Origin of the sequence: Peribacillus sp. NPDC060253, assembly GCF_042727425.1 — a bacterium.
In the GTDB taxonomy this organism is placed as follows: Bacteria; Bacillota; Bacilli; order Bacillales; family DSM-1321; genus Peribacillus.
In genome coordinates this window covers 1-57,671 of the sequence record NZ_JBHXAS010000006.1, presented here as the reverse complement: position 1 = coordinate 57,671, position 57,671 = coordinate 1, and the positions used below count along the sequence as shown (strand labels likewise).

The 57,671-nt window shown below is 40.9% G+C and carries 51 protein-coding genes, 3 pseudogenes and 1 riboswitch; of the genes and pseudogenes, 12 read left to right on the top strand and 42 right to left on the bottom strand.

From position 1 onward, the window contains the following. Nucleotides 1-416: 416 nt before the first annotated feature. Nucleotides 417-935 carry a DJ-1/PfpI family protein gene (locus tag ACFWE9_RS03075; protein ID WP_230161062.1) on the bottom strand — a complete coding sequence of 173 codons (519 nt, stop codon included), beginning with the start codon at nt 933-935 and terminating at the stop codon, nt 417-419. Between the two features lie 137 nt (nt 936-1,072). On the opposite strand from ACFWE9_RS03075, the gene ACFWE9_RS03070 reads away from it, so the two are divergent. Beyond that, nucleotides 1,073-1,468 carry a winged helix-turn-helix transcriptional regulator gene (locus ACFWE9_RS03070; RefSeq protein ID WP_377355533.1) on the top strand — a complete coding sequence of 132 codons (396 nt, stop codon included), beginning with the start codon at nt 1,073-1,075 and terminating at the stop codon, nt 1,466-1,468. Between the two features lie 79 nt (nt 1,469-1,547). On the opposite strand, the gene ACFWE9_RS03065 is transcribed toward ACFWE9_RS03070, so the two are convergent. The 3 genes from ACFWE9_RS03065 to ACFWE9_RS03055 all read right to left on the bottom strand — a co-directional run bounded on the left by ACFWE9_RS03065 (nt 1,548) and on the right by ACFWE9_RS03055 (nt 3,235). After that, nucleotides 1,548-1,745 carry a hypothetical protein gene (locus tag ACFWE9_RS03065; protein WP_230161058.1) on the bottom strand — a complete coding sequence of 66 codons (198 nt, stop codon included), beginning with the start codon at nt 1,743-1,745 and terminating at the stop codon, nt 1,548-1,550. Between the two features lie 395 nt (nt 1,746-2,140). Further along, entirely contained in the window at nt 2,141-2,626 is a 486-nt protein-coding gene (locus ACFWE9_RS03060) for an SRPBCC family protein (RefSeq protein ID WP_230161056.1), read from the bottom strand. A 90-nt stretch (nt 2,627-2,716) separates the two neighbouring features. After that, the gene (locus ACFWE9_RS03055; protein ID WP_377355531.1) at nt 2,717-3,235 is read right to left on the bottom strand and encodes a YfiT family bacillithiol transferase; all 519 of its coding nucleotides are present in this window, start codon (nt 3,233-3,235) and stop codon (nt 2,717-2,719) included. 455 nt (nt 3,236-3,690) lie between these two features. Between ACFWE9_RS03055 and ACFWE9_RS03050 the strand changes: the two genes are divergently transcribed. From ACFWE9_RS03050 to ACFWE9_RS03040, 3 genes are read left to right on the top strand one after another with little or no spacing between them, the layout of a single operon-like run. Next, nucleotides 3,691-4,812 carry a GerAB/ArcD/ProY family transporter gene (locus ACFWE9_RS03050; protein ID WP_377355529.1) on the top strand — a complete coding sequence of 374 codons (1,122 nt, stop codon included), beginning with the start codon at nt 3,691-3,693 and terminating at the stop codon, nt 4,810-4,812. Beyond that, nucleotides 4,787-6,271 carry a spore germination protein gene (locus tag ACFWE9_RS03045; RefSeq protein ID WP_377355527.1) on the top strand — a complete coding sequence of 495 codons (1,485 nt, stop codon included), beginning with the start codon at nt 4,787-4,789 and terminating at the stop codon, nt 6,269-6,271. Before ACFWE9_RS03050 ends, ACFWE9_RS03045 begins: the two co-directional genes overlap by 26 nt. Nucleotides 6,272-6,275: 4 nt before the next feature. Next, nucleotides 6,276-7,421 (top strand): Ger(x)C family spore germination protein, encoded by a 1,146-nt coding sequence (locus tag ACFWE9_RS03040; protein ID WP_377355525.1) that lies wholly within the window; start codon nt 6,276-6,278, stop codon nt 7,419-7,421. 184 nt (nt 7,422-7,605) lie between these two features. Here ACFWE9_RS03040 and ACFWE9_RS03035 read toward each other — a convergent pair whose 3' ends face one another. Continuing rightward, entirely contained in the window at nt 7,606-7,734 is a 129-nt protein-coding gene (locus ACFWE9_RS03035) for a hypothetical protein (RefSeq protein WP_377355523.1), read from the bottom strand. 182 nt (nt 7,735-7,916) lie between these two features. Here ACFWE9_RS03035 and ACFWE9_RS03030 point away from each other — a divergent pair, with 182 nt between their 5' ends. Continuing rightward, complete coding sequence (locus ACFWE9_RS03030; protein WP_377355521.1) at nt 7,917-8,354, top strand: GNAT family N-acetyltransferase; 438 nt, start codon at nt 7,917-7,919, stop codon at nt 8,352-8,354. A gap of 61 nt (nt 8,355-8,415) precedes the next feature. Here ACFWE9_RS03030 and ACFWE9_RS03025 read toward each other — a convergent pair whose 3' ends face one another. Further along, nucleotides 8,416-8,700, bottom strand: a complete 285-nt coding sequence (locus tag ACFWE9_RS03025; RefSeq protein ID WP_230161044.1) for a transition state genes transcriptional regulator AbrB — start codon at nt 8,698-8,700, stop codon at nt 8,416-8,418. Between the two features lie 522 nt (nt 8,701-9,222). Between ACFWE9_RS03025 and ACFWE9_RS03020 the strand changes: the two genes are divergently transcribed. The 3 genes from ACFWE9_RS03020 to ACFWE9_RS03010 all read left to right on the top strand — a co-directional run bounded on the left by ACFWE9_RS03020 (nt 9,223) and on the right by ACFWE9_RS03010 (nt 11,198). Further along, on the top strand, nt 9,223-10,218 hold the full coding sequence (locus ACFWE9_RS03020) for a DMT family transporter (RefSeq protein ID WP_377355551.1): 996 nt from the start codon (nt 9,223-9,225) through the stop codon (nt 10,216-10,218). 150 nt (nt 10,219-10,368) lie between these two features. Beyond that, a riboswitch (guanidine-I (ykkC/yxkD leader) is annotated at nt 10,369-10,469 on the top strand. Between the two features lie 73 nt (nt 10,470-10,542). Further along, a complete protein-coding gene (locus tag ACFWE9_RS03015; protein WP_230161042.1) occupies nt 10,543-10,884 on the top strand; it encodes a DMT family transporter in 342 nt (113 codons plus the stop codon). Next, nucleotides 10,884-11,198, top strand: coding sequence for a DMT family transporter (locus ACFWE9_RS03010; protein ID WP_230161041.1), 315 nt, complete (start codon nt 10,884-10,886; stop codon nt 11,196-11,198). Before ACFWE9_RS03015 ends, ACFWE9_RS03010 begins: the two co-directional genes overlap by 1 nt. Before the next feature lie 215 nt (nt 11,199-11,413). Here the strand turns inward: ACFWE9_RS03010 and ACFWE9_RS03005 are convergent, their stop codons facing one another. The 3 genes from ACFWE9_RS03005 to ACFWE9_RS02995 all read right to left on the bottom strand — a co-directional run bounded on the left by ACFWE9_RS03005 (nt 11,414) and on the right by ACFWE9_RS02995 (nt 12,998). Continuing rightward, nucleotides 11,414-12,205 (bottom strand): DUF817 domain-containing protein, encoded by a 792-nt coding sequence (locus ACFWE9_RS03005; RefSeq protein WP_377355518.1) that lies wholly within the window; start codon nt 12,203-12,205, stop codon nt 11,414-11,416. A 78-nt stretch (nt 12,206-12,283) separates the two neighbouring features. After that, nucleotides 12,284-12,505 (bottom strand): helix-turn-helix domain-containing protein, encoded by a 222-nt coding sequence (locus tag ACFWE9_RS03000; protein WP_377355516.1) that lies wholly within the window; start codon nt 12,503-12,505, stop codon nt 12,284-12,286. 10 nt (nt 12,506-12,515) lie between these two features. After that, a complete protein-coding gene (locus ACFWE9_RS02995) occupies nt 12,516-12,998 on the bottom strand; it encodes a DUF2975 domain-containing protein (protein ID WP_377355514.1) in 483 nt (160 codons plus the stop codon). A gap of 437 nt (nt 12,999-13,435) precedes the next feature. On the opposite strand from ACFWE9_RS02995, the gene ACFWE9_RS02990 reads away from it, so the two are divergent. Beyond that, nucleotides 13,436-13,621 (top strand): DUF8096 family protein, encoded by a 186-nt coding sequence (locus ACFWE9_RS02990; RefSeq protein WP_377355512.1) that lies wholly within the window; start codon nt 13,436-13,438, stop codon nt 13,619-13,621. Nucleotides 13,622-13,816: 195 nt separating this feature from the next. On the opposite strand, the gene ACFWE9_RS02985 is transcribed toward ACFWE9_RS02990, so the two are convergent. The 15 genes and pseudogenes from ACFWE9_RS02985 to pruA all read right to left on the bottom strand — a co-directional run bounded on the left by ACFWE9_RS02985 (nt 13,817) and on the right by pruA (nt 34,587). Next, entirely contained in the window at nt 13,817-17,038 is a 3,222-nt protein-coding gene (locus ACFWE9_RS02985) for a DEAD/DEAH box helicase (RefSeq protein ID WP_377355510.1), read from the bottom strand. 171 nt (nt 17,039-17,209) lie between these two features. After that, the gene (locus tag ACFWE9_RS27120) at nt 17,210-17,434 is read right to left on the bottom strand and encodes a YczF family membrane protein (protein WP_483878211.1); all 225 of its coding nucleotides are present in this window, start codon (nt 17,432-17,434) and stop codon (nt 17,210-17,212) included. Between the two features lie 25 nt (nt 17,435-17,459). Continuing rightward, complete coding sequence (locus tag ACFWE9_RS02980; RefSeq protein WP_377355509.1) at nt 17,460-18,578, bottom strand: GerAB/ArcD/ProY family transporter; 1,119 nt, start codon at nt 18,576-18,578, stop codon at nt 17,460-17,462. A 21-nt stretch (nt 18,579-18,599) separates the two neighbouring features. Next, nucleotides 18,600-19,823 (bottom strand): Ger(x)C family spore germination protein, encoded by a 1,224-nt coding sequence (locus ACFWE9_RS02975; RefSeq protein WP_377355507.1) that lies wholly within the window; start codon nt 19,821-19,823, stop codon nt 18,600-18,602. Then, nucleotides 19,813-21,450 (bottom strand): spore germination protein, encoded by a 1,638-nt coding sequence (locus tag ACFWE9_RS02970; protein WP_377355506.1) that lies wholly within the window; start codon nt 21,448-21,450, stop codon nt 19,813-19,815. Before ACFWE9_RS02970 ends, ACFWE9_RS02975 begins: the two co-directional genes overlap by 11 nt. Nucleotides 21,451-21,630: 180 nt before the next feature. Beyond that, on the bottom strand, nt 21,631-22,245 hold the full coding sequence (locus ACFWE9_RS02965; RefSeq protein WP_230161020.1) for a DedA family protein: 615 nt from the start codon (nt 22,243-22,245) through the stop codon (nt 21,631-21,633). 73 nt (nt 22,246-22,318) lie between these two features. Continuing rightward, nucleotides 22,319-22,969, bottom strand: a complete 651-nt coding sequence (locus ACFWE9_RS02960) for a phosphatase PAP2 family protein (protein ID WP_230161018.1) — start codon at nt 22,967-22,969, stop codon at nt 22,319-22,321. A 323-nt stretch (nt 22,970-23,292) separates the two neighbouring features. Continuing rightward, nucleotides 23,293-24,527 (bottom strand): annotated as a pseudogene (locus ACFWE9_RS02955) (cytochrome P450). Between the two features lie 611 nt (nt 24,528-25,138). Continuing rightward, on the bottom strand, nt 25,139-25,816 hold the full coding sequence (locus ACFWE9_RS02950) for a DUF975 family protein (protein WP_230161016.1): 678 nt from the start codon (nt 25,814-25,816) through the stop codon (nt 25,139-25,141). Nucleotides 25,817-26,391: 575 nt separating this feature from the next. Then, entirely contained in the window at nt 26,392-27,984 is a 1,593-nt protein-coding gene (locus ACFWE9_RS02945) for an amidohydrolase (protein WP_377355503.1), read from the bottom strand. A 600-nt stretch (nt 27,985-28,584) separates the two neighbouring features. Further along, a complete protein-coding gene (locus tag ACFWE9_RS02940) occupies nt 28,585-29,949 on the bottom strand; it encodes a sigma-54 interaction domain-containing protein (protein ID WP_377355549.1) in 1,365 nt (454 codons plus the stop codon). A gap of 299 nt (nt 29,950-30,248) precedes the next feature. Next, nucleotides 30,249-30,503, bottom strand: a complete 255-nt coding sequence (locus ACFWE9_RS02935) for a biotin/lipoyl attachment domain-containing protein (protein ID WP_230161010.1) — start codon at nt 30,501-30,503, stop codon at nt 30,249-30,251. A gap of 37 nt (nt 30,504-30,540) precedes the next feature. Then, nucleotides 30,541-31,806 (bottom strand): Glu/Leu/Phe/Val family dehydrogenase, encoded by a 1,266-nt coding sequence (locus tag ACFWE9_RS02930; RefSeq protein WP_230161008.1) that lies wholly within the window; start codon nt 31,804-31,806, stop codon nt 30,541-30,543. Nucleotides 31,807-31,828: 22 nt separating this feature from the next. Then, the gene (locus tag ACFWE9_RS02925; protein ID WP_377355501.1) at nt 31,829-33,022 is read right to left on the bottom strand and encodes an ornithine--oxo-acid transaminase; all 1,194 of its coding nucleotides are present in this window, start codon (nt 33,020-33,022) and stop codon (nt 31,829-31,831) included. A 17-nt stretch (nt 33,023-33,039) separates the two neighbouring features. Continuing rightward, nucleotides 33,040-34,587 (bottom strand): L-glutamate gamma-semialdehyde dehydrogenase, encoded by a 1,548-nt coding sequence (gene pruA / locus ACFWE9_RS02920; RefSeq protein WP_230161005.1) that lies wholly within the window; start codon nt 34,585-34,587, stop codon nt 33,040-33,042. 379 nt (nt 34,588-34,966) lie between these two features. Between pruA and ACFWE9_RS02915 the strand changes: the two genes are divergently transcribed. Next, nucleotides 34,967-36,379: a sigma-54 interaction domain-containing protein gene (locus ACFWE9_RS02915; protein ID WP_377355499.1), complete on the top strand. Its 1,413-nt coding sequence runs from the start codon at nt 34,967-34,969 to the stop codon at nt 36,377-36,379. A gap of 78 nt (nt 36,380-36,457) precedes the next feature. On the opposite strand, the gene ACFWE9_RS02910 is transcribed toward ACFWE9_RS02915, so the two are convergent. The 18 genes and pseudogenes from ACFWE9_RS02910 to ACFWE9_RS02820 all read right to left on the bottom strand — a co-directional run bounded on the left by ACFWE9_RS02910 (nt 36,458) and on the right by ACFWE9_RS02820 (nt 56,208). Further along, entirely contained in the window at nt 36,458-37,144 is a 687-nt protein-coding gene (locus ACFWE9_RS02910) for an FMN-dependent NADH-azoreductase (RefSeq protein ID WP_377355497.1), read from the bottom strand. 30 nt (nt 37,145-37,174) lie between these two features. Then, nucleotides 37,175-38,023: a VOC family protein gene (locus ACFWE9_RS02905; protein WP_377355495.1), complete on the bottom strand. Its 849-nt coding sequence runs from the start codon at nt 38,021-38,023 to the stop codon at nt 37,175-37,177. A 4-nt stretch (nt 38,024-38,027) separates the two neighbouring features. Beyond that, a complete protein-coding gene (locus ACFWE9_RS02900) occupies nt 38,028-38,432 on the bottom strand; it encodes a DoxX family protein (RefSeq protein ID WP_230160997.1) in 405 nt (134 codons plus the stop codon). Between the two features lie 138 nt (nt 38,433-38,570). Continuing rightward, entirely contained in the window at nt 38,571-39,398 is an 828-nt protein-coding gene (locus tag ACFWE9_RS02895; RefSeq protein ID WP_377355493.1) for a nicotianamine synthase family protein, read from the bottom strand. After that, complete coding sequence (locus ACFWE9_RS02890; protein ID WP_377355491.1) at nt 39,367-40,704, bottom strand: MATE family efflux transporter; 1,338 nt, start codon at nt 40,702-40,704, stop codon at nt 39,367-39,369. The genes ACFWE9_RS02895 and ACFWE9_RS02890 overlap by 32 nt, the downstream gene beginning before the upstream one ends. Before the next feature lie 77 nt (nt 40,705-40,781). Continuing rightward, complete coding sequence (locus tag ACFWE9_RS02885; protein ID WP_377355489.1) at nt 40,782-41,546, bottom strand: ABC transporter ATP-binding protein; 765 nt, start codon at nt 41,544-41,546, stop codon at nt 40,782-40,784. After that, the gene (locus ACFWE9_RS02880) at nt 41,543-42,340 is read right to left on the bottom strand and encodes an ABC transporter ATP-binding protein (protein ID WP_377355487.1); all 798 of its coding nucleotides are present in this window, start codon (nt 42,338-42,340) and stop codon (nt 41,543-41,545) included. The genes ACFWE9_RS02885 and ACFWE9_RS02880 overlap by 4 nt, the downstream gene beginning before the upstream one ends. Then, nucleotides 42,337-43,176, bottom strand: a complete 840-nt coding sequence (nikC, locus tag ACFWE9_RS02875) for a nickel transporter permease (RefSeq protein WP_377355485.1) — start codon at nt 43,174-43,176, stop codon at nt 42,337-42,339. Before nikC ends, ACFWE9_RS02880 begins: the two co-directional genes overlap by 4 nt. Then, nucleotides 43,167-44,120, bottom strand: coding sequence for a nickel ABC transporter permease (gene nikB / locus ACFWE9_RS02870; protein WP_377355483.1), 954 nt, complete (start codon nt 44,118-44,120; stop codon nt 43,167-43,169). The genes nikC and nikB overlap by 10 nt, the downstream gene beginning before the upstream one ends. Next, nucleotides 44,121-45,650 carry a nickel ABC transporter substrate-binding protein gene (nikA, locus tag ACFWE9_RS02865; protein ID WP_377355481.1) on the bottom strand — a complete coding sequence of 510 codons (1,530 nt, stop codon included), beginning with the start codon at nt 45,648-45,650 and terminating at the stop codon, nt 44,121-44,123. Between the two features lie 169 nt (nt 45,651-45,819). Further along, nucleotides 45,820-46,056 carry a hypothetical protein gene (locus ACFWE9_RS02860; RefSeq protein ID WP_377355479.1) on the bottom strand — a complete coding sequence of 79 codons (237 nt, stop codon included), beginning with the start codon at nt 46,054-46,056 and terminating at the stop codon, nt 45,820-45,822. A 251-nt stretch (nt 46,057-46,307) separates the two neighbouring features. After that, the gene (locus ACFWE9_RS02855; protein ID WP_377355477.1) at nt 46,308-47,450 is read right to left on the bottom strand and encodes a mannitol-1-phosphate 5-dehydrogenase; all 1,143 of its coding nucleotides are present in this window, start codon (nt 47,448-47,450) and stop codon (nt 46,308-46,310) included. A gap of 5 nt (nt 47,451-47,455) precedes the next feature. Continuing rightward, on the bottom strand, nt 47,456-49,546 hold the full coding sequence (locus ACFWE9_RS02850; RefSeq protein ID WP_377355475.1) for a BglG family transcription antiterminator: 2,091 nt from the start codon (nt 49,544-49,546) through the stop codon (nt 47,456-47,458). A gap of 86 nt (nt 49,547-49,632) precedes the next feature. Further along, nucleotides 49,633-51,576, bottom strand: coding sequence for a PTS mannitol transporter subunit IICBA (locus ACFWE9_RS02845; protein WP_377355473.1), 1,944 nt, complete (start codon nt 51,574-51,576; stop codon nt 49,633-49,635). A 232-nt stretch (nt 51,577-51,808) separates the two neighbouring features. Continuing rightward, a pseudogene (locus tag ACFWE9_RS02840) lies at nt 51,809-52,096 on the bottom strand (group II intron maturase-specific domain-containing protein); the annotation flags it as partial. Nucleotides 52,097-52,312: 216 nt separating this feature from the next. After that, nucleotides 52,313-53,605, bottom strand: a complete 1,293-nt coding sequence (locus ACFWE9_RS02830; protein WP_377355470.1) for a CitMHS family transporter — start codon at nt 53,603-53,605, stop codon at nt 52,313-52,315. 321 nt (nt 53,606-53,926) lie between these two features. Beyond that, nucleotides 53,927-54,619 (bottom strand): response regulator, encoded by a 693-nt coding sequence (locus ACFWE9_RS02825; protein WP_230161287.1) that lies wholly within the window; start codon nt 54,617-54,619, stop codon nt 53,927-53,929. Continuing rightward, nucleotides 54,619-56,208 (bottom strand): ATP-binding protein, encoded by a 1,590-nt coding sequence (locus ACFWE9_RS02820; protein ID WP_377355468.1) that lies wholly within the window; start codon nt 56,206-56,208, stop codon nt 54,619-54,621. The genes ACFWE9_RS02825 and ACFWE9_RS02820 overlap by 1 nt, the downstream gene beginning before the upstream one ends. A gap of 457 nt (nt 56,209-56,665) precedes the next feature. Here ACFWE9_RS02820 and ACFWE9_RS02815 point away from each other — a divergent pair, with 457 nt between their 5' ends. Both ACFWE9_RS02815 and ACFWE9_RS02810 read left to right on the top strand, forming a co-directional pair. Next, complete coding sequence (locus ACFWE9_RS02815; protein WP_230161291.1) at nt 56,666-57,124, top strand: XoxI protein; 459 nt, start codon at nt 56,666-56,668, stop codon at nt 57,122-57,124. Nucleotides 57,125-57,186: 62 nt separating this feature from the next. Continuing rightward, nucleotides 57,187-57,671: pseudogene (locus ACFWE9_RS02810) on the top strand (hypothetical protein); the annotation flags it as partial.

Here is a 57,671-nt window from a genome sequence, read left to right as displayed (position 1 = left end):
GCCAAAATGGATCCTTCCTTAATTAAGGTCACTTACTTTATTTTTCCACATAAACATACTATATACCTATTTTACCATTGTCAATTACAAATAAAGATAAAACGCATAGGCCCTAAGGTGTGCTCACACATAAAAAACACCGTTCGTATTCCAAACGATGTTTAAATCGCCTATATTTAAGGCATTTTCTAGCCAAATACCTTTATCTATAGGGTTAAATTCCTCTGATCATTTTCCATATTTTCATGATTCTTTTACAATTATTTTTGCAGACTTCAACCAAAAATGACTCTATTGTTCAAAATCGACGGTTATAAAATCCGAAAAGTGGATAGCATTGATGAATTCAAAAAAAAACCCTTGGATTCTTTAGAATCAAGGGTTTCACTTGGGTAATAATAGGTTTAATGCAAGAATTAGCGTAATGCTGCGGCTAAGCTTTCTCCGAATTCTTTGGCGCCATCCGGTCCATCACCAGTGATTATATCATCTTGTGCAACGACATGCTGTTCAACATATTCAACGGAATTAGCTTTCAATTCGTCAATTTGAACATCAACTGGGTAACAAGCAGCTTTTCGGCCAGAAAGCAAACCTGTTTTCGCTACAGTTACAGATCCTGCACATATACCCGTTACAAGGACTTTTTGCTCATGAGCTCGTTTCAAATAGCTTTGTAATTCCAGGTTACCCCATAGATGATCGTTCGTACCGGATCCTCCAATTACGGCCACTGCATCAAAATCACTGACTGAAACGTCAGAAAAGATCACTTCAGCCATTGCCTTTCCTTGATAGTCACCAGTAATTTCTCCTGTTTTCGTACTCGCTATCGTTACTTCCACTCCTGCATTTTCCAAAACTTCTTTAGGCTGAAATAATTCATCTTCATTAAAACGTTCTGGTGGTATAATTAGTAAAGCTTTTTTACTCATATAAATTGCCTCCTAAAATTCAATTGTCTGTATGACTATTCATATTGTATCGCTGCTTTTCAGCGCCGGGAAGAACGCACTTTAATGTGCGGAGGTTACCTAGAGGTTACTGTTAAATAAAAAAGGAGTTAAAGTCCATGTCAGAAACATTAAGAGATGAAATCAAAGAAAAGATCTTAAACGGCCATTATAATTGCGAAAAAGAGCTTACGTTATCCACATTTAGCAGCAAATGGAAAATCGTCATTTTATGGCATTTAGGTGTTGAAGGTACACACCGATTCAGTGACCTTCAAAGACTTTTCCCAAAAATATCACATAAAATCTTAACGAATCAATTGCGGGAACTTATGGAAGATGGCATCGTTCACCGGGAAGTTTATCCTGAAGTCCCTCCAAAAGTCGAATATTCCATGACCGAACTTGGCATGACCTTGCTCCCAATCGTTGAAATGATGTATGAGTGGGGAAAAACCAGAATGAATGAAATCAAACAAGAAATGCATGCAAGTGAAAATGATTTGAATAAATAAGGTATAAAAACGGACCGACAATGATGATATGTCGGTCTGTTTATTTCGAAGCTGACCAGTTCTATTGAAAAACGATATTTCATTTTTTATCTGGCTTGGTGTAATGCTGACCAATTGCACCTATTATTAATACGATGATCGAAATGACACTGTAGTCTTTAAAAAAGGGGGGGAACGGAATGTCCATAAATAAAAACACCTCCGTAACGATTCGTCCCAATAATAGAATCAATCCGATTATTACCATCCAATTAAATACTTTCCCCAAAAAATCCATGTTATCCTCCTTAAGCATTCTATTGATGTCTTATGCAGGTTTCATTTGATGTTCCTGATACGCCCCTTACAATCTGATAACTGAAGCCGCCCTATCCAATCTCATTATACCCGACACTTCATGAAGAAATGGACAAGTCATTGGGTTAACCGCTCAATTTCTCATGGCGTTTACTGTAACATCACTTGGGTTTCTGCATCGGCTTTCCAGCAAACACCCGATTCAATTTAACTATTTTTTCTGAATGCAAAAAAACACAAGCTATTTGCCTGTGTTTAGAATAAATGGATTAGTTAAACTATTGGGTCATTAAAATCGGGTTTCATACCACTTTTCACACGTATCTAAAGTCACAAGGCTCGGGAATTGTTTTCAAACGTATGCATTCTCACATTTCATGCATCAATTCGTTTGACGGCGGCCGTATATTCCTTATGCCATTTTTCCCATTCATCCATTGGAAAGTCCTGATGATGACCATCAAGTAAATCACTCAACATATCAAGGCAAACATGCCAGCCTGCCAAATCTTTTGCTGTATGATCATTAACTGGCGTGATGGATTCTTTCAATACTAATGAGCTTCCGTCCTTTTCAGGGGATACCTCGAAACGAACCCAGCCGTCCCCCCATTCAAAATCTAAAACGGCAAATTCCCGGAAATCCCTGATTTTCATTTCAAAAGATTCCCCTGACCCATCATTCATATTGAATAGGATGGTCCCTTCTTTTCGGAGGTCCTTCATTTCCAGGTTGGACATCCATTTTTCCACCTTATCATTCTCCGTCAAAACACCCCATACTTTTTCCACCGAATGATTAAGCAGGCGATCGAATCTTGCGATAATCCCATTACCTTCTTTTTCGATTACAGCTTGCATTTAAATTCCTCCTCATTCTATTCGTTCACATGGATATGACTTTTATCATAAAAAAACGGTCGAATCAAATTCACTGCTTTCCCCTCATTTTTACCATCCCTGACGCTTGGCTAAAGAAGTAATATGCGCAAGATGATGGCGGCCATGCCACGCATAAATGCCTATGTTTTTACCGACAGTCACCTCTCCTGAATCAGGATGGATGAATGTTCGGCTCAGGTCGTCTGCATGAAGGCCCGATAAAAGTTTACACAAGCGGATATGTACACTTTCAAGAAGGGATAGAGAAATTTCAATCGGCAAATCATAATCAGGCAGCTCTGCCCATTGCCCCTCCTCGTACGGTTTAATGACTGGGCTTTCCTCCGTAAGGGCCAATTTGAAGCGAATATACGCATTCATATGGCTATCGGCAACATGATGCACCACTTGGCGGACCGTCCATCCTCCAGGACGATAAGCTGTATCATGCTGTTCATCATCCATGTTACTTACCGCTTCCCGCAGCATCCCAGGCAAAGTTTCAATCTCGTTGATCCACCCCTCGGCTACACCACTAGTTATTTCACCGTCAAACTGAAACTTTCCAATTGGGTATCTTAAATCCATCTTCATTCCCCCTTGTGTTCAATAAAAATAGCACCTATATTACATTCTTTATAGTGGCTGATAAATCCTTTAGACCCGCAATTCTTGGCTATCGCAATCCTAAATTTGATCAAATCGCATTTTACATTGAAGTTCTGACAATGGCTAGCCCGAATGTAATATGCACTTTCCTTTTTAAATGCTTTCGTTTATGTAGCACACCCCTCTGGATATGTTTCTTCAACTGTGCGATCCCTGAAGACCCGTTTCTTGAACCTATACCCCGAATCAGATACTTCCTTCGGTTCGGCCGATGGCGATTTCCCCAGAACGTAAGCTCCTTAAAATCAAAGTACCAAGAATTCATTAGCAGGAATATTATTCCATTTCATTATAACGTATACTATTTCCTCATTTAGCAACCATAAACAAATGAATGTATGTTCATCAGTATCTTTTAAACAAAGCATTCAACAATGGAAATGGGGATAGGAACCTTGAAAAAAATTAGTTCGATACAAACCTTAAGTATTTTCTTTTTATCCATTGGCCTTCTTAATCATGTTATTTTGATCCCTTTCCTTCTTTCTACCGGCGGAAGGGATTCTTGGTTTTTCTCACTCCTTTCTATTTTGCTGATACCAATTTGGGTCTGCCTATTATCTCGGATAATCAAGAATATGAATAATGAATCACTGAACCATTGGCTTGAAAATAGATTTGGAAAACCTATTAAAAATATCGTTTTATTTTGTATTGTGATCTATCTAATAAGCCTTGTATTGGCCACCACCAAGGAAACGATTGATTGGATCACTACAAGTTTTCTTTTTGAGACCCCAAGTTTAGCCATTATCATTCCGTTTACCCTGCTATGCATATTCCTGGCCCATTCTGGCATGCGCTCCATCGCCATTAGTTCTTCTATATTATTGCCCGTTGTCGTTATTCTTGGCATTTTTGTTGCGACTGGAAATATTCCGACTAAAGACTATAGCCACCTTCTGCCTCTTTTTGAAAATGGTTATTTTCATGGCATAAAAGCCTTCCAGTATTGTGGATATGGATTAGCCGAACTGATTTTACTAGCCTTTTTTCAGGAAAAACTATCGGATACACTCAGTCGCAAAGTTTTAGTTTTCTTATGTCTCGGTTTAGTGTTTCTGCTTCTTGGCCCATTAACGGGTGCTATTGCTGAGTTCGGGCCGACCTTAGGCGAAGCCATGAGGTACCCCTCTTATGAACAATGGCGGCTGCTTACGATTGGTAAATATATCGAGCATACAGATTTCTTTTCCATTTATCAATGGCTTGCCGGTGCCTATATCCGTGTTTCCCTAGCGTTATTCTTAATCACGGAAGTCTTTAAAGGAAAAACTAACAATATGAAGCTCGGAATCCTTTTCTCAGTTGGTTTCCTTATGGTAGTCATTTCCATCGTACCATTCAGTAACTTCAAGTTCTTGCATGTAAGTCAAAATTTTTATTACCCTGGTGCTTTTTATTTTCTTTTACTTTTGTCCACCATCTTGTTTATCGGCACTTTCATTCGTTCTAAGGAGGGTAAAAAACATGAGAATGAAACGATCCAAAAATGAACCAGCCCTGCCTGAATTGAGGGAGGAGACATTTCGGGAGTTATTTAGTGCAAGTTCAGATATCATATTTGACACAATCTATATCGGAGAAACCGAAAGGCCCATTCCTGCCGTTATCTTTTATTGCTCGGGTTTGGCCGATATCAGTTTATTGAACGAAGGGATTTTGGAAAAGTTAAACAAAATGATGGAATTGGATGAGAAAATCGGTGCGGAAAAAGCCATAAACAAGTTAAACCCCCTGTTAGATTTGACGAAAGTAACGATCGATCGGGAATTCATTAGCGTACAGCAGCTGATTTTCTCGGGGAATGCCTTATTATTCATACCGTCCACCCAAAAGCTATTTTCAATAAATTTGTCAGATGTTCCTAATAGGCAACCTGAGGAATCTTCTTTCGAAGTCTCCGTAAGAGGTCCAAGGGATGGGTTTGTCGAGGACTTATCCATAAATACAGCTTTAGTCAGAAAGCGTCTAAAAACAAAATCGCTAGCCTATGAAGACTTTATAGTGGGCAGGCGCAGTCAAACGAAAGTCGCACTGATGTACATGGATGACATCATTAATAAAGAACTTGTCACACATGTAAGGTCCAAAATTAACTCCATCGATATTGATGTATTGGTTAGCAGTCAACAATTGGAGGAATTGATCTCAAACAGTAAATTCAGTATATTTCCACTCACTCATTATACGAGTCGCCCTGATTTTGCAGTGGAAGCGCTCAATCAAGGAAGATTTATCCTGATCGTCGATGGTATGCCAACAATAATAGTGGCTCCTTCTACATTATTGCTTCAAATAAAAACCGCAGAAGATTCGAACCTTCCTTATTTATATGTAAGCATTGAGCGACTTCTTCGTTTTTTGGGGCTTGGGATCACCATTTTATTACCAGGATTTTGGATATCCATTTCCGCTTTCAACATTGAACAGGTACCGTTTCCGTTACTAGCCACCATAACCCTTTCAAGGCTCGGTCTCCCCTTATCCGCCACCATGGAATTCATTCTCATGCTCATTTTATTTGAACTATTCCGTGAATCCGGAGTCAGGTTACCTAAAGCGGTTGGGCAGACAGTTGCAGTTGTGGGCGGTCTCATTGTCGGTGATGCCGCGATAAGGGCAGGGCTCACCTCACAAACCATGCTTGTGGTTACTGCAGTAACTTCTGTCGCATCTTATACGCTTGTAAACCAGTCGCTAACAGGCGCCGTCACCATCCTGCGTATGTTTGTATTGTTGCTCAGCTGCATATACGGAATCTATGGCTTAATAATCGGTTTACTTTCGATTGTCACTTTATTATCCAGACTTGAATCATTCGGGGTTTCATATATTGGCGGAACAAAACCACCTAGATTCACAAAAATCCTGGATGCATTCATAAAGAGGCCATGGAATTCCATGAGTAAGCGATCCTTGGCCGCCAATGATAAGACAAGAAAGGGGCAGTAAGATCATGTTCCGCATCTATAAAATGTTGTTGATCATTCCTTTATTCCTTTTACTTTCGGGTTGCTGGGATGAAAAAACGATACAGGACTTCCATTATATAACTGCTCTAGGCATTGACTACAAAGATGGAGAATATATCGTTTATGCGCAGCTAGTCGACTTCGCTGCTGTAGCTAAAACGGAAGCGAAGCCGACTGAAAATCCCCCCGTATATGTAGGAAAACAAAAAGGCCGTTCCATCTCGAGCGCCGTAAATCAACTTATGCGAAATACTCAACAAGCTCTCTATATAGGTCATGTTTCCACATTTGTAATCAGTGAAAATGTGTTGAAGCAACAAAGCACTGAAATAGTCGATTATATTTATAGAAACCAATTACTTAGATACTCAGCTAATATTTTTGGCACAAAAAGTTCCATGGATGAGCTTTTCTCCATAAATGGTTATTTTAATTTGTCACCTTTATACACTACATTATATTTACCGGAAGATATCTATCGGAACCGATCATTCATTCACCCCATAACGGTCCAGAGGTATTATTCAAATCAACGGGAAAAATCATCAACCACCATCTTACCTACCATTACTTGGAACGATAAAGTATGGAAAGAAAAAGATAAAAACCGAAAAAGCCTTTATATGGATGGTGCTTTTGTCATTTACTATAAAGTGTCCCAACCCTGGTTCTCGGAAAATGAATTGAGCGGTGTACGCTGGCTCACAAAAAGAACCAACAGAACTCCCGTAACCATTAGCTTGAACAAGCAAGACATCTATGCTTCTTTCTCGCATCCGTATCATAAAGTAAGACCTGTTTTCAAGAATGGCAAGTACAAGTTTGATATTGAAGTCGTCGTAAATGGTAAAATTCTAGGACTTGATACACAAATGGACATCGAAACAATCAAACGAAAATTCGAAAGTGAAATAAAAAGAGAAATCCAAACAACCTTTAAGACTGGGATTGAAAAGAACGCAGATCCTTTAAGCTTAGGCAAAATCCTCTATATTAAAGATACAAAATACTGGCAAAAAAATCATATTAAAGAGCCGAACGATTTCCTGGACAAGGATTCAATTAATCATATTAACGTAAAGGTACACATCCTGAACACCGGCGGTTTAGAAGCTAAACCACTACGTTAATGAAGAGAGTTTATCTGAATTCTCGAGCAGTTGTTCAAATTCATGAGTTTAATGCTCACTCTCTCGAGTAATGCTCAATTCACGAGTTTTTGCTCCAAACTCACGAGTTTTTGCTCCAAACTCACGAGTAAATGCACCAATTTCACGAGTATTTGATCCAAACTCACGAGTATTTGCTCCAAACTCACGAGTAAATGCCCAATTTCACGAGTATTTGATCCAAACTCACGAGTTTTTGCTCCAAACTCACGAGTTTTTGCTCCAAACTCACGAGTTTTTGCTCCAAACTCACGAGTTTTTGCTCCAAACTCACGAGTACACTAAACTCTCGAGTAATGCTAACGTAACGCCTTTAGAGGATGTTGCCAGACTTGGCTCCATCCTGAATTTTTTGGCTTTTTATTTAGTATTGGGACGTGCAAAAAAAATCTGACATGTCACATTGTATAAATAAATGGTAAATTAAGAGTATTCCAACAATTAGGAGGGTTACATATGAGCATTCAGAAGGCTACATTACATGAGCTCGAATCTCTGACAGAACTTTTTGATTTATACAGAGTGTTTTATGAGCAAATATCTGATTATGATCGTGCAAAGGAGTTTTTAAGGGAAAGGCTGACAAATGGAGAGTCTGTGGTTTTCATGGGGTTTGATGAAGGGCATCCTGTTGGTTTTGCCCAATTATATCCGACATTTTCATCTGTGAGCATGATGCGGTCATGGATACTGAACGATTTATTCGTGAAGGAGTCTGCCCGCAAAAAAGGATTTGGCGAGGGGTTATTGAACGCAGCCATCAATTTCGCACGAGAAACAGGTGCCAAAGGGGTATCCCTCGAGACAGGTAAGGATAATGTAAACGCACAAAAACTTTACGAAAAAATTGGTTTCGTCCGAGAATCGAATTATTTCTATCATTTCACCATTTAATATAAAAAAGTGTAGGGAAAATGTCTCCCTACACTTGGATGCTATTTATCTAGCAAATTAATTATTTAGCAGTTTCCATGCTGGCTTGAATTTCTTTAATTAGAAGTTCCGCACCTTCAGCGCTAAGAATTAGTTTACCGTCAACAAGTTTCATATTGTCATCAGATGTTTCACCTGTTACCTGACAAGTCATGTTTGGTTTATATTTTTGAAGAATGATACGTTCTTGTTCTACATAAATCTCCAAAGCGTCTTTCTCATTAATTCCTAATGTACGGCGTAATTCTATTGGAATGACTACGCGTCCTAATTCGTCAACTTTACGTACTATACCTGTAGATTTCATATTCTATTACCTCACTAATTTTCTTTCGAATGTTCACCTATATATTTCGTCACCATTCGACATTATTTGCACTTCTATAAAGATACCACTCCCTACCATATTCGTCAATTCTCGTATCTTCGTATATTATCTACCTCTATATGATTTTTATATTAAATATCAATAACCCCTTCATAAAACGCGTCATAACAGCGTTCCTGGACATTCTATATGGGTTTTATTGGTATTGCCCTTGTTTTAATATACTCGCTTCCATTCTGTATTCACCTATCATCAATCTTACTCATGCCGATTGATGGAGAAGGAAATTTACGGGTCTAATAGAATCCTATTGATTTTCTTGTGCATTTGAAGGACAATTTAAATTGGCAATTATAATATTTAGAAATTTCATTCTTCTGCTATTCATGCATTGGAACGTGATCCCATTTTTGAATAGGATAAACAATGTTTTCACATCATTTATTACTATAAGAAAGCCGAAACGTGCCATACTCAAGAGTCTTGGCTAATTACTGGCTCATAAAACAGATAGAGGTGAGTCAATTGCGTCCGATTATATTAGGTATTTGTTCTGCTTTCTTTTTTGCATTTACGTTCGTATTAAATCAATCCATGGAGTTGTCTGGTGGAAGTTGGATATGGAGTGCTTCGTTGCGGTATATCTTTATGGTGCCTTTTCTTTTGTGTATCGTTCTAAGCAGAAAAAACCTGCTTCCCCTTTTACGTGTGATGAGAGAACGGCCGGGATCCTGGTTGCTTTGGAGTTTTGTAGGATTTGGATTGTTTTATGCTCCTTTATGTTTTGCATCCGCCTACTCTCCTGGCTGGCTAATCGCTGGCACTTGGCAAATCACGATCATTTCAGGCGCTTTACTTGCCCCGCTATTTTTTGAAAATGCCCAAACGAAAAATGGGATCGAAAGGCAAAGAGGGAGGGTTTCCGTGAAAGGCCTCCTCATGTCCATGATCATTCTGCTTGGGATCATCCTGATGCAATTGGAACACACCAAACATATTTCAATGGCCAATCTCTTGTTAGGAGTGATTCCAATCATCATCGCCTCGTTTGCATACCCTTTGGGGAATCGCAAAATGATGGAAGTTTCTGAAGGACGTTTAGATGCCTACCAACGTGTATTAGGAATGACTTTGGCGAGTTTGCCATTCTGGTTTTTGCTTTCATTGTATGGTTTCTTTACGGTTGGGGCACCGACGAAGATGCAGAGTTTTCAATCCCTTTTGGTCGCACTATTTTCTGGTGTCATTGCCACGGTCCTTTTTTTCAAGGCGACCGATCTGGTAAGTGGAAATATGCAGAAATTAGCTTCCGTTGAAGCGACACAATCGATGGAAGTCCTTTTTGCCCTTGCTGGCGAATTACTATTTCTATCTTTACCGATCCCTTCTCCTTTATCTTGGTTCGGCATCTTTATCGTGATCATAGGAATGATCTTGCATAGCTATGCATCACATAAAAAAGAAGGCTCATCCAGAAAACGGACGGCAAGTGCCTAAATAGGAAGCTAAAAAAGCCCCGGATAAGATTTCGGGGCTGAAACATTACGGAACCAATGCAGATATTAGGCAAAAATGGGCATGGCATTGGCAAAACTTTTACCTTGAGTAAGTTCAAAAAGTATGTATAATGAAAGGTAATTGTATATGTCAAAGGTTTTCTAGGGTTCCGCAGTGCGTCTTATTGCTGGTCTGGTCCGAGAGAAAACTCACAGCATGCTGTGTCACGGAAGGATAAAAGCCTGGGAGAAACTGTTTAACGGTTATCTCTTGGGCTTTTTTTTGTTTTTTTGGTAAAGAATAAAATCGGAGGTGCGATAATTCATGAGCACAAACTGGGTTAAAGTATTCATTGCGGCTTTTTTTGAAGTTTTTTGGGTGATCGGCTTAAAGCATGCAGATGACTTTTGGACTTGGACTGGAACGGTCATTTCCATCATCATCAGTTTTTATATGATGATAATGGCTGGCCGAAAACTTCCTGTCGGAACGGTATATGCCGTTTTTGTAGGTATGGGAACGGCCGGCACCGTTTTTTCTGAAATCATTTTCTTTGGAGAATCTTTCAAGCTGAGCAAAACGCTATTGATCCTCCTCTTATTATCAGGGGTGATCGGCTTGAAACTAGTGACTGAAGATAAGGTTGAGGAAGGGGATGAAACTTAATGGCTTGGATCTCTTTAATCTTAGCTGGATTATTTGAAATGTTTGGTGTCGCGATGATAAATAAATTGCATAAAGACCGTAATTGGCAATCCCTGCTGCTTTTATTCATCGGATTTGGAGCAAGTTTTCTATTTCTTGCTTACGCCATGCAAACCTTGCCGATGGGGACGGCTTATGCAATCTGGACAGGAATCGGCGCATCTGGCGGAGCGATTATCGGGATGCTCTTATACGGGGAATCCAAAGATTGGCGAAGGGTGGTATTTATTGCCATGGTGCTTGGCGCAGCAGTGGGATTAAAACTTGTTTCATAGGAATGAGTGAAAGTGATTTTACTTTGTCTGTAGAAATGCCAGAAAAAAGGAATATGAAACCACTATTAAGGACAATCCTGGACCTATTTTATATATAAGCTTAGAAAATCAAAGACGACACATATATATGTCCATTATGTGCCGTCTTCTTTTCATTAACTTGAATTAGCAAGAATTTTTTCCGCCTTAGGCGAATTTTTCGAGCGTGAAGTCATTTATAAAAATTGACTAGCATCCATCTCAGTGGAATCTTTCCCCTTAACCTGCTTTAGCGTAGCTACTATAAGAAAGCTAACAATCACTAATAAGAGCCATGAACTTACCTTTCCAAGATGAACGAGACTCCAAGCTTCGGTTTGGTTTGGGTATTCCCAAGCTCTAAAGAACGTTGCGATATTTTCGGCTATCCAGATAAAAAATCCGATGAGCACAAAAGAAAGGGCGAGTGGCATACGGTAACGAGTACCAGCAACCTCGTATGTGACCCATGCTTGCCAAAAGACGATAATGACAAGTCCAGATAACCACCAACGAACATCGATCCAATAATGGTGGATGAAAAAATTCAAATAAATCGCAGCGGCAAGAGGTACAACGACCAGAAACGGTGGCCACTTAACCAGTTCAACCTTTAACCTCCTCCACGCCTGGCAAAGATAACTCGCTACACTTGCGTACATGAATCCGCTATATAATGGCACTCCGAAAATTTTGAAATATCCTTCCTCTGGATAAGTCCAGGAGCCCATATGTACTTTGAAAAGTTCAAGAGCAAGTCCAATAAGGTGAAATAATGTGATAACCTTTAGTTCATCCCTTGTTTCAAGCCCAGAACGCACCATCCACCACTGCATCAGAAGGCAAATGATGAGCAGCCAGTCATACCGTGGTAGGAAGGGGAGCGGAATGAATTTTGTAAAAGCCAAAGAGGCAAAAATAACGACAGGAAACAAACATGATAGGGCCTGCTCCCAACCAAAACGAACGAGTTGTTTTAGTGCTCTCATGATATGTGCCTCCACTTTTGAATGGTTAAATTCATGAGTAACTCCCCTTTTATGAAATCTTTCTTTTCCGTTCAACTATTAATCTTCAGTGCTTTCATCATTTCGGTATTCTAAAATGTCTCCAGGTTGACATTCTAAAGCCTTACAAATCGCTTCTAAAGTTGATAATCGAATCGCTTTTGCCTTGCCGTTTTTCAATATGGAAAGGTTAGCCATCGTTATTCCAACCCTCTCAGAAAGTTCTGTAACACTCATTTTCCTTTTAGCAAGCATCACATCAATATTGATTATAATTGCCATGTTATTCACCTCAGACTATTAAGTCATTTTCTGATTTTATATCGATGGCCTCTTTTAAAAGCCTTTGAAGAACAGCAGCAAAGACTGCAATCACCATTGAAGCAAAAATGACGACCAATCCGATTAATATGATACCTGGGGCATCGTCCATCTCCGCTATCAGGTAAAAGAGCGGCATGCCTACCACATACAAGCCACTGATTGTGATGGCACAATTTTTTATAGTCTTTAAAGCTCTTACAGATAATTCCGAGAACGCTTTGTTCTTGTCAATATAGCTTAAAAGTTTAAAGGCTTGATATAGAGCAAAGTAAAATGGTATCGCCGATGCATACAAATCGATTAAAACGAGATATTTCAAATAAGCCATATCCGGATACAATTCTGCTGCAAACTTCGCTATCTCAGGCACCAAAAAGATGCACAAAGCAAGAACTGGCATTCCAATAAGAATAACAGCTATCTTTAAAAAGGTCGTTGACACTTGTTTCATAAAAAGCACCTCATTTAATTTTTATCAATTTGAATTTAACACATATTTTATCGTTTTACAATAAAACATTGTTGTTTTTTATTATATTATTATTGTTAAGGAAATATCCTTTTCATTTTAAAAAAACAAAAAAAGCATTCCTCACTTACAAAGAAATGCTCGATAACTTTAAACATGCAATTTATTATAGGTTCAACCTGTCCCGTTACTTAAAGAACATGTATTCAAAATCCCTTCTGCTCCCCAGCAATCCGGCCCTTATCCTTCTTCCTCGATTTTCAAAGGTTTCAATGTTTTTTTTGGTCGGATTAAAACATGTTTCATAGGAAAAATAAAGGCATCCTAAAAATTCTCGTTTTATTTCAAACCACCTACCTCCTCAACTGAATATTTGGTATGATACATACGTTAAATAAATTAGTGAAGGTGATTTTACTTTGTCCGAAGAAATTCCAGAAGAAAAAAAGGAATATGACATCACAATCATTTATGATTACAAAGATCATCCTGACATTGTTAGTGGACGGTGTGACAATTGCGGGAAGGCTCAGTTCGAAAGTTCGGTAAAGGATTATGTATATATTCGTAAGTGCAGAGGGTGCGGTATGAAGAAGTCGATCTAGTTTGGTACATGACCCACTTCATTCCAAAACGCTAAGGCGGATTTAGATTTGCATGTTACCTTCCAATGATAAAACAAAAAGGCCACCCATTGGAGGGCGGCCTTTTCGGGCTGACATGAGGTGCTCTTTCAATCGATAGGATGCGAGCCAAATCGATGTAACTAATACGACAGCATATGAAAAATTGCCCCTCCCTTATATCATCAAGATTTCCCTAATATCCTCTTCTGTAAGTGCAGATGACGGCTTATCTCCAGGGTCGATGATTTCTTCGATCAAATGCCTCTTTTTCTCTTGCAGCTCATTCATTTTTTCTTCGATTGTGCCCCGGGCAACAAGTTTGATGACCTGAACCACGTTCTTCTGCCCCATTCGATGAGCACGGTCTGCAGCCTGCTCCTCCACTGCCGGATTCCACCAAAGGTCATATAAAATGACTGTATCGGCACCCGTTAGATTGAGACCCGTACCGCCAGCCTTCAATGAAATCAGGAATACATCACGTTCTCCGGCATTAAACCGATTGCAGACTTCCACACGTTCCTTTGATGGTGTTTGTCCATCCAAGTAGAAAAAGGACTGTCCCTTACTAGCTAAATCTCTACCTATGATTTGCAGCATTTTTGTAAACTGCGAGAAAATCAATACGCGTCTTCCAGAAAGCTTTGATTCCTCAACAATTTGCATCAGTTGCTCATATTTCGCTGAGCTGCCTTTATAACCGTCCACAAACAAGGCGGGGTGACAGCAAATCTGCCGGAGCCGGGTCAAGCCAGCGAGGATCCTGATCCGATTTTTCCGAAGGGTATCCTTGTCAAGGTGCTTCAGTGTATCATGCCGCAGCTTCGCCAGATAGGCAGCATACAGTTTCTTCTGATCAGGAAGCAGTTCCATCGATTCCAGCGACTCGATTTTATCCGGAAGTTCGGATAGTACGTCCTCTTTCATCCTCCGCAGCAAAAATGGACGGATCCTACGGGAAATCTTCTTCCTAGAGAGGTTACTATACTCCTTTAACCCCATGAATAGTTCAGGAAAGACGACGTGGAAAAGGGACCACAGCTCTTCTAGTGAATTCTCTATAGGCGTACCCGTTAGCGCGAAGCGATGTGTCGCTTTTATCTTCTTGGCCGCTCGTGCCGTTTGTGTTACAGGGTTCTTAAAGGCTTGTGCCTCATCAAAAAACACCGTATGGAAGTCCCTTTTTTCAAACCACGAGATGTCCTTCCGGAGCAGCGGATAAGAGGTGATCACAGCATCCACTTCCATTGCTTCCTTCAGCAGCTTTGTCCTTTCTGACTTGTTGCCATCTACGACGACGGCTTGTATATCAGGAGCGAATTTAGTGAATTCGCTCAGCCAATTGTAGGTTAATGATGATGGACAGACAATCAGTGCCGGAAGCTTTTTCTTACGGATGTCAGGCAGCTCGGATAAAATGAACGTGATGCTTTGCAGTGTTTTCCCCAAGCCCATATCATCTGCAAGTATCCCGCCAAATCCGTACTCGGCAAGTATTTTCATCCATTTGTAGCCGTTTATTTGATAATCGCGCAATATCGGTTCTAGACTCCCTGGCACGATGAACTCCAAGCCGCTCGGATTCTTGATGTTTTCCAAGAACTGACGGAATGATTCCTCCATTGTGAATGTCTGGCTGTCATTAACGGAATCAAGGAGCTGCAGCCCTTTTACGATTGGCATGTTCAGCGTGCTTTCCAGGTCTTCATCCTGTACGGGCAGTGCATTCAGAAAACGATTGATTTCCTCGTATTCCCTTGTTTCAAGGGAGAGCAGCGATCCATTCCTTAAACGATAGTATTTCCTCTTTTCTTCAAGCGCTGCTAAGACCTCACGTATTTGTTTATCTGGGATATCATCTATCTCAAATTTGAATTCGAGCCAATTAGTACGTTCTTTTTTAATTTTCACCCTAATGCGCGGTGCAGCATTCCCACGGGAAATCCGGTTTCTTACAGCGGTCGTGGCATAAATTTGTACAAGCTTCTGGAGTTTCGGAACGATGTGGTACAAAAACTCATACTCCAACTCTTCGTTATGCAAGAAATAGCCGCCGTCCGTCTTGGCAAACTGGCTATCCTCCATCAGCTGTAAAATCTCCGCCTCCTTCTCAACATCCCTTATAATCATGGAGACTGCCTTGGATTCCTGTTTTTCCAAAGGGTTGATCACGATATTTTCATAATGGAATTCCAGCCCCGCAAGCAGCCTGTTATTCACTCGATCCAAGTATAGCTTTGCAACCAGCGGTGTCTTCAAAAACAATTCGGTGATGGACCTTGCTATCTGGACTTCACCGAGTCTTTTCAAACCTGGTACCACTTTGTCCAGAAATAGTTCCAGCTGGTCATGATGGATTGGAATTTGATTCATCCCCGAATCCTCCATCATTTGCTTTAACTCTGAAAGGCGTTGGAAATCCTCATTTTCGAGCTGAACCAGTTTCCCTTCAAATAGAACCAATGTGTATGTATTCATGACAATCATCTCGTGCAACCTTTTAATTTTCAGTTGATAACCTTTGCCCTCGCTTTCAGTAAAGTCAAACTGTAAAGGAAGCGGTCCGTTTGCTAAACGAAAGCCATTGAATGTAAGGCCACCATAGGCAAGCTTCACCACTGGCGCTCTTTCAAGGATGGGTACAAGCTTTCGAAAAGAAGATGGAGGCAAAAGTAATAAGTGGTTGTCCAATGTATATTCAGATTTATCCGTCAGGGCGTCAACATAGACTTTTTCATCCGATATCACTGTAATGAGCTCCTGAAGCACAGAATCATTTTCATTCTGAAAACAATGCAATACAGGGTCATATATAAATGAAAGGGACACTTGGGCAGGCTTTCCTTCTTTAACTCGCTTCAGGAAATCTCGGACATTCGACACATTGAAAGAACCGATTTTCATTTCCAGTCCTAACATATATTGTTCCGTTCCCATCCAGACTGGTTTACACGTAAATTCTGCTTCAAGCATCTGCCTGTTTTCAAAGTGGCGCTGATGACCGCTTTTGCGTACAGGCTGATTATTGAAAAGGGTCAGTAAGCCCTCTGACAACTTCTTATTGGCTGAAGCATCAGAACCGGGTGCATGCAGGCCTTCAGGGATCGTTCCATCTTGCTGATGGTCGTAAACCGACAGCAGGACGGCTGCAATATGCTGGCAATCGCGATGGAAGGAAGCTAGCGTAGGACAGCTGCATTTCGTCTGAAATCCGCCGACAGCATCCACTTCGATCTTGACATGGAAGTCTTCCTTTCCTTTAACCGTTGCTTCACAACCATCAGGCTGGTAACTTTCAAATGTCACTTTATTGGCACGATGAAAAGCTTCCCCTCTTTTGAAGGAGACGGCCCCGCACATGTCTTTTATGATTTTTTGATTCAACTTGATATCCAAATTGCCGTCCTCCTCCCGGGGTTTTGTTGTTGAGTGATTTTACATTCCGCTGAAAAGTAAGCTCATTTTATCATCATACTATGAAATGGGTTTACGGGGTTGTAAAAAAGCAAAAAGACAAACTCCCATATTCGGAGTTCATCTCTATTTCAGCAAGGGGAATTTGCACCATCATTGTTGTCCTTTGGTGTTGCCTTTCTTTTTTTTTCGATAAAAGAAGCTGAACATAAGGAATGCAAGAAGAATGAGAAAAAGGATAAGTTCAGCGGGGTCCTTCACCAAAAATGGGTTAAAGGCATGCTTTATTGAATTATCCAAATCAAATCCCAATAATATATCCATACCTAAAGATATGACCACTAAAGGGGCTAGGATCAAAACTGTAATACCAAACATTTTCATTTCTCATCAATTCCACCTTTTAGGAACTTTTTTTGGTGCTTGTCTTCCTTTTTTTTCGATTCTTAAAAAAGGCAATGATCAAGAGAAGCAACGGGATGATCACCTGAAATGGCAGATGGATGTAATTTGGTACGGCATCTAGCCCTTCATGGATATGTTCCGTATAGCTGCTTGCCATAATAATCGAAATCAATAAAATGACCATGCCAACAGGGTATGCAAGTCTGGAGGGCTGTTTAACATTGAAAACATTCGCCGTACCCGTTACCGCTACATAAGTAAATACACTTATCTTGATGAACCCGCCAATCATCAACAAAAACAAGAAGTACACATCGAGACGTTCAAGAAAGCCAGCGACCTCTATTGACTGAATGAGGGTAAGAAGAGGGTATTGCGAACGTGTTGTAAGGTCCACACCCAGTACAGCAATATTCACAGCCATTATTATCGTGAGACAAATACCGCTTGTCGCCAAGCCCCCTATCCCAATTTTTTTCAGTCGCTGAGGTTCGTTCAAATAAGGAAAAATCATTAAAAACACTATGATCTCGCCAAATGGAAAGAATACGGTTTTAGTGAAACCCATTTTCATCATCTCTGTCCCGCTGATTTCAAAAATGGGTTTTAAGTTGTTTAAATGGATCATGCCTGAAGCAATAATCAGAAGCATAAAGGTCATTAAAAGTAAATTCTCCAAGACAAAGAATAGTTCCCCCGTCCTCACCAATACTTCTATCCCTTTACGGACCGTATACACCACGACTAAAATGAATACACCGTTCGCAACAAATAACGGAATTTGAGGATAGGCAAAAGTAAGCAGTGTATCTCCGAAATCCCTCAGCACCCTTGCAGCAAGATAGATGAAATAAAGGATGTATAGAAAAGCTACGATCCTGCCTAGAAAATTCCCCAATATATGTTTTACAAACTCTGTTAACAGCTGATCAGGGTAGTATTGAAAAAGGCCATAATAAATGAAAAATAATAAAAATCCGCCTATCATCGCAATAAGGATGACTAGCCAAGCAGCCTGCTTGGCTTCACCTGCAAGCGGAACCAAAAGTGCACTGCCCATTTCAAACAGGAAAATAAGGACGAACAGCTGGTAACCGCTGATTTTTGCCTTTTCCATGAGAATGCCACTTCCTTTCCATTATTGATCTTTCTTTTTTAAATTTGAAATATATGGCTTATTACGTATTCCGGTACGGCGAATGAAAGTTTCTACCTGCACATCTACTTCCAGTTTAGGAAAAGTATCGTCGTCCCAGTTTTTCTCTAGTTTCTTCCATTCTTTCGGATGGGATTCGTGCATGAGCTCCCCAAAGCCAAAAATATCGGCTTTATTTTTCTGTGCCCGAACGATCGCATCTTCCATCTCCTTCTTCAATTCTTTCGCTAACTTCTTTTCAATATCAATCAGAACATGCGTATCGGTTAGATTCACAGGAACATTCACCTCCCGGATATCTCCTTCTGCACGGACCTTTATCGATATTTTCGGTTTGCCGTTTACCAATTTTGCTCCGACGTTGGTTTTTTGGCGAATAACCGAATAGGTGATTGCTTCTTTTTTACCCTCCCAATCAATGTTTAAATGGGTATTTTCGATCCTATCCAATACCCACATTGACCCTATTGCCATATCGCCATCCAGCCAGTCAATCAATTTTCCATCTTTAAAAACACCAATTCCCGCTGCATTAGGGTTTGCCTCAATATCCGAAGACTGGGTATTCTCCATTTTATCTTCTTTACCTGTGTTTCCTTTCACGGTAAAACCACTTATTATCGGTTCTTTTCCGGTACTAAGCAGATTCTTGATCACTTCTTGGAGATTAATGCTAATATTTTTCCCCTGAATTTTTTCAGTGATTTCAATCGTCCTAATGATTTTCTCAGCAGTTACCTTATCGATTGCGGTTAACGTTTCGACAATATCCCTTGCTTTCACACCCCGGGCAATCACGATCCTCGTAGTTGCCCTGAATTCCGGTGAGCGCTCAAATGCGTCGAAAATATCGTTGAGGCCCTCTTCTTTTGCTAGTTCCTCACCTATGACAATCAGGTTGGCATGGGCAAAATACATATCTCGCGAGATTTTCGTTGAAGCGATACTATCCAGTTCAAGCACATTATCTCCGGTGGCCCTATAAATGGATATCGGTGGATTTGTTCCGCCGCCGCCCTGAAGAGCTCCCGCTACATTGCCTGGATTAATGATTTGGAAAGTTCCCACTAACTTTCCTTCTTTATTTCTATCGAGTCCAACTGCCGAGACGATGGCCATTTCGTTTAACTCCGTTTTATCCCAACAGCCGGAAGTGAATGTAGTGCAGATCAACACCAAGAGCAGGACTAAACGTTTACGATTCATTGCCTTCACCTTTTTTCTCGTCAGAAGTTTTCATTCCACGCGATTCAGGAGGCAGGGGTCTTTGATTTTCGCCTTCCCTTATCAGATTATTTTCGTTGGTTAAAAATTTTGGCCTTTCCTTAAAGGCCCACATAGGTCTTCTGAAGAATGTATCGCCCAACCCTTCCGGATTCAGAGGGGCGAGCGGTGTCATATAAGGAACTCCAAGTGAACGCAGGCTGCATAAATGGACAATAAGGACGATAAAGGCTAAAATCATCCCATAAAAACCTAGAGTGCCGGCACAAATGATGAATCCGAACCGCACAATGCGGGCAGATATGGCTATGGAATAAGAAGGAGTTGCAAAACTGGCAATCGCCGTGATCGAGACGATGATGACCATTGCCGGCGATACGATACCAGCCTGGACAGCCGCCTGCCCGATGACCAATGCTCCGACAATGGACATGGTCGAACCAACAGCCTTTGGCATCCGAAGACTTGCTTCCCGTAATATTTCAAAGGTCATTTCCATGAGAAGCGCTTCAACGACGGCAGGCAAAGGAACCGTTTCCCTTTGGGCCGCTACAATGACCAGCAACTTCGTTGGGATCATTTCCTGATGAAAAGTCGTGGCTGCAACATAGAGAGCCGGTCCGACTATAGAAATAATGAAAACGATGATCCGTAAAAAACGTGTGGCAGAAGCAATGTCGAAGCGATTATAGTAGTCTTCGACAGATTGAAAAAACTGTACGAATATTGCCGGGGCCACCAAGACGAAAGGCGTTCCATTAACGAATATCGCCACTCTTCCTTCCAGAAGATTTCCTGCGACCATATCAGGTCTTTCCGTATGGTTAAGGGTCGGGAATGGGGTCATGACCTGGTCTTCTATCAATTGTTCAATATATCCTGATTCAAGAATGCTATCGATGTTAATTCGATTTAAGCGCTTCTTGACCTCCTCGACAATCCCTTCCTTGACAATTCCATTTATATACATGATGGAAACGTCCGTTTTTGTCACCGTGCCTATTTTCATCGACTCAATCCATAAATTCGGACTGTTGATGATGCGGCGTAACATGGCAATGTTCGTTGCATTCGATTCCGTAAACCCTTCTCTTGATCCCCGGACAGTCAAATGGGTGCTCGGTTCCTGAATAGAACGACGTTCTCCCCCTTTTGTACTGGCTACCAAAGCGATGTTTATCCCGTCAACGAATATGATGCTGTCCCCTGATAATAAGGACAAAAATAGTTTTTCCCAGTCCTTGACCGTTTCTACCCCACCGAGAGAAACCACTTCTTCAGAAATGACATCCAATGCTTCTTGCGGAAGGATTTTTTCTGATAGATGAGGATTTTTCATGATGGATTCAATTAAAAAGTCCGTAACGCTTGGATTATCAATCAGACCCTGTACATACAAAATAGTTGTTTTTATCTCCGGATTTTGGCCGATTTTCAACGTTCGGATAATGATGTCCGGACTGTTTCCCGTCTTTTTCTTCACTTTTTCCAGATTGGCTGAAATGGAACTATCAATATAATCAGGCGTTTTGCTTTTGGATTGACCTGTATCTTCCTTTTTCTTTTCACGTTGCTTCACTTGTCTCTTTTGTTTGAAAAAAGAAGCCATAGCACCGAACCTCATTCCTTTTTCGTTTCACTCATTTTATCCAAAGCATATCCCCTTTATTCTAGAGTCCATCCTTATTCATCACATAAGAAAAAGGCTGTCACGGTGACAGCCTTCAAAGGTTAAATTCGGTTATGTAGGGAAAGTAGCATTCGTACGTCCCAATCAACTAACCTAAGATTATTTCACTTTGTCTTTATTCCTTCTAAAAATCAAAACAACGAAAAGTATGAATAGCAATGCCAATATTGCATAAACGATGTTTGAATAAATGTCCATATACCCTACGATATCTTCCCAAGAAGACCCAACAGCTGCCCCGATATTAACTAAAATAATGTTCCATATTAACGTTCCGGATGTCGTGTATAGCAAAAATAGCCAAAAGCTCATATGCGACATGCCTGCTGGAATCGAGATCAAGCTTCTGATCAGCGGAACGAGTCTGCAGAAAAACACGGTCCATGCACCGTACTTATCGAACCATGAATTCGCCTTATGGACGTCCGATACCGTTAACCTGAAAATGTGCCCCCATCTATCCACGAACTTTTCAATTATTTTTACATCAATCAGTAATCCAATCCCATATAGGGCGACTGCCCCTGCCACTGACCCCAGAGTCGAAGCGATCACGACGCCGGTAATCGTCATATTCGCGGTTGTCGTCATGAAACCGCCAAAGGTTAGAATGACCTCTGAAGGGATTGGCGGGAAAATATTCTCCAATGCTATTAATAGAAAAATTCCGATATACCCAAAATCATTCATGAATTCCGTAATCCAGTTTTCCATTTAACACGCTCCTAACTGTATTGAACACCTGCTGATTAACTGCTTACCTTGTAATATAATATCTGCATCTCTATTAAATATCTTTGTTCTTCCGACGTTCCTGATGCTTTTGGAAAAACCAAATGGAAACCGCAATCCAAAATCCACCCGCAAAATATCCAGCGATGATATCACTAGGATAATGAACCCCCAAGTATATCCGACTTATTCCTATTGAGAGGATCATCATCGTGCTGAACAAAATCAATAGAATCCTTCCCCACCTAGCCGTTATGTGCCGCCATAGCAGAAATGTGAGTATACCGTATAAAGAGAAAGCATTCATGGCATGTCCACTAGGGAAACTGTAACCCCCTATATCGATGAGACGATGTAAATCGGGCCGGGCGCGTTGAAAGAAAAGTTTAACCATCAAATTGAGGAGAGGTGAGCCAACCATGACAACACAGAATAAGACTAGTTCCAATCGATGCTTCAATACCTTATATAAGAAAAACAAAATGAACAAAGAAAGAATGATCAAGGAAGCGGTAGAACCTATGGATGTAAAGAACTTCATGATGGTCGTTAATAAGGGTGACTCCAATCCTTGTACAAAGGAAATCACCTCGCGATCAAATTTCAGGTATTCATGCGCACTGATGGTAAATGCCATGAAACTGAACCCGATTAAAGAAAACACACTTATAATAAAGGCAATGGTTAATTGTAGCTTTAAATTCATAATAACATCCTTTCACTTTTGAAAACCGCTTCATATGGAAATTTCGATTTTATCCTATCTTCTTCATTTCAGGGTGTATGTAAATGCTTCATCGCCCGCCGCCCTCACCCAGAGAACATAGCACAAATCTTCCACTTTTCCATACTACTCTATTCGTCATTGTCACCTCAACTTCAGGTTACTATAGATTCATTGTCGAATGGTTCAGGGAGTGGCAGGAACATCCATTTGATTTAACTCATACCATTCAGCATGTTTGCCAAGCGTCCCTACAAAAACGAAAAAAACCTTATGCAGGTTAGTGCACAAGGTTTTTTCGTTTTTTACATACGGCATGCCTTTAGCGGTAGTGATATCAATGTTTGCCCGGTCGCTGAATCGGTAAGATTCTCTTCTAACTGGAACGATGGCACCGCTTCAATATGCTTGAATTTCTTCAGGAATGTAGTAAGCGCAATCTTTGCTTCCAGTCTGGCAAGCGGCGCCCCCAGGCAGAAATGTGGACCATTTCCGAAGGTTAGATGTTTCTTATTATTAGGACGGTGGATATTAAGGGTGAAGGGATCTTCGAACATCTCTTCGTCCAAATTAGCTGCGCTCATCCAAACAACCACGCTATCCCCTTTTTTCAATTCCACTCCCAATAGATCGTTATCTTCCTGTACGGTGCGATCCAATTTAATAAGATTGAATCGAAAACGTAGCATTTCTTCGACCGCCTGCGGAACCAAATCCAGGTTTTCATGTAACTCTTGATAAACTTCTTTGTCATCATATAGCAGGGAATAAAAGCTATTGGCCAGTAAATGACTGGTGGTCTCGACCCCTGCTCCTAAAATCAGCATGGTCGTCCGGACAACCTCATCATCCGTAAACATTTCCCCATCCACTTCTGACTTCAATAGATCTGAGATGATATCATCTGCCGGATTTAATCGTTTTTGCACAACAATTGGATACAAATACTGATAGTATTCTTTTGCTGCCACTTGCTTCAATTCATTTACTTCTTCTTGTTTTTCTTTATCAAAAGGAAGGAATAAGATATTACCCATTTCTTAAACAATAAACGATCTTTCGAGGGAACGCCCATCAAATCCGACATGACAATGATCGGAAGCGGACTCGCCAATGATTGCACAATATCGATTTCCTTTTCCTCATCCATTTGTCCAATCAATTCATCTGCAATTTCCTGAATGCGAGGTTCCCAGTTTTGAAGACTTCTAGGTGTGAATGCTGCGGCCAGCAGTGAACGGCGTTTTCTATGGTCAGGTGGATCAGCTTCAGTGATTTGGATCTTTTCAGGAATAGAACCTTCATCACTATCCGCTCCAACCGATATAGTAGTCCGTTTCCGAACACTTGAAAAATGTTTATAATCACTGAGAACCCGCTTCACATCTTCATATTTAAAAACATTCCACGTATCCGTTCCTTCGTGATAACTCACGGGGTCATTTTGTAACATCCGTTTACACCAAGCGTATGGACTAAATTCCTCCACCCGTGTTTTAAAATTAGTAATTTCTTTTACTGCAATAACTTCTTTCATGATACCGACTCCTCCCACTTCTCAAAGATACCTAACACCATCTCCGTCGATCTGTTATAGGGTCGAGCATACCCGATAGACTTTTTCACCAAATCCTAAAATACACAACTATTCCATTATAGGGTAAAAATCCGCAACAGACCATGCATCTTCCATACCAGCAACCCAACATGAAATTTGCCCCATAAATGGACCGTATCCCATCAACCCTATGTAAAACTGCTTATTTTTTACAATTCCCTTTCTTTTTCTATTTTTTTTATGTCTTTCAATTGATGCTTAAAATCCAATCTTCTTTTTCAATTCGGAAACAGGGCTTTCCAACAAGTTATTTTAGTATAGTTTTTTTACCTCAACTTCCTAGAAAAACGGCTGCACATACAGCCGTCATTTTGTAAACAATACGAGTTCTATCTAACTGTTAAAACAAAGTTGATTGGAATGGAAGGTACGAGACTCCTGCAATGGTGGAGAGTTATGAGTAAAAGTCAAAGGCCTCACTTGGGTTCGTTCCAAACTTTAAATAGTCTACAATACTGTCTTTCTCTTATATGACTGAATGCGAGATACTAACAATAAAAAAACCGATAGCAACTTTGCTATCGGCCGAGCGTTTATGCTTCTATTTGTTCGTTGTCAGAATCATCTTGAGGCACAATTAATTCATTATAAAATGCGGCCAGTGTTGTTCCGATATAAGGAATCAACCATAGTAAGCCAATTCCCAGCGTGAACATACAAAGAATGCCCCAACCTATGAAGCTTAGATTCAAAAGGAAATACTTCCATTTCAAACCTTTCATTCTTTTTCTGCTTTCAGTAATGGCTTCAAGCACGGTGTATTCTGGATGATCCCTCAATAAGAAAAACATCTGCGAATAGGCCAAGCTTTTGATGATACCCGGAATGATTAATAATAATGACCATAAAAATATGAAAATAGCTTGTAAAATCGATCCCCCAATCAGCTTAAAAGAGGTTTTTCCGTCCTTATAGATCGCGAATACCTCTGTAATTTCAGGATTTCCTTCCCTGACCAAATTCAGGTAAAACCACGTGGTTGCTATAGTCAACGGAATTAATACGATGGAAAGTACCGTTCCGAAAATATTAGACCATAACGGTGTTTCATCCTCCATGAACCATTGTGTAAACCCACCGCTTGCGATCACTTCAATGATTAAAGGTAAAATGACATTGATCAAAAACAAGAGCAGCATAAGCGAAACGGCTACACCCCATTTACCTTTTAACGAATGAAGGGCTTTCCTTTTTATCTCTGAGATTCTCATACTATAATTTAACTCCCCTTTTTTAAATGGATGAATTCAGAATATTTCCATATTCATTTAAATATGGATGAATTCAGAAAATCCACTATTTATTTGATATTTAAATCTCATGTTGTATTTTAACATAATATTACTAGGCGTGGGCTTATTTTCCTAGAATGCCCACACAAAACATCTTTAAAGCAATAGAATCTTTGTTTCAAGCAACCAATGATCACCTCCCATCAGTGCAATGAATAATTCTTTGCTTGTTTGTATCCCCTAATAGTTTATGAAAGGGCATATGACAATATGCCAGCTATTACTTCAGTCACAATGCTCTCCCAAACTTTTAACAATGCCAAAAATGTTAATTGAAACCATCGCTCACTCAAAGTGAACACCGCAGATAAACGCGCTATAAATCTAGTTAGAATTCCTTTCAAATAAAAAACACCTTCGTTGAATGTACAATGATGAAAAGTACATGCAGCAAAGGTGTTTTTTAATCATAATGCAAGGAATCCTCTGTTCAATATTCATGCATCCAATTCCTTTTATTTTGCTATTTATTTCATTATCTCCAATAGTCTTTATTATGAGTTTACTTCACCATCAATAATTGTCATTTCAACTTTTGTCCGTAATAGATCGTCCGGATTTTCCATTGAAAAAAGATCGTTCGAGTAGACCGTCATATCTGCTAATTTCCCTCTCGTTATTGTCCCCTTTAGATGTTCTTCATTTGTTGCATATGCCCCGCCAATCGTAAACAACCTAATAGCATCCATCATGGATATCTTTTCATTTTCATTCCATCCTCCTTTGGACTGTGAAGGGTCTCTTCTAGTAATCGATGCATGAATGCCGAGTAGTGGATTAACAGGTACAACTGGCGCATCTGATCCGCCTGCACACAACACACCTGAAGAAAGCAGCGTTTTCCAAGCATATAGATTCGCTTCACGTTTCTCACCGATTCTTTCTTTCACCCAGGGGTAATCACTAACTACAAATCTTGGTTGTATGTCTGCAATCCTGCTAGGATCCGACAGTCTCTGAATTAAATCCTTACGAATGACGGACAAATGGATTAATCGATCACGATACTTTACTTTTGGAAGTTGTTCAAGTACTTCTAAAATATTTTCCAAGGCTTGATCACCAATTGTATGCATGGCAATTGGCATCTTGTGATTTCTTACCTCTTTTACCATATTGTAAAGGGTGGCTTGATCATGCATCGCCTCCCCATATACTCCCGGTGCATCATTATAAGGTTCAGAAAGCAAGGCGGTTCTTCTCCCTAAAGCTCCATCTGCAAACATTTTGATTGCCCCTATTTGCAACTTCTCATTTCCATAACCCGTATACATCCCCCTTTCTTTCAATTGGTCAAGAAACGGATAGTCTATAAGGAGATTGCACCGCAATCCTTTTCTTTCTTGATTTATTAACTCATCATATATCTTATATGTCTGATCCAAACCGCCAATATATAAAGGATCATTTGTATGTACACTTGTTAAACCGTTTTTCACAGCATATTTCATCGCTAGCTCCTGCCCGCATTTTAATTCCTCATACGTTTTTCCAGGAATAGAGGCCGTAATAAGATTTGAGGCTGATTCAAGAAGTAATCCAGTAGGATTTTTTTTATGATCCAAAACAACGCTTCCTCCCAGCGGAACCTCGATTGCTGAATGATAGCCGCTCATTTCCAGGGCTTTGCTATTTACTAAAAAAGCATGGTGACATATCCTTTTCAAAAATACAGGACAATGCGGTGCTACAAAATCTAATTCAGCCATAGTCGGAATCATACTTTTGTCATCAAATAAATTCTCATCCCATCCCATTCCAAGTAACCATTTTCCGGGGGAAAGCGTCATTGCCTTTACTTTTATCTTATCTAACATTTCTCTTTTAGATGTAACACCATTTAAATTAAGATCTAAAAAATTGAAAGCAACACCTGAAAGATGAAGGTGGCTATCTATCAGTCCAGGAGTAGCCGTCTTTCCTTGTAAATCAATGATGTTTGTCTCTGCCCTGCCCCATTGCAATACCATTTCTTTGTGAGAGCCGACATCTACAAACCTTCCGTTCTCAACTACTACCGTTTCAACCTTAGGGTGGTTTACATCTAGTGTATAAATCTTTCCATTCGTATAAATGGTCTTTGTCATAGAAGCCCTCCATTATTTACTTGTCCATCGCAACTTTCTTAATATGCTAAGTTACCGCCTTATGTATTGCATATTTTATCTAATAACTTTAGACCTATCAAAAAGTAAAAGGCGGAATTCCCCCTTTTGACCCTATTAGAATTTAACAAAAATGATTATTCCCCATCTATCAAACATGTCCATATTTCATTCAACCAAAACCATTAACAACCAAACCCACTAGCATCAGAGGCCCTTCAGACCATGGCACAAGTCCGATCGTCGGAGGAAATATCAGGTCTGTCACGCACTATGTTGTTTGTATTCATCCTTTCACCTCTTTTTTTAACATGTATCATTCATTGAAACCCGTCGATGAAATACCGTAGTAGGTTCCTTCGCCCTTTATATTTATCATTGCAATTCCTCTGCCAATTTTAACGATATTTTAATTATTTCTTTAAAGAAATGAAGGTACTGCCTAAAAAACACTGCACGCAAGGCATAAAGGGTCCCCATTCTATTAACCAGAAAGAATGGGGACCCCTTTATTATGATAGGAATTTTACAAATCCATTGATAGAAGGGATGAAATTTTTCCCTCCTAAAGTGAAAATTTTTTTACCGTAATTTATGTTTTTCCATCTTGTATTTTAATAATTGTTTTGATATGCCCAACTGTCTGGCAGATTCAGCAATTTTTCCATCCGAATTTTTCAATTGACGTACAATGATCTCTTTTTCATATTCCTGAACAGCATCTTTTAAAGAATCAACATTCAGACTCTTAACGTAAGCCATTGGAGCCTCTTCATAATCCCTGATTCTTCCTGGAATATCATCCAAAGTGATTCGATTGGACTGAACATGATTATATGCCGTTTCCACAGCGTTCTTCAACTCACGGATATTGCCTGGCCATGGGTACCTTTTGAAACAATCCAGCACGTCATCTTGAACACCATTAATATATATATTCATCGCATTGTTATAAAAATTCAGATAATGGTCAACAAGGACTTCTATATCCTCTTTTCTTTCCATTAAGCTTGGCAGGTCAATTTGCACAACCCCAATCCGATAAAATAGATCTTCCCGCAACCGTTTCTCCGCAAGTAATATATCCGGAACCTCATTCGTTGCTGAAATCACCCTTATGTCCAAGTGGATATTTTTCTTACCGCCCACTCTCCTGATTGTTTTTTCTTCAATGGCCTTTAGAAGCTTCACCTGAAGGTTCATATCCAAGGAGTTGATTTCATCCAAGAATAAAGTTCCGCCATCCGCCTGTTCAAATAGCCCCGGCATGTCTTCCGCCCCAGTGAAGCTCCCTTTATTCGTGCCAAACAACGTACTTTCCCATAAACTAGAAGGAACTGCACTGCAGTTAAGTGAAATAAAGGGCTTTCCAAATCGATCGCTTAAATTATGGATGGCCTGGGCGATAAGTTCTTTCCCTGTACCCGTTTCCCCAACGATCAGGACATTCGAGGTCGTTAGAGCAATTCTTCCAAGTTTATTTTTTATGCTTTCCATTTTAGGATTAACCGTGATAATATCATCGACTGTATAGACCGTATTATTTCTTCTGAAGATCTTATGGCTCGAGTATTTGTCCAAGTATTGGATGGCATCCTTTGAAAAGAAGCGTTTGGAGAATTCAACGGCCCCAATGATTTTATCGTTTTCGGCAATCGGAAATGTGGAATTGATCGTTTCAATGACCTCTCCCGTTTTAGTGATCATTTTTTGTTTTAAGTTACATAACGGTTTTCCCGTCCTTAACACATTCATCAACGTACTGTTTTCGTAGGTGATGTTTTTATAAAAGGAAGTCACATTCTTCCCCATGAATTCCTCCGGCCTTATCCCTAGCTCTTTAAGAACATTTAAATCTGCCATATCATAAAAAATGATCATCCCTTTGTCATCAACAACCAAAACATTATCAAAATCGGCTAACCGCCTGAATTTATCAGCATTCATATTCACCCTTCTGAGCCTCCTATCACTTTACGTATTTCAAAGCCAGAGTAGTCCCGTCGATTAGTCATACACTTTCAGCTGCTTAATTGGAACGGCCTGGCTTACTCATGAGAATAGTAGGGAACCGCGAAAAAGGCACAAAGGTGCATAGCCCAATTCATTCTATTTTACCATGAAACAGAGCGCCTTTTCTTTTCAAACTTTTTCCTGGTACTCTCGTTTCCCCATTCAAACAGCAAAAAAAAGAGCATCCCAAAAGCAGAATAGCCTCCGCATTTGGAACACCCTCTTTTCTATAATCAATCAGAGCCAGTTATAACAAAATCGTCTTGGAGCAAAGCTAAAGGGAGCTTTCTATTTATAGGATCCCCTGCCGTGACATTAATTTCAGTAATGTGACCACTGGCACCTATTGAAACATCAATCAACTTCCCATCTTCTGTTTTTACTAAAAAGAGCCTCTCCCATTCATAAACATAGGAATTCTTTTGAACGTAAACTTGTTCGATGGTCCCATCATGAGCACACTCGATGGCATGAATCGGTTTTAACACGGAATCACTCCTCCACTCCCCATTATTTGGCTAAAGCTTATACCCAGCCACGGAATATCGAGGCTTCTGCCATTTTTCTGACACCCACCATATATGCCGCAAGCCTCATGTTCACATTTCTTGTCTCTGCCATATCATAGACTTGATTAAATGAGCTGACCAATAACGCTTTTAATTTGGCTTGGACTTCTTCATCTTCCCAGTAATAACCCTGGTTATTCTGAACCCATTCAAAGTAAGAAACAGTCACACCGCCTGAACTTGCCAATACATCTGGAACAAGAAGCACATTGCGTTCCGTCAAGATCTTGGTTGCCTCTAAAGTAGTTGGTCCATTCGCTGCCTCCACGACAATTTCGGCTTTGATAAGATGTGCATTTTCTTTGGTGATTTGATTGGAAATTGCGGCAGGCACTAAAATATCACAATCTAGTTCCAAAAGCTCTTGATTGGTGATTTTGTTTTCGAATAGTGTCGTAACCGTTCCAAAGCTATCCCTTTTATCAAGTAAGTAATTGATATCAAGGCCATCCGGGTTATATATGGCACCATATGCATCCGAAATGCCAATCACTTTCGCACCTGCATCATGCATGAATTTGGCTAAAAAGCTTCCTGCATTCCCAAATCCTTGGACGATGATCCGTGCACCTTTTAGTTCTATGCCTTTACGCTTTGCCGCTTCCTCGATACAAATCGTGACACCTTGTGCAGTTGCCTTTTCCCTACCGTGTGAACCGCCAAGTACCAGTGGTTTACCTGTAATGAAACCAGGAGAATCGTATTCTCTTATTCTACTGTATTCATCCATCATCCATGCCATGATTTGAGAATTTGTATAAACATCCGGGGCCGGAATATCTTTAGTCGGCCCCACTATTTGGCTAATCGCACGGACATACCCGCGGCTAAGCCTTTCTAATTCACCCATGGACATTTGGCGCGGGTCACAGATAATGCCACCTTTTCCTCCGCCATATGGCAGATTCACAATCCCACATTTTAAACTCATCCACATCGAAAGTGCCTTTACTTCTTCCTCATCGACTTCAGGGTGAAAGCGGATTCCGCCTTTTGTAGGACCCACAGCATCATTGTGCTGGGCTCGATATCCAGTGAATATCTTCGTCGTATTGTCATCCATTTTAATTGGAATCCGGACGGTCAGCATGCGAAGAGGTTCTTTCAAAAGCTCGAACACTTCTTCAGAATAACCAAGCTTATCCAGCGCCTCCTTGATGACGATCTGTGTTGATTCAAGCAAGCTGGCAGTTTCTTTTTCTTCTTTGATTGTTGTACTCAATGGAATTCACCTCATAGGGATATTAGGATAAAACTCTTTTAATACGTTCGATTGCCCAATCTAGCTCTTCTTTAGTGATCACTAGCGGCGGAGCAAAGCGGATAACTGTATCATGTGTTTCTTTACACAGTAATTTTTCTTCTTTTAGTTTTTCACAATAAGGTCTTGCCGCTTCAGTTAATTCCAATCCAATAAATAAGCCTCTTCCACGAATATCTTTAATCATAGGATTATTGATTTCTTTTAAACTGTCCATGAAATATTGTCCTAGCTCTAATGAACGTTCTGCCAATTTCTCATCTTCAAGAACTTCCAATGAAGCGATGGAAACCGCACACGCCAATGGATTACCACCGAATGTCGAACCATGTGAACCCGGGTTGAATACACCAAGGATTTCACGGTTTGCAGCTACGCAAGAGATTGGGAAAACCCCACCGCCAAGCGCCTTGCCTAAAATGTACATATCCGGAACTACTCCATCCCAGTCAGAGGCGAACATTTTTCCTGAACGTCCAAGTCCTGATTGAATTTCATCTGAAACGAATAGAACATTATTTTCTTTACATAGTTCAAAAGCTTCTTTTAAAAATCCTTGTGGTGGTATGATGATTCCCGCTTCACCTTGGATCGGTTCGATTAAGAATCCAGCCGTTTGCGGTGTAATTGCTGCTTTCAATGCATCAAGATCGCCATAAGGGATTAGTTTGACTCCCGGTAACATCGGTCCAAAGCCTCTTCTATATTCTTCATCAGACGACAAGGATACAGCTGCCATTGTACGGCCATGGAAATTTCCTATACAAGCAATGATTTCCGCTTGGTTTTCAGCGATTCCTTTAACATCATAACCCCAGCGCCTAACTGCCTTGATTGCAGTTTCAACGGCTTCAGCACCCGTATTCATCGGCAGTGCCATATCTTTTTGCGTAAGACGGGAAACCATTTCATACCATGGGCCTAATTTATCACTATGAAACGCACGGGACGTTAACGTTACGCGATCAGCTTGTTTTTTTAATTCTTCGATGATTTTCGGATGTCTGTGGCCTTGATTCACTGCTGAATAGGCACTTAGCATATCCATATATTTGTTTCCTTCAGGATCTTCCACCCAAACTCCTTCTGCCTTCGAAATGACGATTGGAAGTGGATTATAATTGTTTGCACCATATTGTTCCGTTTGCTCGATTAATTTTTCCGTTACTGTTGTCATGTTGATTCCCCCTAAAATTATAGCGTTTCAGATGTTGTTTTTCCTTGAAGATGCAGAACTAAATAATCAGGACCGCCTGCTTTTGAATCTGTACCTGACATATTGAATCCGCCGAATGGCTGGTATCCTACAATGGCACCAGTACAACCACGATTGAAGTACAAGTTCCCTACGTGGAAATCCTCACGTGCTTGTTCGATATGTTCAATATTGTTCGAGATGACCGCACCTGTTAACCCATAATCCGTGTTATTGGCAATCTCGATTGCATGATTGAAATCTTTTGCCTTACAGAACGCAACCACTGGCCCGAAAATCTCTTCTTTCATGACACGTGAATTCTCATCTACATCGGCAATGATCGTTGGCTGGATGAAGAAACCTTTTGAATTGTCTCCTTCTCCACCTGCAACAAGTTTCCCTTCTTTTTTACCGATTTCAACATAGCTCATGACTTTGTCGTAAGCTGCTTGGTCGATGACCGGCCCCATGAAGTTGTTTAAATCTGTTGGTTCCCCGACTGTTTTTTCTTTCGTTAATTCAATGACACGATTCAAGACTTGGTCATATACATCTTCCACTACGACGGTACGTGAACAAGCAGAACATTTTTGACCGGAGAATCCGAAAGCAGAAGCGACGATTGATTGTGCCGCCAATTCCAGATCAGCCTCTTTATCAACAACGATTGTATCTTTACCGCCCATTTCAGCGATGACACGCTTCAACCAGATTTGACCTTCATGAACTTTTGCCGCACGCTCATAAATACGGATTCCAACATCACGAGATCCTGTAAAGCTGATGAAACGTGTACGGGGATGATCTACCAAATAATCGCCAACTTCAGCACCGCTTCCTGGAATGAAGTTCACAACGCCTGCAGGTAAGCCCGCTTCTTCCAACACTTCAATGAATTTAGCTGCAATAACCGGTGTTGTACTGGCTGGTTTCAATAAGACTGTATTACCTGAAACAAGTGCTGCCGTCGTCATGCCTGCCATGATCGCAAACGGGAAATTCCATGGTGAGATGATGACACCGACACCAAGTGGAACATAGGTGAAAGCATTGTGTTCAATCGGGCGGCTTTCCACTGGCATGCCGTCTTTAAGCTTCAGCATTTGACGAGCGTAATATTCCATGAAGTCGATCGCTTCCGCTGTATCTGCATCCGCTTCATTCCAAGGCTTTCCTGCCTCTTTAACCAATAGAGCCGAGAAATAATGTTTTCTTCTGCGAACGATGGCTGCAGTCCTGAATAAAATATTTGCCCGGACCTCCGCTTTCGTTTTTCTCCAAGTTTGGAATGTCTTATCTGCCGCTTGCATGGCTTGCTCAGCAAGATCTTTATTTGCTTTGGACACGGTTCCAATAACTTCTTCTTTATTTGCTGGGTTTACAGAGGTAATGACTTCATCAGTGAACACTTTTTCACCATTAATGACTAGCGGGTATTTCTTCCCTAAATCATTAGCTACATCATTCAATGCCGCTTGAAAAGATTTATTGTTTTCTTCGATTTTAAAATTAGTAAATGGTTCGTGTTTATATGTTTGGACCATTATGGCTCATCTCCCTAAAGTTTATGTTTTTATTTCACACTTATTTAATAAGCAAGTTCCGTGCCAACTTTTCATTTTTTCGAAAAAATATTGTTATTTTTTGAAATATGCAATGAAATTCAGCACTTTGGGGGCAAAACAGACAAAGAATGCCATTATTTTTTGCTCTAATCCCTATTTTTGTCACTTAAACCTTACACTTTTTATTAATGCAAGATTCATGCCAAGCCGAAATAACATAAAAAACAACGTTATTTCACTTTTTCCGCAAAATATTTTTGCACTTTAATGCAAAATAATCTTGCTGTGCAAATTTTAATTGCGCCTTTTCTTCAATTCCTCTACAATAGCTCTATGAAATGAAAAACGGGAGGTATTCATGTATTTAGATCAAATCGTTAAAATAGAAGGTTTCCAAACCATCCTCCATTCACTTGTGGATGTAATCGATATCGGGTTACATATAATCGATATCAAAGGTCGAACCATTGTATATAACAAGAAAATGGCTGAAATTGAAGGCATGGATTCAGAAGAGGTATTAGGGAAAAAGATTCACGAGATCTTTATATTCAAGGAAGAAACGGAGAGCACATTAATACGGGCGCTTCATTCTGGAAGGAAAACCGAAAACTCGAAGCAGACCTACTTCAATAATCTCGGACAAGAAATTACAACAATCAATAATACGTTTCCTATTTTGGATCAGAACCAAAATATCATTGGAGCCATTGAAGTGGCAAAGGATATAACGAATCTTGAAAGAATCATTAAAGATAATATCTTGAATAAGGGCGATACGAAATATACGTTTGACAGCATCATTGGAACCAGTGAGAATTTCTTGGAAGTCATTGAAAAAAGCAAGCGTTCGACCAGGACTACATCCTCCATCCTCATCGTCGGGGAGACGGGAACGGGAAAAGAACTCTTTGCCCAGAGCATCCATAATGGAAGCAGTCGTTCGACACATCCTTTCATTAGCCAGAACTGTGCTGCCCTTCCAGATAGTCTTATTGAAGGAATTCTTTTTGGTACGAAGAAAGGGGCCTTCACCGGATCGATTGAAAGGCCTGGTTTATTCGAACAGGCACAAGGCGGGACCATTCTTCTCGATGAAATCAATTCCTTAAATCCGAATATGCAGGCGAAATTATTAAGGGCCCTTCAAGAAAGGACGATTCGCCGTGTTGGAGATACAAAAGATAAAAAAATTGACGTACGGGTCATAGCAACGATAAATGAAGATCCAATAGATGCCATTTCAAATGATCATTTACGAAAGGATTTATATTATCGATTAAGCGTCGTATCGTTATTCATCCCACCTCTTCGTGAACGGAAAGAGGATATTCCTTTGCTGGCACAATCATTCATCGAGAAATTCAATGCGCTGTTCGAATTGAATATTGAAGGGATCAGCGAGGAGGTCTACTCCCTTTTTTATGATTATGATTGGCCAGGGAACGTAAGGGAACTTGAACATATCATCGAAGGGGCCATGAATTTAATGGAACCGGACGATACAAAGATTTCCATTACGCATCTTCCCACTTTATTTAAAAAGAAAGCACATTTGGAGGACACTCATTTTGATAAAAAAGATGACCTTGCAAATGGAGAATTACAGGAGACTACCTTATCTCTTGATGATTATATCGCTAATACGGAGAAGCTATACTTGGAGAAAATATTAAAGGAGCATGGCATGAATATCTCTCAAGCAGCAAAAGCCCTGAATATTAGCCGACAAAGTCTTCAATACCGTTTGAAAAAGTATCAGGTCAAATAACGGCTTACCAAAAGACGGGCCCCCCACAGATGTGGAGGGCCCTCTTTGCTTGCATATCCATTTTTGAAAACCTAGTAATCAGAATGTTTCAGCCGCTTTTACAACGTTTTCCAAACCATCCGCGATGATTTGTTGTGTCCGATCAGGATACTGATTATGTCCTTCAATGACCACAACGCCCGGATTGTTGATTCCCCACAAGCCAATGATATTTTTTACTAAATTGACAGCCATTTCAGCAGAAGCCATTCCTTCTAATGCATAATCCGAACCGCGCGCATTCAATAGCATGACCTTTTTATCACCAGCATACCCCACTGGGCCTTCTGCTGTATAATTGAACATTTTACCTGCTTGTGCCAAATAGGAAAGATATGTGATTAGCGGTGCAGGAACCGTTGAGTTCCATAAAGGGAAAGCGAATACCACTTTATCCATCGCAAGGAATTGATTTAAATAGCGATCAACCAGATTGGCCGCTTTTTCTTCTTCAACTGTCAGTTCAAGACCTTGGTTGCGTTTATACAAACCAGTAATGGCAGTATTTCCGTAGTAAGGAAGGTCCTCTTTAAATAAATCCAACTCAATCACTTCATCTGTATGGTGGGTCTCTTTATATGCTTTTAAAAATGTGTCATACATGTTTGAGCTGATAGCTTGTTCTGCAGGACGATCGTTCACTTTAACGAATAATACTTTTGTCATTTTTGCATTCTCCCCTGTCGCGGCTTCTTTATTTCCAAATAACCTACTAAAAAATCCCATATTTCCTCCCCATTGCTTTCTGCTTTAAATTCAGACGACTAAATGAATCTCATTGCCAGATGGATCTGTTACGGCGAAAAACCCTTCTTTTTCCGTGACGGCAGCTCCGATTCCTTTCAGTTGCTCCGTTACTTTGTTTCTCGCATCTTCATCTGCAAAAACGAGGGTATACCAGTTCAGCCCGACACTATTTTCCTTTGGAGCAGGAGCGCCAACACCATTCCATGTGTTCAACCCAATGTGATGATGATATCCGCCGGTTGAAGTAAAGAGCGCTCCTCCATATCGATTCACAACGGTAAACCCAAGACCTTGCATGTAAAACTCCTCCGTTTTCCGTAAATCCGATACATGCAGATGTATATGCCCCATTAGAGTACCTGCAGGCAGTTTGCTCCACTCACCATCGCTTTCTTTCAGCAGGTCATTCCCATCCAACGGATCCGTGCCCATTGCGACTTCCCCATCGGACCATCTCCAATCAGTGGATGGCCGGTCAGAGTATACTTCAATGCCATTGCCATCCGGATCGGTAATGTACAGCGCTTCACTCACTTCATGATCCCCCGCTCCAAATGGATATTTCGTTTGAAGTAAATGGCGCAAAAAAGTCGATAAATCGGCACGGCTTGGCAGCAAAAGGGCAAAGTGATATAAGCCCGTCGTCCGCCCTTCTTTCGGAATCACATCAGCAGGCTGCTCAAGTGTCAGCAACGGGTTTTTTCCATCTGTCGTCAAAACAGCTTGTCGGTCGGTTTTCTTCAATACTTGAAGACCAATGATATCTCGGTAAAACGTGATGGCATTATTTAAATCCAAAACATTTATACTGACTTCGCCAACAAAAGTAATTGGTTTTTGATGAAAATTTTTATCCATATTGTCACTTCCCTTTTTTATTGAAAATCATGTTATCCAAAGAAAGAACCGTGGTGTTTGCACACGCTAGATAGACAGACATGGCAAGCAGTGCCAAGTCCAGTTCGTAGCCCGCCGCTTGCCCGTTGCCAAGAAAACCAGCAGGCAATTTAGCCATGAAAACCGCTCCAACCAAAATGACCGCGAACAAGACGGAAACGATACGTGTTCCAAAACCAAGTATAACCGCAAGTCCTCCGATTAATTCGATACCTGCAACGATATATGCCATGAACCCCGGAATACCAAGGCTATCAAAAAAACCAGCCGTGTTACCTATTCCCCCTTGAAACTTTGAAACGCCGTGAATGAAAAAAGTAAGACCTAGTATAATTCTTAAAAAAACTTGACCTGCATCATTTTTATTCATGTATGAACTCTCCTTTTGTTGGTTACTTTATGTAAGTAATTATATTTTAATAAGCTTATAATGTCAAGTAAGTTTATTGGAATTTCTTTTTTCCCCTAAATAAAACGAATTGCCGAAGCAACTCGTTCCATGGTGTCACTATTTAAATGTGTAATAAATGGTTGAATTGATGATGAAAGAATCCGCAATGGTTCTCCCGACTTCCTCACATGCCACTATACTGAATTTTGTTGCATCAACGGGCTCATATAATAATTGATGAATACCGTCCACCGACCGTATTGCGACAGTTGCGTCAGGGTTTGTCTGAAATATCCGTTCCAGTATTTCTTCTTTATTAGGAACCAGGCTGGCAATCCATACAATATCGAACTCCGTGTAGTCATGAAGGGCGCCATCATTCAAGATATAGTCTGAATTCCCTTCGTTATCCAGTTCTTGGACGATGCGCCGGCCAAGTGAATGGGCTTGTTCATCTATATCGAGACATGTCATTTTCGCACCCAACTCCCGTTGCAGCAGCAAAGGACTTAATGGCAGAGGCCCCGTCCCTACAAATGCAAATGATTGAATATCTTTTTTCACCTTTTTCAATTCACTGATTTCCGTTTGAATCAGTTCTTTGTAGTTATCCCAATAAATGAAAGAACGGAAGTCATCCAGGGTGTTCACACTGCCAACAAATAATTTGGCATAATGATTCTCCATCAATGTTTCAGCAATCGTCAGCTTTTCAAGCATGGTACCCCGAATCGATCGGATTTCATCATGGTTGAGAATTTCTTCTGCCACATGCTGATCCAAAGGTTTGGAAATCATCGAAACCAGTTCGGTTAAAACGCGATTGATGATTTCGTTATTTGGTGATAAATCATCTTCTTCTAGTAAAATTTTATAAGTATCCATATATGTATGAATGATTTTTTCCTGGTTTCTAGACAATTTGATCGTTTTCAAGGCGCACACTCCTATTAGGGAATAATTTTTTGCTTAACCGTGGTATATACAATGCCAAAAATACCGAACGTCCTAGGCTGAATACAGTAAAGGCCAGCCATAATGCATGGTTTTGATATGCCGGCACAAAAATATAAAGTGTTATCATGAAGGCAATCAAGGAATAGATCATCGAGTTACGAATAGGGGCAGCTTCTGTTGCCCCAGTAAAAACACCGTAGAAAACGATGCCTACACTGGCAGATAGAGGGAACAAAATAAGCCAGATCCCATAAATGTTTGCCAGCTCAATGACACTTGGTATCCGTGTGAAAAGCGATAGGATGATATCACCGCATAAATAGTAACTGACGGCAATCATCAGGGAGGACAGAACACCCCACTGCAACGAAAGGATCAGGGTCTTCTTATATAAGGGCTTATCTCCCGCACCAATCGCTTTTCCCACAAGAATGCTTGAAGCATTTGCGAGCCCGTCAAAGAAGTAAGCCATCATATAGTGAATTTGGATGAGTACGGCATTCGCCGCCAATATCTCCGTCCCATATGAGGCCCCCTTTGCCGTGAAGATATTAAAAACGGCCAACAGGCAAAGCGTCCTGATGAATAAATCCCGATTCACCGACATCATTTTCTTAATGGATGAAGAATCGAACATCTCTTTCAACGGGGGCATTTCCATTCGATGCGGCGACGCTTTCACAATAATGATCAGTCCAATGAAAAAGGCCGTCACTTCCGAAAGGAGGGTCGCTATCGCTACCCCTGGCACGCCCCATTGGAATCCATGAACAAATAGGAAATCCAAGGCAATGTTCATCAGGTTCATGAACACCTGTAACAATAGCGAAACCTTGATCTTGGACATCCCCATCAGCCAACCCAATATGACGTAATTCATCAAGGTGAATGGGATTCCCCATATTCGAATGCTGAAGTATTCAGCCGCATACCTTCGAACCTCAGCATCGGGATTCATCAGGGTTAAGGAAACTTGTTCAATAGGCCCCTGAAGCAGGATGAAACCTCCCCCTGCAACAATTGCCAGTATAAACGGCCTTAAAAAGGCTAAAATGCCTTGCTTCCCGTCGTTTGCCCCAAGTGCTTGTGCAGCAAATCCCGAAGTGCTCACCCGCAAAAAACCAAACAGCCAATACAAGGTATTGAAAATAACCGTACCTATAGCTACGCCGCCCAAATAAGCAGGGTTTGGTAACTGACCCACAACAGCGGTGTCCACCGCACCTATCAATGGCGTCGTTATCGTCGATATGGTCAGAGGAATGGCCAAGGCCAAATATGATCGATGGTTCACCTTACTTCCTCCTTAAGTATCAAACTCCCATTTAATCGAAATCATTACGATTTAAAACCAAAATAAACACAACTTCACTATTCAAACATCGAAATCAGTTCTTTTGTGTATGAATGGCGACCGCTGCAAAAAAGCTGTTCTTTTTCGAAAGAATCCACAATTACACCCCCTTTCATCACTATGATCTGATGGCTCATCTCCTGTACTGCCGACAGATCATGAGAAATAAAAAGGTATGAAATGTCCAAAGTCTCCCGCAGCCCGCCTAACAATTTCAGCACCTCCGCTTGTGACAGTACGTCCAGGCTTGAAGCCGGTTCATCCAATATAATGAGGGCCGGTTCAATGCTGATTGCGCGTGCAATGGTCACCCGCTGCTTTTGTCCGCCGCTTAGCTCATGCGGGTAACGTTCAGCAAAACTCTTTGGAAGCCCCACAGATTCCAGCAGCTGTCCGATAAAGTTCGCTTCACTTGTATACGTAAAATGTTTCAGATTGACCTGGCTGCCAAATTGAAGATACGGATCCATTAGTGAATCTTTTATTCTTAGTTTTGGATTCAAAGCAGTTGCAGGATTTTGCAAAACGGCCTGGATGTTCTTGCGATACGGTTTTAATCTGCGTTCGCTTTTGTTTTGCAGCGCGTTTCCTTCAAATAGGATGCTGCCCTGGTCAAAAGAGTCAATCTGAAGGATGAGTCTTGCCAGTGTGCTTTTTCCGCAGCCGCTCTCTCCCACTAGCCCGAGGCATTCCTTCCTTTCGATGCTGAAATTCACGTTCCTTAGTATTACCACTCCGTTATCATAGCTTTTATGGACATTTCGTACGTCTAATAAACTCATCCTGACACTCCTTCAAGCCTGCATGTACTTCTTTTGAGTGATGGCGCTGATTGAATCAGCCTCCTCGTATAAGGATGCTGCGGATGATCCAGCACCAGATTTTTATCACCGGCTTCAATAATGGCTCCGTCTTTCATAACTGCAATGCGGTCCGCATATTTCTTCACATGACGCAAATCATGGGTGATGAACAAGATTGCACATCCAGTTTCTTTTTGGAGCTTTGATAACAGCTGTAAGACCTTAAAGGAAGATACACTGTCCAAGGCTGTGGTCGGTTCATCCGCTATCAAGATATCCGGTTCAAGCAGCAGGGCTATTGAAATGGATACGCGTTGAAGCTGCCCACCGCTTAATTGAAAAGGGTATTTGCTGTAGATATCTTCATTCAGGCCCACCGATATGAGCGCCTCGACTGCTTGCTTGCACCTTGCCTTTTTAGAAAGGTTCAAATGTGTTCGCTGATATTCCTCGAAATGTTGACCGATGGTAAGGAACGGTGTGAACGAACCCTGGTAATCTTGAAAAATATAAGCCAGGCACTTTCCGCGAATCTTCCTGATTTCTGAGGAAGATAGCGTTAATAAATTCTTTTCCCCGTACCATATTTCCCCCCTCGCTTCGAGATTGGATGCAAGCATCTGACATATTGCCATGGCCGTCATGCTTTTGCCGCTCCCACTTTGTCCGACAAGTGCGAACCACTCACCTTCCTGCACATCTAATGAAAGATCCTTGACGATATGATTTTGCTTCCCCATGATATACAGCTGCCTCACTGATAAAATGCTCATGATTCCACCTCCTTTTTCACATCGAATGCATCGCGCAAATAATCACCGAGTATGTTGGATAGAAGGACGACAAATACGATGGCCAGCCCCGGGTAAATCATCAGCAACATATTGGATTGAAAGTATGGACGGGCATCATTCAGCATGGCTCCCCACTCTGGTGCCGGCGGCTGCGCCCCGAGCCCGATATATGATAAGGAAGATATGAGCAAAATGATTTTTCCTAAATCGAGGCTAGAAAGGACCAGCACGTTCCCGATAAGGTGAGGAAATAGATGCTTCCGCATGATCCCAAATGAACTTAATCCATTGATTTTAGCAACTGTGACATAGTCCTTCTGATGTTCGGTGATCACCGTACTTCGCACAAGCCGGGCATAATTCACCCATTTCACTAGAACGATCGCCAACAGGAGATTTTCGATTCCTGGTCCTAATAAACCACTAAGCACAATGGCAACGATCGTATCAGGGAATGCGAGAAACGCGTCTGCAATGCGCATGAAAATCCGATCTATCAGACCTCCTTTAAAACCAGCAATCACCCCGAACGGGACGCCGATGATAACCGCGGCAAACAGAGATAAGAGACCATAGCCAACCGTCAGCTGTGCGCCAAGCAAAAGACGTGTCAATACATCACGCCCTAGATGATCCGTCCCTAACGGATGTTCCATGCTTGCCGGCCATAGCCTTTCTCCCAGATTGACCAGCGCCGGATCATGTTTCAGAATAAGTAAGGTGTAAGCCGCAACGGCAAGGACTGTAGCCATCACCGTAAAAAGGACTGTCATTCTCCAGCGCCTTTTGGATTTTTTTTTGATAACTAACTCCATTTTCCATGCTTCCTTTCCTTCAGTCTTAGCTCCGGATTTAAATAGCGATAAGATAAATCCACGGCACTATTAACCATGAATACAATGATGGCCATGACCAACAGGTACCCTTGGATGACTGGATAATCCCGTGACCGAATCGAGTCCACGACCATCTTACCTATGCCTGGATAGGCAAAAATCACTTCGATCACCACTACACCGCCGATCAGGCTGCCAAGGCTGACACCGAATACGGTAATGACCGGGGGCAAGCTATAACGAAATGCATGGGCAAAGAATATCCGTATTTCTGATATCCCCCTAGATCGGGCAGCCCTGATGAAATCATGACTTAGGGAATCTATTAAACTCGAACGCAGCAAACGCACGTACACACTTGTGATGGCCAGCCCCAACGTGACCGACGGCAGAATCAAAGAACGAAATCCGTCCCTGCCCATTGTTGGAAGGACCCCCCATCGTACCGCAAATAGATCTATCAAGAGCAGCCCCAGCCAAAAGCTAGGAATGGCTGCGCCCAACAAAGAAACGGCACGGCTTATCTGATCAATCCAGCTTCCCCTGTATAATGCAGCAAGCGAACCTAATGGAATGGCTATACCAAGCATCACAAGCAATGCGCCAACCGCCAGCTCAAGTGTTGCAGGCAGCCCGCTCATGATCATCTTCATCACAGGCTGATTCGTCAGATAGGAATGCCCGAAATCCAATTGGATAAAGTCCGCAAACCAATCGCCATACTGCACTAACAGCGGATCATTGAACCCCAATTCTTCACGAAGCTCATTGACTTGCTCGTTTGTGATCGACACATCATCCACTTGAAGTATCGAGAGAACTGGGTCCCCTGGAGCAAGCCTAACAAAAAGGAAAGAGATGAATGTAATCACAAGGACAAAAATCACGACCTCAATGAATCGCCGGACTAAGATGCGGAACATTCACTTCACATCCAGTTCATTCGTCAGCATGTAGTATTCACTTCTAGAAGTGACCCAATTTTCCACTTTTCCGGAGTCATAAGCAACAAGTGTGTTCGGGTGTAAAATGAACGAATTATACACCTGTTCATCCACATACATCGCAATATCCTCAGCTAAATCCGAGCGCTTCTGCTGTCCGACCGTTACGTTCAGCTTGTCAATCAGGGACGTCAGGTGATCATCATCGGCCCCACTGAAGTTCAAGGCTCCCTTTGGATGATAAGTTGCATTTAAATAGTAACCAGCATCCCCCCGCGGAGCCGTTAAATTACTGTAGGTCGTTAAATCCCAATCCCGATTGGCAGCCATATACTCTTCCGGGATTTCTATTTGCTTGATTTTCACATCAATCCCCAACTGGCCGGCATCCGATTGAAAAACTTGGGCAATTAACGGCAGGTCGGCACGTGAACTGTATGTCAGAAGTGTAAACGCTAACGGTTTGCCGTCTTTTTGCATGACACCCTCCACTTTCTTATATCCCGCCTGATCAAGAAACCTTCTAGCTGCTTCCATCCCCTTCTCTTTTTTCGGATAGTCCGGGGCAAACGAGAAAGTGGATGGAAAAGGTCCTGTTGCCACTTCTGCATGACCTTGTAAAATTGTAGCCGCAATCGATGAACGATCGATCAAGGCATCTATCGCCTTTCGGACGTGTATGTCCTGCAATGCTTTACGTTCCAAATTCATCGTCATTTGATGTACGCGGAAAGTGGATGTCGATTCAACCTTCACACCATCTATCGCCTCTAAATTTTCCAGGCTTTCCACTTCCGGACGGAAAACAATATCGGCGTCTCCCGATTCAAGGGCAAGAGACCGTGCATTGGCATCTTCATTAAACGAAAACCTGGCTCTCTCAAGCTTTGCTGCTCCATCCCAGTAAGACTCATACCGTATTAAATCAACAGCCGTACCTGGTATGAATTTCGAAACGGCAAATGGCCCTGTCCCTATCGGCTTGTTTATATAGTCACTTTCCTTCACGTCAATAATCGATGTATTTGGATGGACCAATTCAGAAGGAAACTCAGGAAAAGGAACCTCCGTCTTAATGGTCAGCGCATTCCCGTCCGCTTCAATCGACTCAATGCGCAAAGCATTCTTGATCGCCAGACTATCTTTCATCGCCCTCTCCAAGGATGCCTTCACCGCTTTGCCATCCATCGGCTTTCCATTCTGAAAAGTCACACCCTCCCTTAACTCAAAATTCCATAATTGACCATCCTTGCTATCCCAGCTTTTCGCCAGCCAAGGTTCGATGGTCAAATCCTCATCATTGAGATGCACCAATGTCTCAGTGATACCAGCCCTTAGTGACACATAACTAGTATCAACATTCGGATCAAGCGAACTAGTCGCAAAATTAAAAAGCAAGTTCACTTCCTTCTCCCCTCCCACTTGATCTTTCGCAGACTCGGTGGAACAAGCAGCCAAAAGAAAGAATGATAAACAAAAAATAAAAATCGATTTACATTTTCTGAACACGATATACTTCCTCCATTACCTCAACTATTTTAATTAGCAGCTTTAAAATCGTATTGATTACGATTTATATTGCAGCTTTGCTTTACTATCATGACAAACCACGTAACGCATTGCCGAATGCTTATCCGAAATGAAACCTATGTAATGCTTCTCGAGAGTAAACATCCACTCACGAGTAATGTGTTAAACTCACGAGTATTTGCTTCAAACTCACGAGTATTTGCACTAAATTCACGAGTAAATGCACTAAATTCACGAGTAAACGCACTAAACTCACGAGTAAACGCACTAAACTCACGAGTATCAGCTCTAAATCTCTTACAATAGCTGCAAAATCTTGAGTAAATGCTCCAAACTCTCGATTTACTGCACTAATCCACCTTTTGTAAAACCTAATCTCGAGCAATTCCCTATATTTTCAACATTAATGCCCCCTTCTCCAAACAAATCAAAATGATTACGATTTACACTTTAAAAAAGTTTAAAGGTCACTCTTGTCTTGACTGTCTCTCATTATAAAACGTAATGATTACTGTTTACAAGGTTTTTTTATAAGCTTTCTAGGTTATGCTGCTTATCGGAAGATATGTTCCTTTTATAATTGGCATTTGGTTAAGAAAAAACTCCTGAAAAAAGATTTCAGGAGTTCTTCGGCTTTTATTTCAAGTTGTTGTAATGATTGACAACCTCTTTGGTTATTTCACTGCTTTCGTCCAATCCACTTACTTCCTTAAGAACGGCAGCTATACCCTTTTCTTTGATCATTGCTTGCAGCTTAACCGCTTCTTCATCTTCGTTAAAATCAAACAGCAAGGCGGCTGCTATGGCCTTCGCCAAATTCGTATAGGAAAGTTCGGCTTTCTTCGCTTCTACGGCGGGACGTACGAGACGGTCGTTCGGTCCAAGCTTACGCAGCGGTGAACGGCCCACTCTATTCACTGAGTCATTTAAGTACGAATTTTTAAATCGATTAATGATTTTTTCTATATAGTGCTGATGTTCATCGGCATCCAACCCATATTGCTTTATTAAATAAGCGCCCGTTTCCCCTAATGTTTTCTTGACTTGCTCTACAACGCCTTCGTCTTCCAATGATTGGTCAATCGTCGATTTGTTATCTTTGAGATAACCGAGGTAAGCAATGACGGCATGTCCTGTATTAACGGTAAACAGTTTTCTCTCAATGAATGGAGCGAGTTCTTTTACAATGGTCATCCCCTCAACGGCAGGAATGTTTTCATTCGTTTCAACGACCCATTCATAATAAGGTTCGACCAAAACATCTAGTGATCCTTCGTTATTTTGCAAGGGAACGATTCGATCGACAGCTGAATTAAAGAAGAAAACTTTATCAGTTAAGCTTGCCTTCGTATCTTGATCCAGTTTTTCTAGAATGTATCCTTCTAAAAGGTCCGTTGCCGATATTTGGTTTTCGCAAGCGATCACATATAGCTTTTCATCGGTTTCCTTCACTCTTGAAGCCAATCCTTTTGCAATTAAGGGAGCGATATGAGGCAAAATATTCGGTCCGATTGCCGTGGTAAGGTAGGTTGCTTCGGAAATGGCCTTTATGATTTCCTCTTCCTGCTTTAAGCTATTTAAGCCTGAAACATTTTCTACAGTGACCGATTCTTGTTGTTCAGTTGCCAATTTGACTTGATATCGCTTTTTATCATTTAACTGATCGATGATTTGATCAGCAATATCTACAAATGTTACATGATATCCAGACTGTGAAAAGAGTGCTCCTATAAATCCTCTTCCAATGTTTCCTGCACCAAAATGTACTGCTTGTTTCATTACAATCATCCCTTTATCAAGTTAGTATATAAATAGTCCAAAAATACAGCTTCCAATCTTCTGCTGATCATTTTTTCGTCCGAAGATGAAAAAATCATGATCGATTCATTACTTTCAATCAAGCTTGAACTTATTAAGCTGACGATTTCCTGCTGCTTCACACTCAATTCTTCAGGGGCAAGCATCAGCAGCAAGTTCTTCATATGGACGTCTTGCCCGTCCATACCTTTTACGAGACAATCTTCCTCCAAGTGGGTTACCTGGAATATCAATTCTTTCACGTTGTTATGCCTGGTATGAAATAGACCCATTCCAGTGCCTGGAATGCCTAAACCACCTTTTTTCTCCCGTTCATTCAGGGATCTAATTACATCATCCGCACCCATTAGCAGTTCTTCCTTCTCAGCCATCCTGACCATTTCTTTAATGATTTCTGGATGTCCTTTCAGATGCGGCAGCCGATAAAACCGGAAATTATCCATGATCGACTCGATGCTCCGCTGGACATCTTTCAATTCCTGCAGAACTTCCTTTAATTCGCCATCCTCTTTTTTCGGGTGGAAATCCTTGTTGGCTGAATGACTGCTATAACGCTTATTCTTCGTGAAGTTTTCGATATTCTTCCTTAAATAATTCCTGATGTTCAATATATTCTCTTCACTCAAAAGAGGGGATACAAGGATATAATCCATATCGATATACGGAAGCCGGACGGTAGAAATGATTACGTCATAGTTTTTCAGACTGCCCTGCTGCTGGATGTCTTTGATCGTCTTGATTTCTACAGTCTCGATTTCGATGATTTCTTTTTTGATCCGGCTTGCAAGCATCTTTGACGTACCTATACCTGTCGGGCAAACGATGAGTGCCCTTATTGATATTTCTTCCTCCCGCAGCACCAATGCAGATCCGAAATGAAGGACGATGAAGGCTATTTCATCCTCAGGAAAATCCTTAATTTCTTTGAATCCCTTTTCCAGACTGGTCTTTACTGCCAAAAAGAGAACCGGATACTTTCGTTTGATATCTTCGGTTAAGGGGTTGTACAATCCCATGTCCTGTTTGATCCGGAAAAGCGATGGTTCCATATGGGCCAGGAGCCCTTGATACAACGGGAAATCCTTGGTCAAGTCGATTTGCAGTTGTGCCGAAACATCTTTTATCAGGTTTCTTATCAGCTGGCCCAGCAACACACTGTCATATGGAACAGCATCAGCCGCATGAAGCTTGGAGCCTTTAAGTATGGCTGCCAGGTAGCTTATATCATCAATGGTAAAAGAGACTTCCAGCATGGTGCTGAGTTCCTTGCCTATTTTATTCATGAGATTATTCTCATCCGAAAGTTCGCTTATTTTCTTGAAGTCCTTCTCCAAAAAAAATTGGCTTTCATTCCTTTGCAGGGTTACATAAATATGTACAATTAACCCTATATACCCGCTATCCGCCAGGCGAGAATGGACACTATTAAAGGTAGAATTCAGCACCCCATCGATAGCCAGAAGATAGTCGGGATCGAAATAGTCGAGGATTTTTGCTTCTGGGAACTTTCCCTCTTGCAACAAAAATAAACTTTCAATCAGCTCTTCATTAAAAAAGTGCAAGAAATAGGCTGCCTGGGCTTTCCGTTTATTTTCTTCAGTGCCGGCAAGCTCAATTCCGACTCCCCTTTTCCTGGTAATCACGATATTAAAATTCTTTAACCATTCAGTCAGTTCGTCCAAATAGGTTGTAAGAGTCGTAATGCTTATACCGAGATGCCCCGCAAGAACTTGCGTTTTATATGATTCTTCCTGCAGTAATGCTAAAAGGAGATGCAACTTTCGTTCTTGTGGTGTTTGATCGACCGGATGATTCCCCATCAGATGCTGTACAAGCCGAAAGATTTGTTCATTCTTCCCATCGATGGATAGCCCTTCATGTGTATTGCGTGTTAAATGCAACTCAAATGATTGCAGGATTTTTTCGATGGACTTCAGATCACGCTGAACCGTCCGGACACTTACATTCAGATGTGTCGCAATGGATATGGCCGTATGTTTTCCTGAAGTTTTAATGATCAATTCTATGATTGATTTTTCCCTTGAAGTAATATACATGCTACCAACTCATTTCAGGTGGAGTAACACGAGAAAATACTGAATAGAAAAGCGTAAAACGCTTTTCTATTCTAGGTGAAGAGTATTTATTTATTTTCTACATTGATAATATTCATCAATTCCCTGGCTGATGTGGCTTTAACCATCTTTTCAATATTCTCCATCTCAGAGCAGGTAACTGCAATGCCAGAAAGTATTTCAAGATGCGTCCCATCCTTGCCGGCAATACCGAATATCAATCGTGCCTTTTGGCCGTCGAAGTCCACACCATCCGGAATCTGCAGAACGGTGAATCCAGATTTAAGGACATCTTTCTTCGCTTCCTCGGTTCCGTGTGGAATGGCTACATCATTGCCCATATAGGTTGAAGTCAGTTCATCACGTGCAATCATTGCTTCAATGTAACTTTCCTTAACGTAACCTGCATTGAACAAAGCCCTTCCCGCAAAGCGGATCGCTTCTTCCTTATTGGCGAAATGTTGATTAAGGAAGACATACTCTTCGCGAAGCAATTCATTATCTTCCTGTTCATCTTCTACGATGCCAGGTTCAATGGAATGTTCACGAACACCTGGAACTTTCTCTTCAGCATCTTCGACAATCTCATGAAACTCATCTGTACCGTCATCCTGAAGCCGTGCAAGCAATGAATCATACTCAGGGCTTGATAAGAAGTTATCGACGGAAATATGATAAGCATTCGGCACTTTATTCTGTGCCCTTGGAGTTAACTCTTCCTGTGTAATGACGATTTGTGCATCAGCAGGAAGGTTGCTGATCGCTGTATTGGTAACTGCGATATTCAAGCCAGCTTCCTTCACTTTCTTACGAAGCAGGGAAGCTCCCATTGCACTTGATCCCATCCCAGCATCACAAGCAAATATGATTTTGCTGACGTTTGTTGGCAAATTCCCTGGTTCTGAAGCAAATACATCCGCAACAGAGCTTTTCTTTCCTTTCATTTCTTGCATTTTTTTCGCGGCATCTTCAATATTCTCATCCGACTTCTTTCCTGTTTTCAAGATGAATGCACCGACGATGAATGAAACAAGGGCCGCTACGATCACGCCTGCAAAGTTCGCAATATATGCGCCCGCATTATGCGGAGTTACCGCTGTAATAGCTAGAATGCTTCCTGGTGAAGCCGGAGCGAATAATCCGCCGCCTAAAAGGACCAAAGTGAAAACTCCGCTCATTCCTCCAAGAATGACCGCTAAAAATAACATCGGCTTCATTAGAATGTAAGGGAAATAGATCTCATGGATACCGCCAAAGAAATGAATGATGGCAGCTCCAGGCGCCGATTTCTTTGCAGTGCCCTTTCCAAAAAAGCAATAGGCAAGCAGAACGCCTATACCAGGTCCTGGATTCGATTCAAGTAGAAACAGGATGGAAGCGCCGGTTTGTTTAACTTGCTCAACACCGATTGGTGATAGTACACCATGATTAATGGCATTGTTCAAGAACAATACCTTAGCTGGCTCGATCAGGATACTCGTAAGTGGCAGTAAACCTGTCCCTACAAGCCAATCAACTCCCGCTACAAGCCATCCGGTAAATACGTTAACAGCTGGCCCGATCGCCAAGAAGGATAGAATGGACAGCAAGCCGCCAAGTATCCCAGCCGAGAAATTATTAACAAGCATTTCAAAGCCGGCTTTTATTTTCCCTTCAATCAGTTGATCGAATTTCTTGATGACGTAACCGCCAAACGGTCCCATTATCATCGCACCAAGGAACATCGGGATGTCAGATCCAACGATGACACCCATTGTCGCAATGGCACCCACTACGCCACCTCGGTGGTCATGGACTAACTTACCACCTGTATACCCAATTAAAAGCGGCAGTAAAAATGTAACCATTGGTGTAACCATTTTGGCAAGGCTTTCATTTGGCAAGAAACCAGATGGAATGAATAGGGCAGTGATTAACCCCCAAGCTATGAAAGCTGAAATATTTGGCATGACCATTGAACTTAGAAAGTTACCGAACTTTTGAACTGCAACTTTTATATTAAAGTGAGCCATTTGCACTCTTCCCTTCATATTAATATAGTTTCCATTAATGTTAATGTACGTGCCAGCCGCATTCAACAAAAGAAAAAGCTAACTTTGTCGCAAAAGAGAAGACAAACATAATGTTTCTCGTTTTTCCATTTTTATTCAGTCCATGATGGATGACAAAATCGAGTAGGAGGAGGCGCCTAGCCTCCGACCTCTCACACCACCGTACATACTGTTCGGTATACGGCGGTTCAGTTTACGTCTGACGTAGTTTTGTATATCGTTCATATAGATTGACTAACCCTTGGTGGTGCCAATAAACATTATTAAGGGTTTTGTCTAGAACAGGACTATGCGCTATGCGCCAAAAACCCTTTCTGCTATTTCCCCATTCATATGCTTTTCCAAATGGGACGCCTAATCCTTTGAGTTTCCTCACTCTCGTTCTTGGCAATTTCCATTGTTTCCATAGGCACATCCTGAGTCTTCTTCGAATCCATGAATCTAAATTCTTCAATACGTTCGGAGTATCAATGAGGGCGAAATCCATAGCTATTCTCCGAAAAGGTTGAGTCATATATCTTGGTCAATATTTGGGCAATGGCTTGTTGAATGAAACGGTCTAGAACGGTTGGAATACCCAATAGCCGAACTCCGCCGTTTCGTTTCGGGACTCACACCCTTTAGATTGCACCCATGCCGGGCGCACGAAAAGAGTCCCGTTCGTAACGTTACGAACGGGACTCTTAAATGTACTATATTATAGTGGGATGATTCCCAATAGGACGGATACCACTATCATGACAAGCGTCGATCCACATGCCCATTTCAGGAAAGTGCGCTGCAATGCACCGAAATCTTCCCCTACCATTCCAACCAATAGATAGGTAGATGGAACAAGCGGGCTTAATAGATGGACGGGCAACCCTAATAGTGAAGCTCTACCGATCAAGGCAGGATCAATTCCATAAGCGGCTCCCGCTTTAGCAAGTAATGGGAGCACACCATAATAAAATGCGTCATTAGACATGAAGAACGTGAAAGGTGCTGAGATGATGGCTGTGATGACAGCAAAATGTGCACCCATTTGATCTGGAATGTGCTGAATCAAAGAGTTTGCCATGGCATCCACCATTTCCGTACCGGCAAGGATTCCAGTGAAGACACCTGCAGCAAAAATCATCGAAATGACAGATAAAGCATTGTCTGCATAGTTTGCCACACGCTCTTTTTGATCACTGAGTTTCGGATAATTAACCGTAATGGCAATGGCAAAACCTATCATGAACAGGACTGCTGAAGGCATTAGTTCCATAATCAGCGCAACCAGCAGTGTAAGAGTCAATGCGTAATTGAATATTATCAATTTAGGACGCTTAAGATAAGCATCTTCCGTTGCAGCCGCGTGCTGTGCCACAGCACGATAATCGACTTCTATGATCCCAATTCTCTTTCTTTCTTTTTTACCCAGGCAATATGCCATGAACAAGACGAATAGGACTCCGCCAATCATCGCAGGAATGACAGGCGTGAAAACATCGGACATTTCAAGTTTTAAAGCGGTCATCACCCGTGCTGTCGGGCCTCCCCAAGGAAGTAGATTCATGACTCCAGATGACGAAACAGCAATACCGGCCAATACTAGCGGTCTCATTCCAATCCGTTTATATAGCGGAAGCATGGCTGAAATCGTTATCATATATGTAGTCGTACCATCTCCATCCAAGGAAATCAGCAAAGCCAGTACTGCCGTGCCGATGGCAATTTTGACTGGATCTCCTTTTACAACCTTAAGGATTGTATTGATGATCGGGTCAAAAACGCCAGCATCGATCAAAATGCCAAAGAAAAGGATCGCAAATAAAATCATGATGCCCGTTGGCGCCACATCTTTGATTCCTTCCAAAGCCATTTCGCCCATTTTACCGCCAAACCCACCAATAAGTGCAAAGGCACTTGGTACTGCAATCAAAGCTATCATGGCTGAAAGTCGCCCTGTCATAATTAAAATCATAAACACTACTATCATCAAGTATCCTAATAAAGCGAGCATATGATCACTCCTTAATTTCTAATTATCTAAATTGTATATGAAATCGCTTTATCTGTAAGCGTTTTCAATTTATTGTGTTTTAAAACTATTTTGTTAATTGTGTTCATTGTGTTCACGGAGGCACTTTCACTCTGATCATTACAGGGGTGAAATGCTGTTTCCAAAACGGAACTACACACTGATTATAGCCATTGATGCCGGCCAGTTGAATAAATGCTTCAAAAGGAACATAACGGCAAAACTCCGATTACATATTCCCACCGTTATTCTCCATGAAAAAAACACCTCCAGTTAGGAAGGTGTTTTACTTAAACGGACTCTTTATGGAATTTTATAATATCTTCGCTCCGGTCTGCCCACTACCCCGTATACGACTTCCGCTTTACATTTCTTTACGGATATCAAGTATTCCAAATAGCGTCTCGCGGTTGTCCTGGAGGCACCGATTTGTACACTCACTTGCTCTGCAGACAAACCTATATCGCTTGCTTTTAGAACCTCAATCACTTTCGTTAAAGTGATTTCATCGACCCCTTTCGGTAGGATGGGACCATTGTTCTTCGTTTCCGAAGCCGAAGATCCCTTTTTTAAAATAAGATCAACAAAATCCTGATCTATTTCTTGTTTCGATTGCATCAGATGGGCTTTCTTAAGGTACTCTTCGATAACTTGGTTGAAGCGTTTCATTTCCACTGGTTTAATTAAATAATTCTCTACACCGTAGTGAAGCGACTTTTCAAGTTGTTCTTTTTCTGTGGCTGCCGTAATCATGATGATATCCACGTTCGGGAACTTTTGACGGATGTCCGGAAGGAGGTCTGTCCCAAGCTGATCTGGCATATATACATCAAGCAATAGCAAATCAGGGCTTTTTTGCTCCAAGATCCGAAGCGTCTTTTTGGCATTGACTGCTTTTCCGACCACTTCTATTTCATCAAAGTTTTTCAGGAATTTTTCATGGATATCCGCTACACGAAAATCATCCTCTGCGATAACCGCTCTTATCTTCAGCATTATTTTCCTCCTCTCTGTTCTTTAGGGAGATACACGGTGAATATCGTGCTTCCAGTCTCGCTTTGAACTTCGATGATGCCACCCAGCTCTTTTACGACCTGATCGGCATTTGAAAGTCCATATCCACTTGGACTTCCATTGTTCTTCGATGTGAAACCCCGATCAAAAACATAGGCGATATCATCCTCATGTATTCCTTTTCCGTTGTCACTCACTTCAAATACCATATCATTTCCGATATCCGTTGCGAAAAATTTCACGAGCGGCTCATCCGTGCCTGAAACCGCTTCAAGCGCATTATCGATAATATTGCCAAGAATCAATGTAAGTTGTGACAATTTTATATGATCGGGGAGTTTCTCTAAGTAACTTTGTGCGTCGATTTCAAAGATGATTTTCTTTTCCGATGCTTTACCTATCTTACCAAGTAACAGGGCTTGTACCTTTGTATCCTTTATCTGTTCGAATACGACACGGTTCAGGGAATGCAATTCAGATGTTTCACTTTGGATCATATCTATTGCTTCATCATATTCCTCTAACTGTATTAAACCTGATAATACATATAGCTTATTGGTAAATTCATGGGTTTGTGCCCTCAAATCCTCTGAATGCATCTTCACCTCGGATAGTGTGTTGACCATTTCTTCAATTTCCGTTCGATCGCGGAACGAAGCGACAACACCGCTTACCCCTTCATTGTCGAAGATTGGTGTGCAATTAACGATAATGGACTTTTCTTTCCATGAAATTTCTTTATCCATTTGTGGTTCACCAGACCTTAAAACTTCGAATAAATATTTCGAAGGAAATAGACCATCCACATTCAAATGGCGAACGGACTCTTTAATATCCAGCAATTTTTTCGCTGGTTGATTCATCGATGTAATCAACCCATTTTGGTCAATGGCCAAAATTCCTTCTTTTACCGAATGCAATACTGCATTTTTTTCTTTATATAAATTAGCAATTTCAAATGGCTCAAGTCCTAAAGTATCTTTACGTATGCTCCTTGCCAGCATATAACTGCCAATGATCGATATCATGATGGCGGATAAAGATACAATCATCTCTTTCGACAGATCCTTGAAAATTTGGGCACGGACGTCGTCCACTAAAAAACCGACCGAGACGATTCCAATGATTTTTCCATCCTTATTGAAAATCGGTGACTTCCCCCGAATGGAAAGACCTAGTGATCCTGCAGCTTCGGAAACATAATATTCGCCGCCAGAAAGCGCCCTTCTATTATCTCCGCCTTCCATCCGCTTCCCTATTTCTGAAGCTTGCGGATGGGAATAACGAATGCCCTCTTTATTCCCTACTACAATGAACTCAGCCCCTGTTTCCCTGCGGATCTTTTCGACAATAGGCTGAATAGTGTCAGCAGGATCTTCCGTTTCAAAAGCCTCGATAACTGTAGGCATGAAGCTAATCGTTTTTGAGAGCCCCAAAGCTAGATGGCCTTTATCCTTCGCTATTTGTCTTCCTTCCATATAGGAAAAAGAGGTCGTCAATAAGAGGATCAAAAAAAGGCTCAACGATAAGACTAACCCGAGAATCTTGGTTTCCAGCGATATTTTCCTCATATTCAACAGTCCTCTATATTCATTTTCATACACTTAATTTTATAGGAGTATAATGATTTTACCATTTCTATTAAATATTGAACATTGTGATTATACGGATACCCATTAATCACATAACTTCCTGTTGCAGTCTTTTAAAATTCTGTTTTTACCTTTCTCCTAAAATCATTTTTTCCATCCTTACATTTTTCATTCGAGCTGCAGTCTCATTTTCATAGTCTGTATGTCCTAGTAATGTGTATGAAAAAACGAAAACAAATTTCATAGTTATTAATAGATATTTTATTAGTTAAGGGTTTTGAACTCAAAAGAAGTTTAGAGAGGTAGTTAATATTTACTATTTTTAAAAGTTTTTAATTTCAGTTAATATGCATCATTTTTTTGCATTATTTTATAAACACACAGGTAAATAGTATTGTTTATGGTAACATTTATAATAGAAATGGAGGTGAACATTATGAAGTTAAAAAAATCATTAATAATAACAGTTTTAGGTTTATCAATTATAGGTTCTTCTACGGGGGCAAGTGCTGCAGATGATGATGTGCTGGTAGATTCAGAAGTAACACATTCTAACAAACAAGCAGATAATACTAATTTGATCAGCGGAAGAGCAGCCAAGCCTTCCAACACTTCAAGAATAGATGTATATAAACCACTTTTAGGGAAAACCTATGCAGTTGCTAAATCAAGTTCTACAGTAAAAGAGGATTATATCTATGCAAAAGCAAGAACATTTAACGGTGATGGAGCATTAATCAAATCAAATTCAACAAGCGCTAAAAAAACAACCTATACTAGTGTTAGAGCTGACAACGGAACAGTATACTCTGGTAATGATTGGGCCATTGGGAATCACACGTATAAGCTTAAAGGATATAAAGATATTAATCATGAAACAAAGGCATATTGGTAATAAAAAGGTAAAAAAGAGATATGCCCATAGCATATCTCTTTTAACTAGGAGAAGAATGGATTATGAAAAAATATTACAAAATGGTAGCAATATCTTTATTATCATTAATTGGAACTTACTTCTTATTTAATAGTAATTTTTATTTATCCTCAAATAAAAAATCTAACACTTCAATCACTACCGATAGTGAAAATCGTGAAGTAGGAAATACAATTGCATATGGTATAAAGAATTTGGAAGGTGAACATATAGATAATGGAAGTGCACTTAATAGTAAAAACAAGGAAGTGTCGGTGGTTGTCTCAATAGACCACAATATGGATGAAGACAGAAAATATGCATTACTTGTTTTAGATAATTATAAACAAAAAAAGTTTATAGTAGAAAACAAGAAGCAGGTAGTAAATAAACATTTCTTTAAAATGAAATCCAACAGTTCCATAAACATAAAAGTTTTCGCCTCCATTGATTCCGATTCTAGAGAATTAACTTTTTTACTCGTGAAAAAGCCAGAGTATAAATTGAAAGAAAACGATCTATATAGAGC

Bases quoted from the DNA above. Each gene is read 5' to 3' on its own strand.
- ACFWE9_RS03045 (WP_377355527.1), top strand. From the start codon at position 4,787: ATGAGAATGAAACGATCCAAAAATGAACCAGCCCTGCCTGAATTGAGG.
- ACFWE9_RS02970 (WP_377355506.1), bottom strand. From the start codon at position 21,450: ATGGCTTCTTTTTTCAAACAAAAGAGACAAGTGAAGCAACGTGAAAAG.
- ACFWE9_RS03010 (WP_230161041.1), top strand. From the start codon at position 10,884: ATGGCTTGGATCTCTTTAATCTTAGCTGGATTATTTGAAATGTTTGGT.
- ACFWE9_RS02845 (WP_377355473.1), bottom strand. From the start codon at position 51,576: ATGGCTCACTTTAATATAAAAGTTGCAGTTCAAAAGTTCGGTAACTTT.
- ACFWE9_RS02830 (WP_377355470.1), bottom strand. From the start codon at position 53,605: ATGCTCGCTTTATTAGGATACTTGATGATAGTAGTGTTTATGATTTTA.
- ACFWE9_RS02995 (WP_377355514.1), bottom strand. From the start codon at position 12,998: ATGAAACAAGTGTCAACGACCTTTTTAAAGATAGCTGTTATTCTTATT.
- ACFWE9_RS02950 (WP_230161016.1), bottom strand. From the start codon at position 25,816: ATGAGAATCTCAGAGATAAAAAGGAAAGCCCTTCATTCGTTAAAAGGT.
- ACFWE9_RS02820 (WP_377355468.1), bottom strand. From the start codon at position 56,208: ATGAGGAAAATATCGCTGGAAACCAAGATTCTCGGGTTAGTCTTATCG.
- ACFWE9_RS02975 (WP_377355507.1), bottom strand. From the start codon at position 19,823: ATGAATCGTAAACGTTTAGTCCTGCTCTTGGTGTTGATCTGCACTACA.
- ACFWE9_RS03015 (WP_230161042.1), top strand. From the start codon at position 10,543: ATGAGCACAAACTGGGTTAAAGTATTCATTGCGGCTTTTTTTGAAGTT.
- ACFWE9_RS02965 (WP_230161020.1), bottom strand. From the start codon at position 22,245: ATGGAAAACTGGATTACGGAATTCATGAATGATTTTGGGTATATCGGA.
- ACFWE9_RS03075 (WP_230161062.1), bottom strand. From the start codon at position 935: ATGAGTAAAAAAGCTTTACTAATTATACCACCAGAACGTTTTAATGAA.
- ACFWE9_RS03040 (WP_377355525.1), top strand. From the start codon at position 6,276: ATGTTCCGCATCTATAAAATGTTGTTGATCATTCCTTTATTCCTTTTA.
- ACFWE9_RS02885 (WP_377355489.1), bottom strand. From the start codon at position 41,546: ATGAGTTTATTAGACGTACGAAATGTCCATAAAAGCTATGATAACGGA.
- ACFWE9_RS02900 (WP_230160997.1), bottom strand. From the start codon at position 38,432: ATGAATAAAAATGATGCAGGTCAAGTTTTTTTAAGAATTATACTAGGT.
- ACFWE9_RS02905 (WP_377355495.1), bottom strand. From the start codon at position 38,023: ATGGATAAAAATTTTCATCAAAAACCAATTACTTTTGTTGGCGAAGTC.
- ACFWE9_RS03030 (WP_377355521.1), top strand. From the start codon at position 7,917: ATGAGCATTCAGAAGGCTACATTACATGAGCTCGAATCTCTGACAGAA.
- ACFWE9_RS02825 (WP_230161287.1), bottom strand. From the start codon at position 54,619: ATGCTGAAGATAAGAGCGGTTATCGCAGAGGATGATTTTCGTGTAGCG.
- ACFWE9_RS02960 (WP_230161018.1), bottom strand. From the start codon at position 22,969: ATGAATTTAAAGCTACAATTAACCATTGCCTTTATTATAAGTGTGTTT.
- ACFWE9_RS03000 (WP_377355516.1), bottom strand. From the start codon at position 12,505: ATGGCAATTATAATCAATATTGATGTGATGCTTGCTAAAAGGAAAATG.
- ACFWE9_RS03060 (WP_230161056.1), bottom strand. From the start codon at position 2,626: ATGCAAGCTGTAATCGAAAAAGAAGGTAATGGGATTATCGCAAGATTC.
- ACFWE9_RS02910 (WP_377355497.1), bottom strand. From the start codon at position 37,144: ATGGGATTTTTTAGTAGGTTATTTGGAAATAAAGAAGCCGCGACAGGG.
- ACFWE9_RS03005 (WP_377355518.1), bottom strand. From the start codon at position 12,205: ATGAGAGCACTAAAACAACTCGTTCGTTTTGGTTGGGAGCAGGCCCTA.
- ACFWE9_RS02850 (WP_377355475.1), bottom strand. From the start codon at position 49,546: ATGTATATTACTTCAAGGGAAAAATCAATCATAGAATTGATCATTAAA.
- ACFWE9_RS27120 (WP_483878211.1), bottom strand. From the start codon at position 17,434: ATGTTTGGTATTACAGTTTTGATCCTAGCCCCTTTAGTGGTCATATCT.
- ACFWE9_RS02815 (WP_230161291.1), top strand. From the start codon at position 56,666: ATGAAGTTAAAAAAATCATTAATAATAACAGTTTTAGGTTTATCAATT.
- nikC (WP_377355485.1), bottom strand. From the start codon at position 43,176: ATGGAGTTAGTTATCAAAAAAAAATCCAAAAGGCGCTGGAGAATGACA.
- ACFWE9_RS02915 (WP_377355499.1), top strand. From the start codon at position 34,967: ATGTATTTAGATCAAATCGTTAAAATAGAAGGTTTCCAAACCATCCTC.
- ACFWE9_RS02925 (WP_377355501.1), bottom strand. From the start codon at position 33,022: ATGACAACAGTAACGGAAAAATTAATCGAGCAAACGGAACAATATGGT.
- ACFWE9_RS03055 (WP_377355531.1), bottom strand. From the start codon at position 3,235: ATGGATTTAAGATACCCAATTGGAAAGTTTCAGTTTGACGGTGAAATA.
- ACFWE9_RS02945 (WP_377355503.1), bottom strand. From the start codon at position 27,984: ATGACAAAGACCATTTATACGAATGGAAAGATTTATACACTAGATGTA.
- ACFWE9_RS03050 (WP_377355529.1), top strand. From the start codon at position 3,691: ATGGAAATGGGGATAGGAACCTTGAAAAAAATTAGTTCGATACAAACC.
- ACFWE9_RS02855 (WP_377355477.1), bottom strand. From the start codon at position 47,450: ATGAAACAAGCAGTACATTTTGGTGCAGGAAACATTGGAAGAGGATTT.
- ACFWE9_RS02980 (WP_377355509.1), bottom strand. From the start codon at position 18,578: ATGGAAAAGGCAAAAATCAGCGGTTACCAGCTGTTCGTCCTTATTTTC.
- pruA (WP_230161005.1), bottom strand. From the start codon at position 34,587: ATGGTCCAAACATATAAACACGAACCATTTACTAATTTTAAAATCGAA.
- ACFWE9_RS03025 (WP_230161044.1), bottom strand. From the start codon at position 8,700: ATGAAATCTACAGGTATAGTACGTAAAGTTGACGAATTAGGACGCGTA.
- ACFWE9_RS03065 (WP_230161058.1), bottom strand. From the start codon at position 1,745: ATGGATTTTTTGGGGAAAGTATTTAATTGGATGGTAATAATCGGATTG.
- ACFWE9_RS02940 (WP_377355549.1), bottom strand. From the start codon at position 29,949: ATGAATGCTGATAAATTCAGGCGGTTAGCCGATTTTGATAATGTTTTG.
- ACFWE9_RS02880 (WP_377355487.1), bottom strand. From the start codon at position 42,340: ATGAGCATTTTATCAGTGAGGCAGCTGTATATCATGGGGAAGCAAAAT.
- nikB (WP_377355483.1), bottom strand. From the start codon at position 44,120: ATGTTCCGCATCTTAGTCCGGCGATTCATTGAGGTCGTGATTTTTGTC.
- ACFWE9_RS03070 (WP_377355533.1), top strand. From the start codon at position 1,073: ATGTCAGAAACATTAAGAGATGAAATCAAAGAAAAGATCTTAAACGGC.